The 55,690-nt window shown below is 63.7% G+C and carries 56 protein-coding genes (2 of these 56 running past the window's edge); 24 read left to right on the top strand and 32 right to left on the bottom strand.

Annotated elements, in window-relative coordinates; all coding sequences use genetic code 11:
- The 3 genes from C4E04_RS10450 to C4E04_RS10460 form a co-directional block, all read left to right on the top strand.
- Positions 1 to 1,576 carry the 3' portion of an FAD-dependent oxidoreductase gene (locus C4E04_RS10450; RefSeq protein WP_371681988.1) on the top strand. The gene continues 86 nt to the left of window position 1, outside the view, so 1,576 of the gene's 1,662 nt are visible here — the last part of the coding sequence; its start codon lies off the left edge, out of view; it ends in the stop codon at positions 1,574 to 1,576.
- Positions 1,577 to 1,632: 56 nt separating this feature from the next.
- A complete protein-coding gene (locus C4E04_RS10455) occupies positions 1,633 to 2,025 on the top strand; it encodes a nuclear transport factor 2 family protein (RefSeq protein WP_109597391.1) in 393 nt (130 codons plus the stop codon).
- Positions 2,026 to 2,879: 854 nt separating this feature from the next.
- Complete coding sequence (locus C4E04_RS10460; protein ID WP_109597392.1) at positions 2,880 to 3,341, top strand: hypothetical protein; 462 nt, start codon at positions 2,880 to 2,882, stop codon at positions 3,339 to 3,341.
- Positions 3,342 to 3,351: 10 nt separating this feature from the next.
- On the opposite strand, the gene C4E04_RS10465 is transcribed toward C4E04_RS10460, so the two are convergent.
- A complete protein-coding gene (locus tag C4E04_RS10465) occupies positions 3,352 to 3,687 on the bottom strand; it encodes a hypothetical protein (protein WP_109597393.1) in 336 nt (111 codons plus the stop codon).
- Positions 3,688 to 3,967: 280 nt separating this feature from the next.
- Here C4E04_RS10465 and C4E04_RS10470 point away from each other — a divergent pair, with 280 nt between their 5' ends.
- The 3 genes from C4E04_RS10470 (at position 3,968) to C4E04_RS10480 (ending at position 6,122) form a co-directional block, all read left to right on the top strand.
- Entirely contained in the window at positions 3,968 to 4,816 is an 849-nt protein-coding gene (locus C4E04_RS10470; protein ID WP_109597394.1) for a LysR family transcriptional regulator, read from the top strand.
- A gap of 276 nt (positions 4,817 to 5,092) precedes the next feature.
- Positions 5,093 to 5,533: a PAS domain-containing protein gene (locus C4E04_RS10475; RefSeq protein ID WP_109597396.1), complete on the top strand. Its 441-nt coding sequence runs from the start codon at positions 5,093 to 5,095 to the stop codon at positions 5,531 to 5,533.
- 7 nt (positions 5,534 to 5,540) lie between these two features.
- Positions 5,541 to 6,122, top strand: a complete 582-nt coding sequence (locus tag C4E04_RS10480; protein ID WP_109597397.1) for a DUF488 family protein — start codon at positions 5,541 to 5,543, stop codon at positions 6,120 to 6,122.
- Here C4E04_RS10480 and C4E04_RS10485 read toward each other — a convergent pair.
- Complete coding sequence (locus C4E04_RS10485; RefSeq protein WP_109597398.1) at positions 6,056 to 6,553, bottom strand: nucleoside deaminase; 498 nt, start codon at positions 6,551 to 6,553, stop codon at positions 6,056 to 6,058. The genes C4E04_RS10480 and C4E04_RS10485 overlap by 67 nt on opposite strands.
- 122 nt (positions 6,554 to 6,675) lie before the next feature.
- Here C4E04_RS10485 and C4E04_RS10490 point away from each other — a divergent pair, with 122 nt between their 5' ends.
- Together C4E04_RS10490 and rnk (C4E04_RS10495) are read left to right on the top strand one after the other, a co-directional pair.
- Positions 6,676 to 6,984, top strand: coding sequence for a hypothetical protein (locus C4E04_RS10490; protein WP_109597399.1), 309 nt, complete (start codon positions 6,676 to 6,678; stop codon positions 6,982 to 6,984).
- Positions 6,985 to 7,286: 302 nt separating this feature from the next.
- Positions 7,287 to 7,769 (top strand): nucleoside diphosphate kinase regulator, encoded by a 483-nt coding sequence (rnk, locus tag C4E04_RS10495; RefSeq protein ID WP_245416073.1) that lies wholly within the window; start codon positions 7,287 to 7,289, stop codon positions 7,767 to 7,769.
- 494 nt (positions 7,770 to 8,263) lie between these two features.
- On the opposite strand, the gene C4E04_RS10500 is transcribed toward rnk (C4E04_RS10495), so the two are convergent.
- The 4 genes from C4E04_RS10500 to rnk (C4E04_RS10515) all read right to left on the bottom strand — a co-directional run bounded on the left by C4E04_RS10500 (position 8,264) and on the right by rnk (C4E04_RS10515) (position 10,789).
- Positions 8,264 to 8,719 (bottom strand): RidA family protein, encoded by a 456-nt coding sequence (locus tag C4E04_RS10500; protein WP_109597402.1) that lies wholly within the window; start codon positions 8,717 to 8,719, stop codon positions 8,264 to 8,266.
- 119 nt (positions 8,720 to 8,838) lie between these two features.
- Entirely contained in the window at positions 8,839 to 9,711 is an 873-nt protein-coding gene (gene speE / locus C4E04_RS10505; protein WP_109597403.1) for a polyamine aminopropyltransferase, read from the bottom strand.
- On the bottom strand, positions 9,708 to 10,229 hold the full coding sequence (gene speD / locus C4E04_RS10510) for an adenosylmethionine decarboxylase (protein ID WP_109597404.1): 522 nt from the start codon (positions 10,227 to 10,229) through the stop codon (positions 9,708 to 9,710). The genes speE and speD overlap by 4 nt, the downstream gene beginning before the upstream one ends.
- A 110-nt stretch (positions 10,230 to 10,339) precedes the next feature.
- The gene (gene rnk / locus C4E04_RS10515; protein ID WP_109597406.1) at positions 10,340 to 10,789 is read right to left on the bottom strand and encodes a nucleoside diphosphate kinase regulator; all 450 of its coding nucleotides are present in this window, start codon (positions 10,787 to 10,789) and stop codon (positions 10,340 to 10,342) included.
- Between the two features lie 903 nt (positions 10,790 to 11,692).
- Between rnk (C4E04_RS10515) and rnk (C4E04_RS10520) the strand changes: the two genes are divergently transcribed.
- Entirely contained in the window at positions 11,693 to 12,172 is a 480-nt protein-coding gene (rnk, locus tag C4E04_RS10520; RefSeq protein WP_109597407.1) for a nucleoside diphosphate kinase regulator, read from the top strand.
- Between the two features lie 42 nt (positions 12,173 to 12,214).
- On the opposite strand, the gene C4E04_RS10525 is transcribed toward rnk (C4E04_RS10520), so the two are convergent.
- On the bottom strand, positions 12,215 to 12,562 hold the full coding sequence (locus tag C4E04_RS10525) for an HPF/RaiA family ribosome-associated protein (RefSeq protein ID WP_109597408.1): 348 nt from the start codon (positions 12,560 to 12,562) through the stop codon (positions 12,215 to 12,217).
- Between the two features lie 979 nt (positions 12,563 to 13,541).
- Here C4E04_RS10525 and C4E04_RS10530 point away from each other — a divergent pair.
- The 4 genes from C4E04_RS10530 to C4E04_RS10545 all read left to right on the top strand — a co-directional run bounded on the left by C4E04_RS10530 (position 13,542) and on the right by C4E04_RS10545 (position 16,092).
- Positions 13,542 to 13,766, top strand: a complete 225-nt coding sequence (locus tag C4E04_RS10530) for a hypothetical protein (protein ID WP_109597409.1) — start codon at positions 13,542 to 13,544, stop codon at positions 13,764 to 13,766.
- Between the two features lie 670 nt (positions 13,767 to 14,436).
- Positions 14,437 to 15,120, top strand: coding sequence for a CBS domain-containing protein (locus C4E04_RS10535; RefSeq protein ID WP_245416317.1), 684 nt, complete (start codon positions 14,437 to 14,439; stop codon positions 15,118 to 15,120).
- Between the two features lie 17 nt (positions 15,121 to 15,137).
- Complete coding sequence (locus C4E04_RS10540; RefSeq protein ID WP_109597412.1) at positions 15,138 to 15,353, top strand: hypothetical protein; 216 nt, start codon at positions 15,138 to 15,140, stop codon at positions 15,351 to 15,353.
- Positions 15,354 to 15,711: 358 nt separating this feature from the next.
- Complete coding sequence (locus tag C4E04_RS10545) at positions 15,712 to 16,092, top strand: HPF/RaiA family ribosome-associated protein (protein WP_109601004.1); 381 nt, start codon at positions 15,712 to 15,714, stop codon at positions 16,090 to 16,092.
- A 110-nt stretch (positions 16,093 to 16,202) separates the two neighbouring features.
- Here C4E04_RS10545 and C4E04_RS10550 read toward each other — a convergent pair whose 3' ends face one another.
- From C4E04_RS10550 to C4E04_RS10560, 3 genes are all read right to left on the bottom strand, one after another.
- Positions 16,203 to 18,209 (bottom strand): hypothetical protein, encoded by a 2,007-nt coding sequence (locus tag C4E04_RS10550; RefSeq protein WP_109597413.1) that lies wholly within the window; start codon positions 18,207 to 18,209, stop codon positions 16,203 to 16,205.
- 190 nt (positions 18,210 to 18,399) lie between these two features.
- Complete coding sequence (locus C4E04_RS10555) at positions 18,400 to 18,894, bottom strand: hypothetical protein (protein ID WP_109597414.1); 495 nt, start codon at positions 18,892 to 18,894, stop codon at positions 18,400 to 18,402.
- Between the two features lie 15 nt (positions 18,895 to 18,909).
- The gene (locus tag C4E04_RS10560) at positions 18,910 to 19,188 is read right to left on the bottom strand and encodes a hypothetical protein (protein WP_109597416.1); all 279 of its coding nucleotides are present in this window, start codon (positions 19,186 to 19,188) and stop codon (positions 18,910 to 18,912) included.
- A gap of 53 nt (positions 19,189 to 19,241) precedes the next feature.
- Between C4E04_RS10560 and C4E04_RS10565 the strand changes: the two genes are divergently transcribed.
- Positions 19,242 to 20,027: a hypothetical protein gene (locus tag C4E04_RS10565; RefSeq protein ID WP_162559352.1), complete on the top strand. Its 786-nt coding sequence runs from the start codon at positions 19,242 to 19,244 to the stop codon at positions 20,025 to 20,027.
- Positions 20,028 to 20,124: 97 nt separating this feature from the next.
- Here C4E04_RS10565 and C4E04_RS10570 read toward each other — a convergent pair whose 3' ends face one another.
- Positions 20,125 to 21,303 (bottom strand): DUF3644 domain-containing protein, encoded by a 1,179-nt coding sequence (locus C4E04_RS10570; RefSeq protein WP_109597418.1) that lies wholly within the window; start codon positions 21,301 to 21,303, stop codon positions 20,125 to 20,127.
- 479 nt (positions 21,304 to 21,782) lie between these two features.
- Positions 21,783 to 22,295 carry an extensin family protein gene (locus C4E04_RS20880; RefSeq protein WP_245416074.1) on the bottom strand — a complete coding sequence of 171 codons (513 nt, stop codon included), beginning with the start codon at positions 22,293 to 22,295 and terminating at the stop codon, positions 21,783 to 21,785.
- A 324-nt stretch (positions 22,296 to 22,619) separates the two neighbouring features.
- On the opposite strand from C4E04_RS20880, the gene C4E04_RS10580 reads away from it, so the two are divergent.
- From C4E04_RS10580 to mazG, 3 genes are all read left to right on the top strand, one after another.
- A complete protein-coding gene (locus tag C4E04_RS10580; RefSeq protein ID WP_109597420.1) occupies positions 22,620 to 22,982 on the top strand; it encodes a DUF4186 domain-containing protein in 363 nt (120 codons plus the stop codon).
- 72 nt (positions 22,983 to 23,054) lie between these two features.
- Complete coding sequence (locus C4E04_RS10585) at positions 23,055 to 23,954, top strand: DMT family transporter (protein WP_109597421.1); 900 nt, start codon at positions 23,055 to 23,057, stop codon at positions 23,952 to 23,954.
- A 90-nt stretch (positions 23,955 to 24,044) separates the two neighbouring features.
- Positions 24,045 to 24,887 carry a nucleoside triphosphate pyrophosphohydrolase gene (gene mazG, locus C4E04_RS10590; protein ID WP_109601008.1) on the top strand — a complete coding sequence of 281 codons (843 nt, stop codon included), beginning with the start codon at positions 24,045 to 24,047 and terminating at the stop codon, positions 24,885 to 24,887.
- On the opposite strand, the gene hflX is transcribed toward mazG, so the two are convergent.
- The 7 genes from hflX to dusB all read right to left on the bottom strand — a co-directional run bounded on the left by hflX (position 24,882) and on the right by dusB (position 34,028).
- Positions 24,882 to 26,279 carry a GTPase HflX gene (gene hflX / locus C4E04_RS10595; protein WP_109597422.1) on the bottom strand — a complete coding sequence of 466 codons (1,398 nt, stop codon included), beginning with the start codon at positions 26,277 to 26,279 and terminating at the stop codon, positions 24,882 to 24,884. The genes mazG and hflX overlap by 6 nt on opposite strands.
- A 1-nt stretch (position 26,280) precedes the next feature.
- A complete protein-coding gene (hfq, locus tag C4E04_RS10600) occupies positions 26,281 to 26,535 on the bottom strand; it encodes an RNA chaperone Hfq (RefSeq protein ID WP_109597423.1) in 255 nt (84 codons plus the stop codon).
- 178 nt (positions 26,536 to 26,713) lie between these two features.
- A complete protein-coding gene (locus C4E04_RS10605) occupies positions 26,714 to 28,084 on the bottom strand; it encodes a sigma-54 dependent transcriptional regulator (protein WP_109597425.1) in 1,371 nt (456 codons plus the stop codon).
- A complete protein-coding gene (locus C4E04_RS10610) occupies positions 28,081 to 30,354 on the bottom strand; it encodes a PAS domain-containing sensor histidine kinase (protein WP_245416075.1) in 2,274 nt (757 codons plus the stop codon). The genes C4E04_RS10605 and C4E04_RS10610 overlap by 4 nt, the downstream gene beginning before the upstream one ends.
- Before the next feature lie 85 nt (positions 30,355 to 30,439).
- Positions 30,440 to 31,900, bottom strand: coding sequence for a nitrogen regulation protein NR(I) (ntrC, locus tag C4E04_RS10615; protein WP_109597426.1), 1,461 nt, complete (start codon positions 31,898 to 31,900; stop codon positions 30,440 to 30,442).
- Between the two features lie 8 nt (positions 31,901 to 31,908).
- Entirely contained in the window at positions 31,909 to 33,015 is a 1,107-nt protein-coding gene (locus C4E04_RS10620) for a nitrogen regulation protein NR(II) (RefSeq protein ID WP_109597427.1), read from the bottom strand.
- Complete coding sequence (dusB, locus tag C4E04_RS10625) at positions 33,012 to 34,028, bottom strand: tRNA dihydrouridine synthase DusB (RefSeq protein ID WP_109597429.1); 1,017 nt, start codon at positions 34,026 to 34,028, stop codon at positions 33,012 to 33,014. The genes C4E04_RS10620 and dusB overlap by 4 nt, the downstream gene beginning before the upstream one ends.
- Before the next feature lie 159 nt (positions 34,029 to 34,187).
- Here dusB and C4E04_RS10630 point away from each other — a divergent pair, with 159 nt between their 5' ends.
- Positions 34,188 to 35,381 carry a bifunctional 2-C-methyl-D-erythritol 4-phosphate cytidylyltransferase/2-C-methyl-D-erythritol 2,4-cyclodiphosphate synthase gene (locus C4E04_RS10630; RefSeq protein WP_109597430.1) on the top strand — a complete coding sequence of 398 codons (1,194 nt, stop codon included), beginning with the start codon at positions 34,188 to 34,190 and terminating at the stop codon, positions 35,379 to 35,381.
- Entirely contained in the window at positions 35,378 to 35,905 is a 528-nt protein-coding gene (locus tag C4E04_RS10635) for a CinA family protein (protein WP_109597431.1), read from the top strand. The genes C4E04_RS10630 and C4E04_RS10635 overlap by 4 nt, the downstream gene beginning before the upstream one ends.
- Here the strand turns inward: C4E04_RS10635 and C4E04_RS10640 are convergent.
- The 8 genes from C4E04_RS10640 to C4E04_RS10675 form a co-directional block, all read right to left on the bottom strand.
- On the bottom strand, positions 35,875 to 36,342 hold the full coding sequence (locus tag C4E04_RS10640; protein ID WP_109597432.1) for a type II toxin-antitoxin system RatA family toxin: 468 nt from the start codon (positions 36,340 to 36,342) through the stop codon (positions 35,875 to 35,877). The two genes, C4E04_RS10635 and C4E04_RS10640, sit on opposite strands and share 31 nt — an antisense overlap.
- A gap of 1 nt (position 36,343) precedes the next feature.
- Entirely contained in the window at positions 36,344 to 36,880 is a 537-nt protein-coding gene (locus C4E04_RS10645) for an AAA family ATPase (RefSeq protein WP_162559354.1), read from the bottom strand.
- Positions 36,881 to 36,890: 10 nt separating this feature from the next.
- Entirely contained in the window at positions 36,891 to 37,853 is a 963-nt protein-coding gene (gene lipA, locus C4E04_RS10650) for a lipoyl synthase (protein WP_109597435.1), read from the bottom strand.
- 147 nt (positions 37,854 to 38,000) lie between these two features.
- A complete protein-coding gene (gene pncA / locus C4E04_RS10655) occupies positions 38,001 to 38,651 on the bottom strand; it encodes a bifunctional nicotinamidase/pyrazinamidase (protein ID WP_109601012.1) in 651 nt (216 codons plus the stop codon).
- 81 nt (positions 38,652 to 38,732) lie between these two features.
- Positions 38,733 to 39,806 carry a BMP family ABC transporter substrate-binding protein gene (locus C4E04_RS10660; RefSeq protein ID WP_109597436.1) on the bottom strand — a complete coding sequence of 358 codons (1,074 nt, stop codon included), beginning with the start codon at positions 39,804 to 39,806 and terminating at the stop codon, positions 38,733 to 38,735.
- 93 nt (positions 39,807 to 39,899) lie between these two features.
- Positions 39,900 to 40,817 carry an ABC transporter permease gene (locus C4E04_RS10665; RefSeq protein ID WP_109597437.1) on the bottom strand — a complete coding sequence of 306 codons (918 nt, stop codon included), beginning with the start codon at positions 40,815 to 40,817 and terminating at the stop codon, positions 39,900 to 39,902.
- Positions 40,814 to 41,890 (bottom strand): ABC transporter permease, encoded by a 1,077-nt coding sequence (locus C4E04_RS10670; RefSeq protein ID WP_109601014.1) that lies wholly within the window; start codon positions 41,888 to 41,890, stop codon positions 40,814 to 40,816. The genes C4E04_RS10665 and C4E04_RS10670 overlap by 4 nt, the downstream gene beginning before the upstream one ends.
- A complete protein-coding gene (locus C4E04_RS10675; RefSeq protein WP_109597439.1) occupies positions 41,880 to 43,424 on the bottom strand; it encodes an ABC transporter ATP-binding protein in 1,545 nt (514 codons plus the stop codon). Before C4E04_RS10675 ends, C4E04_RS10670 begins: the two co-directional genes overlap by 11 nt.
- Before the next feature lie 208 nt (positions 43,425 to 43,632).
- On the opposite strand from C4E04_RS10675, the gene C4E04_RS10680 reads away from it, so the two are divergent.
- Entirely contained in the window at positions 43,633 to 44,841 is a 1,209-nt protein-coding gene (locus C4E04_RS10680) for a UbiH/UbiF family hydroxylase (protein WP_109597440.1), read from the top strand.
- On the opposite strand, the gene C4E04_RS10685 is transcribed toward C4E04_RS10680, so the two are convergent.
- Complete coding sequence (locus C4E04_RS10685; RefSeq protein ID WP_109597441.1) at positions 44,838 to 45,806, bottom strand: AEC family transporter; 969 nt, start codon at positions 45,804 to 45,806, stop codon at positions 44,838 to 44,840. The two genes, C4E04_RS10680 and C4E04_RS10685, sit on opposite strands and share 4 nt — an antisense overlap.
- Before the next feature lie 191 nt (positions 45,807 to 45,997).
- On the opposite strand from C4E04_RS10685, the gene hspQ reads away from it, so the two are divergent.
- Entirely contained in the window at positions 45,998 to 46,327 is a 330-nt protein-coding gene (hspQ, locus tag C4E04_RS10690) for a heat shock protein HspQ (protein WP_109597442.1), read from the top strand.
- Between the two features lie 71 nt (positions 46,328 to 46,398).
- On the opposite strand, the gene C4E04_RS10695 is transcribed toward hspQ, so the two are convergent.
- Positions 46,399 to 47,163, bottom strand: coding sequence for an invasion associated locus B family protein (locus tag C4E04_RS10695; protein ID WP_109597444.1), 765 nt, complete (start codon positions 47,161 to 47,163; stop codon positions 46,399 to 46,401).
- Positions 47,164 to 47,380: 217 nt separating this feature from the next.
- Here C4E04_RS10695 and C4E04_RS10700 point away from each other — a divergent pair, with 217 nt between their 5' ends.
- Together C4E04_RS10700 and C4E04_RS10705 are read left to right on the top strand one after the other, a co-directional pair.
- The gene (locus C4E04_RS10700; protein WP_109597445.1) at positions 47,381 to 49,192 is read left to right on the top strand and encodes an extracellular solute-binding protein; all 1,812 of its coding nucleotides are present in this window, start codon (positions 47,381 to 47,383) and stop codon (positions 49,190 to 49,192) included.
- A gap of 125 nt (positions 49,193 to 49,317) precedes the next feature.
- Positions 49,318 to 49,596 carry a hypothetical protein gene (locus tag C4E04_RS10705; RefSeq protein WP_109597446.1) on the top strand — a complete coding sequence of 93 codons (279 nt, stop codon included), beginning with the start codon at positions 49,318 to 49,320 and terminating at the stop codon, positions 49,594 to 49,596.
- A 68-nt stretch (positions 49,597 to 49,664) separates the two neighbouring features.
- On the opposite strand, the gene C4E04_RS10710 is transcribed toward C4E04_RS10705, so the two are convergent.
- The 3 genes from C4E04_RS10710 to C4E04_RS10720 form a co-directional block, all read right to left on the bottom strand.
- On the bottom strand, positions 49,665 to 50,492 hold the full coding sequence (locus tag C4E04_RS10710) for a serine hydrolase (protein WP_245416076.1): 828 nt from the start codon (positions 50,490 to 50,492) through the stop codon (positions 49,665 to 49,667).
- Positions 50,493 to 50,558: 66 nt separating this feature from the next.
- A complete protein-coding gene (mfd, locus tag C4E04_RS10715; RefSeq protein ID WP_109597449.1) occupies positions 50,559 to 54,080 on the bottom strand; it encodes a transcription-repair coupling factor in 3,522 nt (1,173 codons plus the stop codon).
- Between the two features lie 75 nt (positions 54,081 to 54,155).
- Positions 54,156 to 54,452: a succinate dehydrogenase assembly factor 2 gene (locus C4E04_RS10720; RefSeq protein WP_109597450.1), complete on the bottom strand. Its 297-nt coding sequence runs from the start codon at positions 54,450 to 54,452 to the stop codon at positions 54,156 to 54,158.
- A gap of 90 nt (positions 54,453 to 54,542) precedes the next feature.
- Here C4E04_RS10720 and recG point away from each other — a divergent pair, with 90 nt between their 5' ends.
- On the top strand, positions 54,543 to 55,690 hold the 5' portion of the coding sequence (gene recG, locus C4E04_RS10725; RefSeq protein WP_109597451.1) for an ATP-dependent DNA helicase RecG. It continues 970 nt past the right edge of the window; the window shows 1,148 of its 2,118 coding nt (coding positions 1–1,148); the start codon lies at positions 54,543 to 54,545; the stop codon falls past the right edge of the window.

The raw sequence follows: 55,690 nt of genomic DNA on the forward strand, positions 1-55,690 counted from the left end.
GAGATCGATCATGGGAACTTATAGCGTGATTGACCAGGTGAAGGCCAAGCCCGCAAGCTCCAGTAATCCGGATCTTGCCCAAGGTGTTGCATTCGACGATCTGGAAGACGGTGGCATGCTCGCAGGTCACGCCGGGGGCAAGGCTGTTCTGCTGGCGCGGCGTGGCGATGAGGTGTTCGCGATAGGCGCTGCCTGCACACACTACGGCGCTCCCCTCAAGGACGGCTTGCTCGTTGGCAACACGGTCCGCTGTCCCTGGCATCATGCTGCGTTCTGCTTGCGTACCGGCGAGGCCTTACGCGCCCCTGCCTTGAACCCTGTCTCCTGTTGGCGGGTCGAACGGCAACACGGCGTCATTTATGTTAGGGAGAAGCTCGAACGGACTACGGAAACACCACCCCCCGTTAGGTCCGACACGCCGAAATCTGTCGTGAGTGTGGGCGGTGGTGCGGCGGGCAATGCGGCCGCGGAAATGCTCCGCCGCGAGGGTTATTCTGGTCGTCTCACAATGTTGAGTGCCGATGAGTCGGTTCCTTGTGACCGGCCCAACCTGTCGAAGGGATTTCTCGCCGGCACCGCGTCGGATGCATCCAATCCCTTACGATCATTGGAGTTCTACGAGCAGAACGATATCGATCTGAAGCTGAACGCGCGCGTTGCCACAATTGATCGGGGTGCGAGCGTTGTGCATCTCGTGGACGGCAGCAGCTATCCGTATGACGCACTGCTCCTCGCCACCGGTGCCGAGCCGGTGCGCCTTGATGTTCCAGGCACCGACCTGCCCCATGTGCGTTATCTGCGGACATTGGCCGACAGCCGCGCCCTGGTCGCTAGGGCTCACAGCTCACGGCAGGTCGTGGTGATCGGCGCGAGCTTTATCGGCTTGGAGGTCGCAGCGTCGCTCCGCGCACGCGATGTCGAGGTCCATGTGGTCGCGCCGGACAGCATCCCTATGGAACGTGTGCTCGGAGCGGAGGTCGGCACCTTCGTACGCAGGTTGCACGAAGGCCACGGAGTGGTCTTCCACCTCGAGACGACGGTGAGGTCCATCGACGAGCAATGCGTCACGCTGGCCAGCGGAGCAAGGCTCAATGCCGATCTCGTCGTGGTGGGAATCGGTGTCAGACCGGTCCTCGCCCTGGCGGAGCAGGCAGGCCTCGCTATCGATCGGGGCGTCGCGGTGGATGCGTACCTGCAAACGAGCGCAGCGAACATTTTCGCGGCCGGCGATATCGCGCGCTGGCCGGATCGGCTCACGGGGGAGGACATCCGCGTCGAGCATTGGGTTGTGGCCGAACGCCAGGGCCAGACCGCGGCGCGCAACATTCTCGGACAGCGTGAACGCTTCGACTGCGTTCCGTTCTTTTGGACCGAACAGTATGACTTCAGTCTCGGCTACGTCGGTCATGCCGAACGATGGGACACGGTGGAGGTCGAGGGTCAGCTTGCCGCGAGGGACTGCACGATCACGTATCGACGTGGCGCCGAGAAGTTGGCGATGGCGGTCGTTCACCGGGACCTCGAAGGGGTACAGGCGGAGGTCGAGTTTGAGCGAGTGATGGCTGAGCGAAGATAACAAAAGGCTAATTTTACATCTGCCAGTTTCGGAAACGGCTATATTCAGGAGCCACAATGCGCAATCCAGATCAGACCGCTCTTGATTCCGTAAGGCAGCTGGAGCAAGTCCGTCTTCAAGCCATCCGCACTAATGACGCCGATGCCATGGCGCTGATATTGGATGACAAGTTCATTTATATCAGCAACAGGGGAAAGATCTTTGATAAACAATCCTATCTTACTGCTGTTCGCTCCCATGAGCTAACTTACTCAACCGATCTTGACCTCACAGAAACGGATTGCCGAGTCGACGGCGACTTGGTGATCCTCGTTGGGATGATGCGTGGACACGCTCGCATCGGTCTGGAGCAGGACGTGTTTCTTCACAGGAATATGCGGGTGTGGCGAGAGCGTGGTCATAAATGGAGGTTACTAGCCTGGCAGTCATCAGATCTGCTGCACGGGTAGATCGAAATGCGAACTCGGCCACAGACGTAGTGCAAAAGTTTAGCTGCAAAGGAAAAGCTGTGTTTGGTTGATAATGCCGCTCGCCGTCGCTTGAGAACAGCGGAAACCCCGCGGGCACTCGGACGACATGGAACCCCTGTTCCGCAAGAGCCGTCAGGACTGCTGCTGCAATGCTCATACTCTCGTCGGAACCAAGCGCCCCTCTGATTGCAGCGCCGCTGCGGGGACTTGGACCTTGGACGGCAAACTGCATGGCGTTGGCGATCACAGATCGCACGACCTCCTGATCATCCATCACAGCCTTCAGGCCCGCTGTTTCGTCAGCAACCCACCTCGTATTCTATTGCTTGCCCCGGCGCTGGGGACAATGCCAGTGGCCTATCAAGATGCGAGGATGTACCAGAGAATGAAAATGAAGGCACTGCCGCTAAGGGCCAAGTGCATCCAGACTTCGTGGTCAGGCGTGCCCGTTAACATGACCGCACGGGCTCTCCGGATTGTTCGCATGATGCTTCTCCTTATCCCGCGCCTGAATTATACACTGGTCCGAGTATGGCCAGGGTCAGGCTTACAAGCGTCAAGTCCGAGGAAGTGTGCGCCCATCATGCTCGAGCGCCAAATGAATTCATTTGGCCTTTGAGAGCAATTTTATTGATCTGAACGGTTCAGCTACGTTGCTGCCAGCAAAGCCATGAGACCGAAGCTGACAAGCGGAATTCTTGCAGTGATTTCGCAAAATTATTCATTTTTCTGTCTTGGGCTGACGACTTACTCTGGCTTCAGGAGTTCCTGCGGCACCGCTCTCGTGATTGGCAGGGTTGCCACCGTTGCTGCAGGGCAGCTTGGAGGCCATCATGAAATACCAACCCATCAGTGAAGTGCGCAGCGCGTCGGAGGTTCGGTCAACCCCGCCGCTGGCGATGACGCGTGATGAACGGATTAAACGTTGGGCCATGCTGCTGGAGGCAGACCCCGACCGGCAGATCCAGACCTTATCGGAGATTGAAACGAAACACGGGCGCCAGCACGACATTCTGCGGGCGGACAACTCGGCGCTGACCGTCGCATTCGAAGATCCGGTCCTGCGGTCCGAAGGCCTGAAAAGCGACACCCTCGCCGACGCGATAACATTCTTCGGCCTCTGGGAGTGCGACGCTCATTACGTGCTGTGTTCATGTCTCAATGGGCAAACGATGGCCGCAGGCGCTGTCGCGTCGAAAGTGCGTGGGCTGGCGGGCCAGAGGGCATCGCTCGTCGCAGCCTGCATGATCGTTGGTGCATTGATGGCATTTCCCGTCGCGGTTGCCTTGCTCTGAGGTTGCGTGCCTATCGCGGATGGCAGCCAGCCCAGAGCACCTGGGGCAACTCTCTTCCGGAATGAGACTGGTACGCAGGCCATGGGCTGCCTTGTCGGTTTCGGAGCGTTTTAATGGTATGATGAAGCTTCGGGGCCCCGCTTCCCCACCTTCTTTCCCCGTCAGGCGATCCGCGCTGTCTGGCCTGGCCTGGGCTCGCGTTGCGAACCGCAGGTTTGCTGGCGCCGCGCAGCCACAGCACCGAACTCGCAACCGCCGCACAGAGCAACCAGTCACCAAGGCTCAGGCTCGCCGTCGAGAACACCTCCTGCAGGAAAAGTATGGAGACAACGGCCCCGTGCAGCATGAGCGAGAGCCCGACGCCTGCCCAGAGCCACCCTTTCGCCTGGGCGCGGCGGCTTCATGATCCCGGATCGGCGTTCCAGGCGAGACTGCCGGCGCGGCCCGATCACGGTTTCTCTGCTGCGACGCAGCACTCACGATATGCTCCATGAACCGGCACAAGCCCATTGCCATCAGGGAGACGCAATACGCTCAAGGTTTGAATGGTAACTCTACACGATGCCCAATCATAGGCCAAACGAATGTGATTGACATTTGAGTGCAATTTTATTGTTATATATTCTATGGACATCGAACTCGCCCGAACGTTCCTTGAGATCGTTTCGACTGGAAGTTTCATTCGTGCGTCCGAGAGGCTGAACGTCAGCCAGACCACGGTCAGCGCGCGGGTTCGCAATCTGGAACAGCAGCTTGGGCGGCAGCTTTTCGTTCGCCACAAGGGCGGAGCCTCGCTGACCCCAGCAGGCGAGCAATTCCTGCGCCATGCACCTATGTTCGTCCAGTTGTGGCAACGCACGCTTCATCAGGTTGCGGTGCCGCCCGGCCGCCGCGCGGTGTTGACCATTGGCAGCGAGGTCAGCCTCTGGCAGCCGCTTCTGCTGGACTGGGTTCAGTGGATCCGCCATTCAATGCCCGACATCAGCCTCCGCGTGCACGTCGATGTGCCACAGGATTTGATCAATCAGGTTGCGTCTGGGCTTGTCGACGTTGCCATCATGTATGCGCCCCAGCAGCGGCCCGGACTGAGAATCGATCTTCTGCGGGAGGAGAAGCTGGTGCTCCTCACAACCAACCCCGATGGACGCCTCCAGGACGGAACCGACTATGTGTACATGGATTGGGGACCGGACTTCGTGCTTCACCACGGCATGAACTTTCCCGATGTCGTGCCGGATATCTTTATCGATCTCGGTCCGCTCGCCCTCAACTATGTTCTTGAGGTTGGCGGATCCGGTTATTTTAGGATGAGCGCGGTTGAGGCTTATATCGCATCCGGGCGGCTGCACCTGGTCCGTGACGCGCCCCAATTTTCCTATCCCGTCTATGCGGTGCATTCCGCCACTGCGGATATGTCGGTGGTGAGCCCTGCCTTGGGGGGCCTGCACACGATTTCAGGGATGAAAGCTGGGTGAAGCAGCGGGGGTTCGCGCAAAGGCTTGGTTCTCTGGTCGCTGATCAGGAATGGGGTATCATCAGGGCAGATTTGGGTGCGAGTTGCACGAGCTCTACCGTGCCGAAGCGCGGCTCGTCAGGTGCTAGGCCTTCAGAGGCGCTCCCCTGTGGACGATCAAATGAGCCTGGAATGGTCTGGGAGAGGAAACACCGTTCCGGCTGCGGATCTGCTCCGAAGCGGAGGTGGCATTCTGCCCAGCCCGCCCCACATGACCTCGGCAGCAAAGGAGGCCTGAATGGACATCTCCCGGCTTGCTGCCGATGCCATTCTTTCTGCGGCCACTGATGCTGTGGTGGCGACCGACCGCGACGGCATCATTCAGGTGTGGAACCCCGGGGCCAAGCGGATCTTCGGCTACCGTGCCGACGAGGCGCGCGGGCAGTCGCTGGACCTGATCATCCCGGAGCGCCTGCGCCCGCGCCACTGGGTGGGCTTCCGCCGTATCATGGCAACCGGCGAGAGCCATTACGGCGAAGGCGATCTGCTGTCGGTGCCGGGTCTCCGCAAGGACGGCCAACGCATCTCGCTGGAATTCACCATCGTGCCGCTCAAGGATGCGCAGGGCCAAATGCATGGCCTCGCCGCGGTCATGCGTGACGTGACCAGCCGCTTCGAGGAAATCAGGGGCCTAAAGAACAAGTTGGCGGAGGCAACCGCACGACCAAGCCCGCATTGACCCGGTAATGGCAAACCCGTTTTACACCATCGGGCATTCCACCCGCACTATTCCGGAATTCGCGGATCTCCTCCGCGAGGCGAAAGTCGGGCTTGTGGTGGATGTCCGGACCGTTCCGCGCTCTCGGACGAACCCGCAGTTCAACCGCGATACCCTGCCCGAGAGCCTTGCGGAGTACCAGATTGGGTACGAGCACATCGCCGAGCTCGGCGGGTTGCGCGGCAGGCAGCGCCAGACTGAGCCGTCCCCTAACAGCTTCTGGGAGAACACGAGCTTCCGGAACTACGCCGACTATGCCCTGACCGACCGGTTCCGGGAGGGGCTTGGCCGCCTGACTACCCTGGGCAGCGAGAACATCACGGCGATCATGTGCGCCGAGGCGGTGTGGTGGCGCTGCCACCGCCGGATCGTCGCCGATTACCTGCTCGCCTCCGGCCACTCAGTGTTCCACATCCTCGGACCTGGCAAGATCGGGCCCGCATCGATGACACCCGCCGCCCGGTTGACCACTGATGGGATTGTCTACGCGGACCTGCCGGAGCCGGACCCATCAAGCGAAGCCGAGGCGGCGTCGCGCCACATCTCGTAGAGATCCCCGTTCTCGCGACGAACGGGCACATAGGCGATCTCGAGCGACTGCTCGTCCAGCGGCTTTGACAATTCGGCATAAATAGCCGCCGTCGACAAGCCGTACGGCTCGCCATCCTCGTTGTAATAGGCGTAGCTCACTTCGCGGATGCCCGTGAGATGCATGGCCGAAAGGCACATCGGACACGGATGACTGCTGGCATAGATGACACAGCCATCGAGGCGGGGGCTACCGAGCGCCCGGATCGCGGCTCGGATCGCCTGGAGTTCGGCATGGGTGGTCGGGTCATGCGTGATGTGAATCTCGATGACGCCCGTGGCGATCACGACGTCGTCCTTGACGAGGACGGCCCCGAAGGGGCGACCGCCGTTGCGGACGTTCTCACGGGCCAGATCGATCGCCTCACACAAAAAGCGCTCGGCAGTGGACATGTCGTTCCTCCTCCCTTCTCACGGACAGCTGGGCACCGAGAGCGGCGACCGTGACCGCCGCTGTTGGATTCGTGTGCCCTATCCTACCTCTTGGGGTGCTTGGACCATAGTTGGAGGTGTTCATGACCCCGACTGGATCCCACTGGACTTATGAAGCCGTGCAAACGCTGATTGCGTTGGTCAAGGAGAGCGCACCCGCCTCGGTGATCAGCCTCAAACTGAAGCGCCTGATCAGCGAAGTCCGAGCCAAGATCGACGACCTGGGGCTTGCTAACCCCCGCGAAGGCTTGAGCCGGCCGGAGCGACGCGGACCATCCGGCGTCGCCCTTTCGGCGGGCGTGGGTTGCCGGAACCGCACCTTAGGGCAGATCCCCAACCGTGCTCCGTCCACATTGATGCGCACGATGCGAAGCACGTCCGCCGCAAGTTGACAGCTGACGCAGGCTGGAAAGCTTGTATTCGTGGGCGCCATAGTTATCTTAACAAGCATGACCATGCTCGTGAAACATCGTCGCCCCTTGGCGCACGCGGGTTGCCTCAAATCAGGCAACTAACCCCGGACGCTGGCTTGACCGCCTGTGGTCGCTGGCACTCCGGGGACATGAAGTCTTTCTCCACCCATCGTTGAGCCGTTGCATGCGCCACCTCGCGCATGCCGGCTCGTCATGTCTGTTCGCCCTGCGGAACCGCGCGCCAGCGCCGCTGCAGGATGACCGTTCCTAAGGAGGTATTCGTGAACGCGCCGCACCATCTTCCACCCATCACTTTCGCGAGCTACGACTCCAACCAAGAAAGCCTTCCGCCGGTGACCATCTCGGCGGACGATTACGACCGCCTTGCGTTCCTCGCATCGTTCGGCTTGAACTTTGAGCAGGACCGCTCGGCGGCGGCGATGCTGGCCGACGAGCTGATCCGGGCGACGGTCGTGACGCCCGGTGACATTCCGCCGTCCGTGGCCACGATGCACGCGCGGGTGGAGTTCCGCGATGATGTCACCGGGGATGTCCGGAGTGCCACGCTGGTCTACCCCGACGAGGACGATGGCGAGCTGGACCGGGTCTCGGTGCTGTCGCCGGAAGGCGCGGCGCTGATCGGCCTTGGCGAGGGCCAGTCGATCACCTGGCGGACGCCCAAGGGCTGGCGCAGCCTGACGCTGCTGCGCGTCCTTTATCAGCCGCATGGACACTTCGTCGAGCCATGGAGGGAAGTGTCATGATGGACCAGGAGCTTATTTCCATTGTGCTCATCGTGGCCTGCTACCTGATCTATCGGGTGGTCATTCACTCGGGAATCCGGCGTCCCTCTGACGATCGCAAGGTTCGGAAGTGAGTGTCCGACTGTCAGCTCGGAACCACGTCATCATCGGCGGCAGGACGGCCCCGGTCTTACCCGGGGCCGTCACGTCTCGGAGCGATACCTGCCCGCGGAACAATCGGATGACGGCGGCTTGCATCCTCGCAGAGGCGTGCGGCACGAGGATGAGGTGAACCGACCGGGTTCGGGCCCTTTGCCCAACAGGAGCATGACCGGAGGTCAGGGGGAGCCTGTACCCTGCTACGGCCACCCCACCGAGCCGGTGATGGAACGCCTGATGCGCCGGGTGGCCTGGGGACTCCGGCTGCTCGGAACGGCAGCCGGCCTGTGGGAACACTGATATTGCTGAGCGGACGGGCAGCGCCCGCCGGGGCTCATCACCGGCCCCTGCCCGCCTCAGGCCTTAGGCACAGAATGGTATCGATGCCCAGCCGGAAGGATTGCGGTCGCCGCGATCTCCACGATAGCGGTCGGCTCGACCAGCCCCGTGACCTCCACCAGCACCATTGCGGGATAGTGGCTGCCCATGACCTCGCGGTAGACCACTCCGAGTTCCGGGAGCAGCATCCGGTAGTGATCGATGTCGAGTACGTACCAGGTCATCTGTGCGATGTGCTCGGGCGTGCCGCCCGCCTCAGCGAGAACCGTGCGCACGTTCCGCAACGCCTGACGCGCCTGCGGAACAAGCCCGACGGACGTGACCCTGCCCGCATCGTCGGTGGCGATCTGCCCGCCAACAAACACGAAGGTGCCGGTGCCGGCCATGGCGTGCGAGTAGCCTCGCGGGCTCGGCCATTGGGGTGGATTGATCTCGCGCAGCGGGGGCGCCAGAGGCGGTGGAACGATGGTCATAATATCCTCCTGTCGGGCTCCGTCCTCCCGGCGGAGCCATGATGATCCGAAAATGAAGCCGGTGATGTTTCCGGGGCAGCGCCTGACCGGCTGCCGCCCCGGGGCTCAGGTTCCGGTTTTCAGGAAGCCATGGAGGACAACGGATCCTCGCGCAGCGAGGTCGGCTCGAACGAGGGGGCTAGCGTGAAGGCCGCCCGGTGCACCTCCGGCGTGTAGTAGCGCGTCCGGCCTTTCAGCGAAACGAAACGCTCTCGCAGGACCTTGCATGGGGGCCGCAAGGCATCGCGGGACTCACCGGCCGCGACGAGCGCCAGCATGCCGCCGGCATAGGTCGGGACCGGTGCCAGATAGGGCCGTACCCCAGCAAAGGATCCGGCAAGGCGCCCGCACACCGTCTCCAATTCCTTTGGCTGATAGAACGGAGCACCACTCTGGACCGCTATCATCCCACCAGGCCGAAGGCGGGCTCGGCAGGCTCTGTAGAAGCCCGCCGTAAATAACGCCTCCCCCGGTCCGATCGGGTCCGTCGAGTCGATGATGATGACGTCGAACTTCTCCCGCGTTTCCGCGATGTAGCGTGTTCCGTCCATCACCTGCACGGTTGCCCGCGGATCGTCGAAGGATCCGCCCGACACTTTAGGAAGGTAACGACGCGACAGGTCGATTACCTCGTCGTCGAGTTCGACCAGCGTGGCACTCTTGACCGGGTGCTTCAGGACCTCCCGGAGCGTGCCGCCATCCCCACCACCGATGATGAGCACGTCCCGCGCCGAGCCATTCGCCATCAGCGGCACATGAGCGATCATCTCGTGATAGATGTGGTTGTCGCGCTCCGTCAGCTGCACGACGCCATCGAGCACCAGCACCTTTCCGAAGATCGCATTCTCAAAGATCAGGACTTCCTGAAAGCCGGTCCTGCCTTGGTAAAGGACAGATTCGATGGAAAGCACCTGCGCGTGATCCTCGTAGAGTTTTTCCTGAAACAACGTCATAGGATCACCCCCCGCTTGTGCTCGGCGAGCGTCACCATCCCAGGCAGGAACACGCCCTTGAGGACCTCGATGGCCTTGTGCGGCTGCGCGTTGCCGCACATGAACACGTCGACGGCCGCGTACGAGATCTCGGGCCAAGTGTGGATCGAGATGTGGCTCTCGGCCAGGACCGCCACGCCGGAGATGCCTCCGTTCGGCGAGAAGTGGTGGAGGTCGACATTCAACAACGTCGCGCCGGCGCGGTCTGCCGCATCCCGCAACCCCTGCTCGACGACAGGAAGGTCGTCCAGGTTCGAGGCGTGCCAGAGATCGACGATCAGGTGCGTTCCGGCAAAAACAAGTCCGTCGCATTGGATGAAATGGTCGAGACGGCCGTCGTCAGCCGGCGCATTGGCGGCGGTGGGTACGATCGCGAGGGGTGTCGTCCGATCAGCATGACGCGGGCGGCCCTCAAAACCGAGTGCCGGGGGGCGCAGATCAGGGGTGGCAATCACGCTGAGGCGGTTGGTTTTCTTCATTCACTTCTCCGTTGGCAGGACTTCTGCCGGTTGCAAGGCGAGGGTGGGCCGCGCGGCCGGCAAAGACCGCATGGCGTTTTGTTCGTCTGGACGGCACGAGACATGCGCGCTTACGCCGGCACGAGCTCCGTGGTAGCTGGCTCGAGCTCCGCTGCGGCTGGTTCGCGGACCTGCAGCACCGTCAACCGCTTGGTCTCGCCGGTGCGCGTGGTCCAATCGATCGACTTGCCGACCGGAAGGCCGATCAGGGCGGTGCCGATCGGCGTCAGCACCGAGATGCGGCCCATCGAGATGTCGGCCTCATTCGGGTAGACGAGGACCACCGTCTGCACCCGCCCCGTGATGTCGTCGCGGAAATCGACCTCGCAGCCCATGCACACGGTGTCGAGGGGATGGCGTCCCGTGCTAAGGACCTGCGCGCGGTCGAGCTCGTCTGCGAGCTCGGCGGCGACATCCGGCATGGTGTGCGCGGCGGCATTGGCGATCACCGAGAGCTTCTCGTGGTCATTCGCCGTCAGGGTGATGCGGGGCTTGGCGCCACCGCGGGTTCTCTTCGTCATTTTCAATCTCCTGTCTTGGTGTCGTTACTGCCGCGGTTCACGTCGCGCCGGGGCCGGGATCGTCGTCGTCCGGACTTGGGGCTCGGGTCTTCGCTCCGGCTTTGGACGTGGCCGCGGCGTGAACCGGATAATCTTGCCGTCCGGCTGCTCCGCATCCTGGGAAGCGGGTCTTGGCTCGGGCGTCCGCGTCAGGATTCTCGCCGGAAGGGTCTCAGGCTCCGGACGCGCCTCTCCCGTCGGCAGCCTGAGCCGCTGGTCGGCCGGGCGAACGGCTTTGTGCTCCGTCGTGCGGAACACGAGTTTGAAGAAGTGTCGAAGCATACCGCCGCACCGGATACGTTCGCACCCGGCCTCACAAGATGTCTAAAGCTGTCAGGATCTTGCGCTCCCCCGAACTCGGGGCGCGGACGCACGTCGAGCTCGGGGCTACTGGCCCGCGATAAGGTTGCCTGAACGAAGCAGGCCGCGACGGAGGTGTGCAATGCTCAACATGATGCTCTTAAGCTGGTGTCTACTGCACCGTTTGTCAAATCGCCGGTTGGCTGTGTGGCGGAATGTCCAGTTTCGGGTTCGTCATCGAGCTCACGCCAAGTGTCTCTGGTCAAAGTGACGTGGATGGCCCCCGCATCCGTCGCCGCTCGCTTGAATCGCGGCCCTTTCGATCTATGTTGAGAAGGTCATGCCGAGGCCCATTGCTACAATCTGCATTGCCGCTTCCGCGGCCCACCGCGCCTCAGGCCGCTGAGCCCGGGCGCGGGACACCTGTCCCCGCCCCGGGTCCTCTGACAACCAGCAACCATGCGTCAGTCGCTGACCAGCTCCCTGGAGCCGGATCATGGCTGACCACCAGCGCGTCCAGGCCCCTGCCCGCCTGGACGACGGCATCCGTTTCAGGAGTTTGAATTGTCCGCGTTCCCCGTCACCCCGATTGTTTCGTCGATCGATCATGCCGAGCTGCAGCGGATCGCCTCGGCCGGCATGCGGATCCGCAGGGCGCCACCGTCGGCGCACTTCCTCGCGGAGGAACTCGAGAGGGCTCGGGTGGTTGGGCCTGCCAGCCTTCCGCCGAACGTGATCTCGATGCATTCGGTCTTCGAGTTCCGTGACGGGATCACCGACCAAGTCCGGCGCGGGATGCTGGTTTATCCGGGCGAGGAGGATGAAGGCTCTGAACGGATCTCGGTGCTGTCACCGCTTGGCTCGGCGCTGATCGGCCTGGCCGAGGGGCAGTCGTTCCGATGGCGCAGCGCCACAGGCGTAAGGCGGACGCTGCAGGTCCTTCGTGTCGTGCATCAACCCGAACGCGTCGACACGAACGAGGACCACATTGCGAGTGCAGCGAGAGCATCGGCGCAGAGCGACCAGATGCGGATGGCGCGTTAGTAGCAAACCGGGCCGGAGGTCGTCTCCGGCCCGGCGGCGGGATTAGGCGAGCGCTGGAGCCGACGCTTCGCGTCTCGTAGTGTCCACCACCCGGCGGCTCCTCCGGTGCAGCTGCCGGCCGATCTTGGCGAGCGCCTGATCAAACGCCTGATGGCAATCGCCGGCGGACGCTTCCGCGACGATCATCTTCAGATTGCCGACCTGGACGTTGATCGTGCAGCAGTACCAGTGCCCGTCGCGCGTGAACCCGACAGTCGCGTGGTTCAACCGCCCGAAATGGGTTTCGACGATATGCAGGAGTTCTTCCTGGACCTTGTGAGGCAGGGCCTCGCCAAGGTCGATGTTCGTTCCGTTGATCTTGATCGGCGTGCCGGTGCCATTCAGTTTCATGCGAATGTCTCCTTCATAGGTTCGTGATGTGGAAATGCTCCCGATGAGGCGTTCACCTCATCGGCCACCGCCGCAGCATGTTGCCTGGCCGTCATGGAGTGTTGGTTTCCGGCCGGTTCGTCGCTCCCGTAGGAACACCAAGGGCACCGGGCCGCAGCCCTTGGCAAACTGCGCTTGCAGATACTGCAGACGGCACGATGGACGCGCCTGAGCATCATTGACCTCCTGTCGCGAGCCTTGGCTCGGCAAAGTCGTTGTTGTGGTTGCGTGCAGGAGTCGCGGCGGCAAAGCATGCGTTGTCCTGCCGTCGTTCATGCACGTCGGGTTCGTCGAAAGCCGATTTCGGGAAATCCCGCCTACGGGCTCTTGTCCAAGCGGAAGGCGTGCGTCGTGGCGACATAGGCCGCGAGGATCAGCGAGACGGCCGCTCTGGCATTTCGATTATGTTCGCAAGAAAACCCGCACGCGCCGGATCATCCACTTCGTGGATGACATGAGCCTAGGACTGTCGGGTTTTTGCCGTGTACCGATCATCCCCGGACTGAAAGCGTCCGGGGCTCAGGATCCCGTCTTGAGACGGCCTGCGCGTAAAGCGGAAATGGTACGGATTGTGGGCATGACCCCATCAATGTTGGTTGCGCCGACTCAAGAGTCAAGGTTGAGGGCCGCGACAGAAGGCAACGTTTGACAAAGCCCCCGGCCGACCTACGTTGATGACATCATGTTGATGTTCCCGAGACTTATCCGTGGCCTCTGCCACGCCGGAACCTTGACCGCAGGCCTCTAACCCCGAGGTCCGGCGCGTAGACGCGTGGGCCCGGGGTTATGACATCAATAAAACACTCAATCAGGCAGGGATCCGGGCGCGCAGGCATGCCGTAATGCGTCGTTCAGCGTGCGTGCCCGTTGGCTCAGGCATGGGCTGACCCGCGGTGCGGTAGCGCCCGATGCCCGAAAAAGCGAGGAAAAGGAGAGCGACATGTCCAGTCATGCACAACGTTCGGCGAGCCGACGCACCATGGTGTCCGCGTCGGTGGACGTCGAGGCGCTGGCCCGGCATCTGTTCGAGCGAGCCCGCCGCGACGACACCTTCGACGACCTCAAGCGGCGCGCTGCCTTCGACCGGCAGGACGCCGGCCGGCTCAGGCACTGGCTCAGGGCTGCGCAGGCCATGGCAGCGGGGGGACGTCTCCCTCCGCGCTGACGGCTGGCGTCCCGCAAATCGCCGCACGACGGCTCGGCTGTGAAAAGTATTCTGTGGGAATTTTACGCAGAAAAGTTTATCTTAACTTCACTTGATCTATCCCTCGCCCCGCTCAAACTCCGCTGACTTGGCCAGTTACTTCACCTTAATGTTAGATATTCTTTGGCATACTTGAACATTTAGAAGCTGTGCCTATATAAAGAACATCATGAATACACTGCGTCACATCTCCATTCTTCGCGCGGGGCGCCTCCAAGCAGGCCGCTGATCCCCGAACGCCGGCCTGCCCGTCGCGGCGGCCCGCTGTTCGGGGCCCATGACGATTCCTGAAATCCCTTTGACCAAGATGCCCCTGTTGAGGGGCCGGCGCGGCATGCGCCCTGTCAGGATCGTCCTTCTGCATGCTGCGCCGCGCGGAGGAAAAGACATGACCGCAAGTTATCGCCGCTCGACTGAGCCACTGTCGCCGCACCTGCTGCTCTCAATGGCCCATAGCCCGTTGTCCGCTCCGAACGACGGCCGCTTTCCGCTGTTGCCGTGGCACCTGAGGCGCGAGTCCATCGGCAGCCCGAACCAGCGAACCGTTCACTTCAACAGGAGACACGAGCCTCGACATCCGACCGCAGCACCCGACAAGGCGGCGCGAACGAAGGATGAATCGGTGCAGCCTATGACTGTGGCCGATGTGATGACGCGTAACGTGGTCTCCGTCTCAGGTGCAACCCCGGTGAGCGAGATCGCCAATGTCCTGGCCGGCAAGCGGATCAGCGCCGTGCCGGTGGTGTGCGCGAAGGGTAGGCTCGTTGGCATCGTCAGCGAGGGCGACCTGATCCGCCGGGCCGAGATCGGGACCGAGCGCCAGCGCTCCTGGTGGCACAGGATCCTAGCCGACGTCGAGACGGAGGCCGCCGAGTACGTCCGAACCCACGGCCGCAAGGCGCGGCACGTGATGACGTCCCGGGTGGTCACGGCCACCGAGGACATGACGCTCGCGGATGTCGCCGACATTCTGGAGAAGCAACGTCTCAAGCGGCTTCCGGTCGTGCGCGGTAACCGTCTCGTCGGCATCGTCAGCCGCAGCGACCTCGTCAAGGCGGTAGCGCGCCACCGTGCTCCGCTGTTCGCCGATCCGCCCACGGACGACGTAATCCTGCGGGACCTGATGGAGCGGGTGAAGGCGGCAACGCCCTCTCACCAGCTCATCAACATCTCGGTGCATCAGGGCAACGCCGACATTGCCGGGCTCGTGGACTCCGCAGCCGAACGCGAGGCGTTTCTCGTTGCCGTCGAGAACACGCCGGGGATCCGGTCGATCCAGGACCGGATGATCCTGCGGCCCCGCTCCGTTGTCTGAGCCGGGAGGACCAACCGATGACGCACCTTCGCGCTATCCTTATGGCCGCCATCCTGTTCGGGGGCGTGTGCCTGGTGCTCGGGGCCCTTGGGGCAATGGTAATCGAGTCCGAGAGGGTTCTCGGCATCTACGGCATTGCGGTTTTCGGCTTCGCGACCTGGGTGTCCCTGGACACGTACCAAGGCTGCCGGGACGGGCAAGTCGGTCCGAGGTCCTGGAGACCTTTGCCCTGAGCGTCGCAGCCCCCCTGTGACCGCCTACAATGCTTGCCCGTCATGGGCACAACCGATGGAGAAGGTGATGAATCGAAACGAAACTTGGACAACCCACAGCAACCCCACCTCGAACACGTGGCCGGTCGAGAGACGGCCAATGCATGACGATGTCAGGGATACGCCCACCAACAATTCGGCGGACCTTGACCGGAGGCTCGACTTGGCGCTGGAGGAGACCTTTCCTGCAAGCGACCCCGTATCGGTCATGTGCTGCTGACGGCGCGTCCCTCACCCTGCACGCCACTGACCTTTCGGAGCCCTGAGCCTCTCACCGCCTACCCCTGACTAAGGACCCTTTGACCCTATGGAGGAGCCGATGAAACTCGACCGGACAAACACCCCTATCACCGTCCAGAGCTCGACCGTGGAGCTGGGCGAAGCGCTTCCTGCCTATGCCCGAAACGGCGTACAACGGGCGGCGGGCAAATATTTCGGTCAGCTCAGTGGCGCGGCCGTGTACTTCAGCCGCGAGGGGGGCTCCTACCGGTGCACGGTGAACATGCAGATGGGAGCCCTTAGGATCGTGACCGGTGAGGCGATTGCCCCAGACTGTCACAAGGCCTTCGACGCAGCCCTGGAGAAGGCCGCCAAGCAGCTCCGGCGCCGGAAGCGGGCTTTGCGGGACAACAAGCCTATCGGACCGGTCAAGGACGCCCTCCTGCGCGAGGGGCTGCACATGGGCACTGAGCGGAAGTAAACCGAATGTCCGGACCTGCTGGGTGAGCGGACCTTCAAAGGACATTCCTTTGAGTTCGGTTGCGCCTCAATGCTGACACCAAGTTCAAGGTCTGCAAAAGAGGCCGACGATCAGTTCTGCGCTCCGCCAGCCTCCGCGAAATTCTGTCGAAGGACATTCGCCGCAGGCGCGTCTCCCAAGGCAAGAATCTCCTGATACATCGCAACTACTAGGTCGCAGTAGGTCCCGTATTGGGCAGGCTGGATGCTTTGTGCCGTCAGGAGAGCGATCGTCTCGCTGTTGAAGCGTGACGCGAGGCGAACGCCTACCCTGCTCCAGTACTGGTCCAATGTGGCGGGGCTCGCCGAAACTCCTGTTTTGGGGGAACGGATAAGCCTCTCGGAAATTTCGAGTTCCTTCGAGACGAGCGCCGGCGGAAGATATTGGGTATAATTGGCGTTCGCCCCAACCCCAGACGCGTACTGGTAACACAGTGCTTTGTCTTTGGTTGAGAGGGCCTGGAGTTGCTCGATCAGAAGGCGTCCCAGGTCAAGGACGGTCCTATCATCGGCTGTGCCCCGCCGGGATTGAATGACAGGGAAGATCTTGGCCCGAGCCTTCTGGAAAAGGATCTGCTCCGTCTCACCGGCGAAGTAAGACTGGCTGAAATCGTCAACGATGTTGGAAAACACCCGAGGCTCGACATCTCTAATAGCCGCGAACAGTCCGACCTTGGTGAGCTTATCAGATATCGCCTCGCGAGTGAGGTTGGCTCCGAAGCCAGAAGCTGCGTAGCGTGAACTATCAACGACACCGCTGATGGCCCTGCCGGCTATCAGTTCATCTGGGTTCGGCGTCCACATGGACTCGTTTGGCGTAGAGAGAGCTCTTCTGACGAAATCAGGCGTAATGCCTGATGCGATATAGAGGTCACGACCTTCCTGATCAGCATCACGAATTTCCTGGGCGGTCATCCCCGGGAAGCTTGATGCATGGTAGCCAAGTTTTGCATTTCGGAGGATCCATCTCTCACGTCCCGCCGCGAAGGCGATCGTGCAGGCGGACTGGCATCGATCCGACGTATAGGTGGTGAGCCCCAGCTTTTGGATCGTCCGGTAGAGTTTCTTGGCCTCTCCGATACGTCCACCGTCGCTGTTGAGGTGAACCACCCTCAGGTTCGGAAGAGCTTTGATCACCCGGTTGAAGTCATCGTCCAAGCCGAACTTGAAGCCCCCCGCCACCTCGACCTCTGTCCCATTTCGCATGACGCGTATGGAATAATCCGGGATTGTAGGATCGTCGTAGAAGACAATCTGATAGGTTTCACGGAGCTGCGGGTAACCGCTCTGTGTAAAGTCGATAATGACTCTTAGAACCCCGAGGATAACGGCGATCTTTGCCAGCGTGGGCCAGAGGGTTTTGTGTTTCTGATCAATGTAGCGGTTCGCCGATCGCCAGATACCCATCATCTGCCACACAGCAACCAGTCCGACAGCTGCCCAGATCGCAATCAGCATGATCAGGATCTTGGTGGGGTCGTATCCACCTGCCGGCGTCAATGTGGCACTGACCACTCCAGAAAAGATCAGGAGTGCCACGTTCGCGAAGAACCCAAAGATCCAGTAGGAGATCCAGAGAGGGAACTCGCCGCGCCAATGACGGGCGATGAAACTGCGACGACCGGGCTTGGATGTTGGGGGTGAGGCTGCTGGAGGCGCAGGAATCACAGCGGTTTTGATGTCTTCGTCGACTTGCCGGGCGATCTCTGTTGGAACAGGTGCGGGATTCTCAAACTTGGGCTCGATCCGGCCCTGAGAATCCCGCCCGCCGGGACTAGTCTGAGAAGCCCCCATATTTTCCGACGATGTACCAGACTTCTTATTGACCCGGTACAAACCCACCAAAAGGTAGACGATCTGGGGCAACACATAGCTTGCGAAGCTCTTCTGGAAATCAGGAGCGCCACCGTCGGCATGCCCGAACCCAGCCAGAACAGTGGCAAGGAACAGAGATAAACCGTTGGCGGTGATCAGACGTGGGTATTCGGCTTTCCATGAGCGAAGAAGCCAAAGGAACAGTTGGGTCAGCAGCACCGTCCCCAATAGAGCGCCGACAAACCATGCAAGCAGTCCAGCCATTACGTGATCCCCCGAGTCGAGATTTCAGACTGGCAGGATCACTGTCAAGCTAGCGATAGGAATACCTGCTTCGTAGCCACCTGATTGTTCTAATGTTCCACTCGCGCGAGAAATTCGAGCCTTGGCACTCTGTGATTGGTGAGGCACCCACCTGCTCACGACTCCATCTGGGGCGCTATCTCGTAGCTGCTCAATTGCACCAACCAATCCAACCTGAGAGAATTGTCCCACATTCCAGCAGGTGATGACCGACTTCATGAGCCACGATGACGAGCACGAACAGCCGGACGAGATCCCGTTTGAGCCGGCCGAGCCTCCGCCGGGAGAACTGTGGGTTTCCTTGACGCTGCCCGACGTTCGGGGCCTGTCGGATGAGCAACTGGAAGCATGGTTTCCCGGCTACGATGGAAAGTGGAACACCCAGACGAAGGCGCTCGTGCAGCAGTTCGAGGCGACCGGGCTCGATCTGAACTGGAATTGGGCGGATGTGCCTCCGACGTGGCAGTGCGTCTGTTGCCGTCGCCTCAAGTCCGAGATCGTGCGCAAGGCTGAGAACGGGGTCCTGATCTGCCATCTCGATTGGCACCATGACCACATCGTCGATCTGTTCGGACACCGGATGAACGAGCGGTTCGGCATTCCCTGGGTACAGGGCGTCCCCGAGGCCTGCCGCCTGGCGGATCAACCGATCAAGGTCCTGCTACGCCGGTTCCGGGATGCTCTGATCTGCGATGCCTGCAACCGCGCCGATGGCCGAGCCAAGGAGGCGCTGAAAGGCGAAATCCATCCCGATTTCAGCTTCACGCCAAGCCAGATTGCCCAATTCATCCGTCCCCAGCCGAACCAACACCATGACATCGACGTCGCGATCGCCAGATCCATCTGGCAGGCGGCGAAGGAGGATTTCGAAGACCGCATCGCGTTCATGGAGTTGATGATCGATCGGCTGGAGGCAGGCCGGCATGCACTCGAGCGCCATGGCGCCGCCGAGTCGGGCGTTTCGCAGGGGTCGCCAATCGCATTCTCGACACTGTGCGGAACCTCGATCCTGACGCCAAAGCCTTCCAGCGCTGGCACTACAGGGTTGCGTTCGACTTGGGTGATCGCTCGGTTTCTCGGGATGGCGTCGGGCGTTCGGGCCGCGTGCGCCCATCAAAACTTGTCCGGTCTCCCACCGATGAGGAGTTCACAGCCTTCGATCAGGCCGCCCACCTTGGGTGGAAACGAACCCCTGCCGACTGGTCCTGTCCTTGTTGCGGTCGCAACAAGCGCGGCATCATGCGGCTCTCCAACCAAGGCAAGTGGTTCGGGCAGATTCGCGATCACCAGGTGTTCTATCTCGAGCGGGATCCCGTCAGCATTCGCTTTCGCCTGCTCTTGTACCCGTGGCACCCGTCGGAACCGATCATTGGCAAAACTCAGACCATCAAGATCTGCTCCGACTGCGGCGACGTCTCGTCCGAACTGCAACGGAGACGACCAGACCTGGGCGAATTTCATCTGTCCGTGCAAGACCTCAAGGCCTGCATTGGCGAGATCCTGCCCAACCAGAAGCTGGAGATCGACTTCAGCGAGGCCGCGACCTGGGCACAGGCCAACGCTCCCTGGATTGCCGCTCGTGAGGCCTTTCTCGAGCACGCGGCGTTGACGACCAAGTTGAATGCAAAGCGTGCCGCGATCGAACAACGCCGTCCCTTGGGGCAGGAAGACTGGGACTGGATTGTCAGCTTGGCGGAAGAGCGGGACGTGCGCCTCGAAGGTCGCCCTGAAGCCTTGGAGTGGTTGATCCGCGAGGGGCAAAGGCTATCCCGAGGGTAAAGGGACTAAATCTGTTCCGACCGTTTCAGTTTGGCCAGCGTGCGAACTGGCTAGCAGATGACACCAGCTAAGCCCCCGCTCGGCGGACCTCCTGAGTTCATTCTTGGCAGTACTCGCGAACCCGGTTGATCCAGGCGTCGTACCACCACCAATCACCGTCTTTGAGAAAGACACCATAACCTTTCTTCGGATCCCGCGCCTCAAGCCGCTTCCACAACTGAGAATGGTGGTGAGAGTTGAACCACGTAAACCCTTCCCGGTGCATCTTCTCAATGATCTGGCCGGGCTTGTATTTCGGCCGTTCGGCTTCCTTCATGAGGATGCGGCTGACCTTCTCGCTCTCGTCCGTGCCCGCTCGGACGAACTGAACCGCTTCGTCCGCGCCGCCCTTGCGGTTGGCGGCGACTTCGATGAACGCCACTCGATAGGCATAGCGGGGATCCCGCATCATCTCGGCTGCGAGGTCGGATTCGTAGTCGTTCTGCATCGCAAGGATATGGGCTGGCAAATCCGATGCCTTGAGGAGGGTATTGCGCTGGTCCCGGTCGATCGCAGAGAACTGCAGGGCGAAGGAGAGCTCTTGTTCGAGGCCGAACCGGTCCCCAGCGATCAGCTTCAGCGCCGAATTGAAGTTAAGGGCGCAGGCCTGCAACTTCGCCGAGATCGCCAGATCGATCTGCTGGGTCATCTGATGCTCGATCTCGTGGCGGATCGCGATCAGGAATTTCAGATTCGCCTTGGTGGGTGCGTCGAGCGGGCAGCTTGAGCAATCCAGGCACCCCTCGAGCTCCCAATGCTTGTCGGCGCCATGGCGTGTCTTCTGCACCACCCCGTCCTTCTTGTAACGGTAGTCGATGCCGATCCGCTTGTAGTGATAGTGAAGCAAATAGGTCCATGCGATCACGGCCGTGACGATGAAGACCTCCGCTTTGAAGAACGTTCGCGGATTGTTGTAGCCCTGCACCGCGTGGAGCATGGCCTCACGGGCCTTGATCAAGAGTTCGTCCCCAAGCAGGTGGGCCCCCGTGGACCAGTCGATCTGAGGCCAATCCTTCAGGAAGCGAGCCAACTCTTCGGGCGCAGCGGCTGGAACCGTCTTGTGGCGACGGCCCTCGCGAATTTCCAGGATCCGGGCGTGATTGATTGTCCGGGTCGGTCGCGTGAAGTAAGCCTGGATTTCCTGGTCGGCGTATTGGCCATCGGCCGTCATTGCCTTGATCAGGCTGATTTCCCAGCGTTCGAGCCGATTGGCAGGGTTCCGTTTTGGCTTTGGCATGCTGATTCAGAAGGACATGGAATAGGGCCCCTATTCTCGTACTTCTGCCTTGCCTGTAACTTGCTCACGACTGGAAGGCGCCACCTCCTGTGAGAAGGATCTGGATTGATATCCGGACCCTAACGGTTGCATTCCCTGAGCGCGCATGAGCAAGGGCGACCTCAATCACTACCTCGCCTCGCACGCTCTCTGTTGGGGATCACTGACCTGCGGGCAGACGATCGTGCAGCTGCCGAAAACACGTCGGCAAAAAATCTAATCTCTACAGACACTTAGACCTAATCCGTCGAGCGATGAACAAGGCGGATCACTTTGAGACGAAGCCGCGACAAACCTAAATCGGTTTGAACGAAAACGGATCAGAAACCAATCGAAATGGCCCCCTTATTTTCCGCCGTTTCAGCCACCGCTTCAGATCTTTCTCAATCGAAATTCGCACCCCTCCCGCTCATGCAGCCCGCGATGAAACTGGCTGACGGTTACTCGCAGATTCGATAACGGTCGCTGGAGCCGTGCTTTTGAATGTCCACGTGCAGGTGATCCGCGTGCGACGGATCGGAGCCTGGACCGAGGATCGTCGTGAACCAGCCACAGGCAGCCCTCCGCAAGGCTGCCACGACACTCGTGTGGCTGGCGTTGTCACCGGGCTTGATACCAAGCCTCGTCCCGTCTGCCAGATCGAAGCCGGCAATATCGATGGCGAGGCCCGTGGCATGGGCCGACAGCTTGCCGGATGCGGCACGGTTCCGGTTACGGCATTCGAACCCCGGCCCTGTCCGAACTGCCGCGAGGTCCGCGCCCAGGCCTCCAGTCACTGTCGGAGCCGCCAGGTCACCGAGCCAACGGCCGAAGCTTTCGGCAAACTCGCAGGCCAGGATGGGCTTTTCCTTGAGTGTGACGCTCCGTTCGGATCGAAGCGCCACGGGAACCGACAGCAGGCGGACCGGAGCCGCGATCCGGCACAATTCGTTCTCCGTTTGCGGCGTTTCCACCTCTTCCAGAACGAAACCTGCCCTCCGCAAACGCTCAGGACAGGCTTGTGTAGCTGCTGAGGGTTCGGAATGAGGCTCGGAAACTTGAGGCAGTTGAGGAGCCAGCGGCGCTGCCGGGGCTGGTATTGCTTCGGCTGGCCGTGGAGGCGGCAAGGGAATCTGGTCGGACGCAATCGCAGCGGCGGGCAAGTTTATCGAAAGGAGGAGGGGAGAAGATACCTTCGCCCTCGCCTGCCCTGAACGGCATGATATCTCATCTGCACGTTTATAGGTCGCGCATGCAGGATCTCGACCCGTCTCGGCGAACGGAAAAGGAAGTTGCGTGTGAAGAACGTTGATCAACTCTTTGACAAGCTGAAGAAATCGCCTTTTCGGCGTCGATTTCACCTTGGCCCGAAGGAGCAAACCTATCTCGCTGAGAAAGGGCTCGATCGCATCCTCGACCATGCCCGTGACTTCATCGGCAAGCGTCTTGCGCCGGCCAAACCTGAGCGCGACGGGAAGCAGACGCCGTTTCGTGGTCATCCGGTCTTTATCGCTCAGCATGCGACCACCACCTGCTGCCGCTCCTGCCTGGAGAAGTGGCACGGAATCCGGCGCGGGCATTCTCTTCCGGTTCAGGAGCAGGACTACATCGTCGCGGTCCTAGAGCGCTGGCTTCGCGGCGAAATGACGGAACGAAACTGACCTCAACAGCATAGCTGCCCGTCGTTCGACGACGGTTGATCCCCATGGCGAAACGAGACCATAAGCAACACCATGATCCTTCGCGACTTCACCTTGATGCTTCTGGTCTGCCTGACTTGGGCGACGCATACCATCGTCAGCAAGATCGTGGTGTCGGGAATGGAGATCCCGCCCCTGTTCTATGCAGCGATACGGTATGGAATCGTCGCTCTCGTCACGGTGCCGTGGCTGTTGCCCGTCCCACGACCCCGCTGGCGCATGGCTCTCGTGGGTTTTCTCATGGGCGGAGGCGGCTTTGCCCTGTTCTTTCTCGGCATCAAGACAGCGACACCGTCGAGTGCCGCCGTCGTTAGCCAACTCGCCCTGCCGATAACCGCGCTGCTGTCAGTTGCGGTTCTAGGAGAGCGCATTCAATGGAAGCGGGGCATTGGTATCGCTCTGACCTTTGTCGGTGGACTGATCGTGATGTGGCATCCGGGCGAGCGCTTTCCGATCTCCGGTGGCTTGCTCCTGGTCCTCGGTTCCGCCTCCGTGGGATCGCTGGCGGCCGTGATGATGAAGCAGATCACAGGCGTGAAGCCCCTGCAGTTCCAGGCCTGGGTGGGCGTAGCCTCGGCCCTGCCTCTGGCAATCCTCTCGGCCAGCTTCGAAACGGGACAGATCACCCAGGCAGTCCATGCGGGCTGGCCGTTCGTGATGGCGGTGCTGTTCTCGGCTCTGGTGGTCTCACTCCTCGGCCACACGATCTATTACGACCTCATCCGGAAATACCCGGCAAATCTCGTTGCCCCGCTGCTCATCATGAACCCGTTGATGACCGTGATCCTTGGCATTCTCGTCACTGGGGATCGTTTCGACCTGCGGATGGCAATCGGCACTGCCCTCGCCCTGTGTGGGATCCTCATCATTACGCTCGGCGGCGGACAGATCAGGCTTCTGACCAAGCGGCTGGCCATGCGAGCGCGCCGGTGACCAGCCACGAGCGCGGGCCTAGCCGGTGCCGAGATCTGCCGCTATGGCTTGCCATCCTTTCAGAAGCAAAAGTGATCGATGGATCAGCCCATGAAGCCTTCCCGGGACATTTCCGGTCTTCTCGCCATCATGGCGGCCCTGCGGACACCGGGGAGCGGGTGCCCCTGGGACCTGGAGCAGACCTTCGCGTCGATCACGCCCTATACGCTCGAGGAAGCCTATGAAGTCGTCGACGCAATCGAGCGCGGGGATCTCGGCGACCTGAAGGAGGAATTGGGCGACCTGCTGCTTCAGGTGGTCTTCCATGCCCGCATGGCCGAGGAGCAGGGCGCGTTTGCGTTCCCGGATGTGGTCGAAGCTATCACGCACAAGCTGATACGGCGCCACCCTCATGTGTTCGGCAATGCCCGAGACCTGAGCCCGGACGAGGTCAAAGCTCTTTGGGACGACATCAAGCACGAAGAAAAGGCCGAGAGGAGGGCGGAACGTGAGCGCCTGGGCGTGCCTTCCGATGAAGGCGGCAAGGGATATCTCGGCGGCATTCCGGCTCCCCTGCCCGCCCTTACGCGGGCTCAGAAACTGACAGCCAAAGCCGCGAAGGTAGGGTTCGACTGGCCGGATGCCGCCCAGGTGATCGACAAGATCCATGAGGAGTTGGATGAGGTGAAGGAGGCCGCAGAGACCGGCCAGCCTGATCGCATCGAAGACGAGATCGGCGACCTGATCTTCGCCGTCGCAAACCTCGCCCGGCATTACGGGGTCGATCCTGAAACGGCACTGCGGCACACCAATGCAAAGTTCGAGCGCCGCTTCAGCGCCATCGAGACGTCCCTTCAGGAGCAAGGAAGGTCCCTGGACGACGCGAGTCTGGACGAGATGGAAGCTCTGTGGGTGGCGGCCAAGAACCGGGAGCGCGCTCCCGGTGGGTCATAAGACTTTGGCTTGAGGGAAGCGGTTCAGGAAACGAGGTTCCTTTCCGGCCACGAGCCTGACCTGAAGGATCGAATGGCCGGTCTCCGTGGTCCGCCGGTCGAGAATCTCCGTGTTCTCGTGAAGCCAGGCGAGCCCCTGCCCGTCCTCCGGCGGCACATCCACCTCGTAGCTCGACCGTCCGGCTGCGAGATGCTCCTCGATGGCCGTGAGCAGCTCTGAAATACCCTCCCCCGTGAGGGCCGAGATCAGGATCGGCCTCCCCTCCTCCCGGGTCCGCAGGGAGGTTGTCCCGAGCCGCTGACGATCCTCGGCAGAGAGTAAGTCCGCCTTGTTCCAGACCTCGATTATGCGCCGCGTATCGTCGGGGTCGATTCCCAGTTCTCTGAGCACGAGGGAGACGTCTTCCGCCTGGGCTTCGGTTTCCCCATGCGAGACATCGCGGACATGGAGCAGGATGTCCGCCTCGATCACATCCTCAAGCGTCGCCCGGAACGCCGCGACCAGCATGGTCGGCAGGTCCGAGATGAAGCCGACCGTATCGGAGAGAATCGCCTTTTCACCGTGGGGCAGGTCGATGGCTCGCGAGGTCGGGTCGAGGGTCGCGAACAGCATGTTCTCGGCCAGGACCTCGGCCTCCGTGAGCCGGTTGAACAGGGTCGACTTTCCGGCATTGGTGTAGCCGACGAGGGCCACGATGGGATAAGGCACCCGCCGCCGGCTGGCTCGATGGAGAGAACGGGTCTTTACGACCGTCTCCAGCTCCCGCTCGATCCGGCTCATGCGCTCCTGGATCATGCGGCGGTCAGCTTCGATCTGGGTTTCGCCAGGGCCGCCCAGGAAGCCGAAGCCGCCGCGCTGGCGCTCCAGGTGGGTCCAGGACCGGACGAGCCGGCCCTTCTGGTAGGAGAGATGAGCCAACTCGACCTGGAGCGTACCTTCCTTCGTGCGGGCGCGACGCCCGAAGATCTCGAGAATGAGGCCCGTCCGGTCGATCACCTTGGCGCCCCAGGCCTTTTCCAGATTGCGCTGCTGGACGGGGCTGAGCGCGCAATCCATCACCACGAGGCCGATGCCCTCGGCCTTGATCAGCCCTGCAAATTCCTCGACCTTGCCGCTCCCGATATAGGTTGCAGGCCTGGGGGCGGAGAGTGGCGCGATGAGGGAATCGACGATCTGGAGATCGATGGCGCCCGCGAGGCCGGTGGCTTCGTCGAGCCGCGCCTCCACGGGACGGGGATTGCTTTCCGACGTGGCGGATTCGGCGCCAACCGAAAACCGCCGCCGGGTCAGATAAGGGCCGACGACAAGGGTGCGTGTGCCCGCCGCAACCTCTTTCTCAGGTTCGGCGAGCTGCGCCAGACGCTGTTCACCCGGAGTGAGGGGTTCCGTCACCTCATGCCTTTTCGCTGGCCTCGTCGATCTGATCGAAGAGTTGAACAGGCTGTCCCGGCATAATTGTGGAGATGGCGTGTTTGTACACCAGCTGAGAATGCCCATCCCTGCGCAGAAGAACGCAGAAATTGTCGAACCAGGTCACTACGCCCTGGAGCTTCACGCCATTCACGAGGAAGATCGTGAGAGGAATTTTGTTCTTCCGGACGTAGTTGAGGAAGGTGTCCTGAAGGTTCTGCGTGCGATCGCCCGCCATTGAAGTTGCCTCGCCAGCCCGTCGCCGCCGATCTTGGCTATAGGGCCGCCACTATATGATTGTCCGCCCGGGGGCGGTGGTCGACCGGCCCGCTTATTACAGGGCGAACCATAAGGTTAAGCAAGAGGCCTTCCTCTTCTTATCTCGCATCCCGGTATAATTTCCCGTGGACCGTGGCCTATCCGCCAATCCCGAGCGACTTCAGCTTGCGGTGGAGAGCGGAGCGCTCCATGCCGATGAATTCGGCCGTGCGGGAGATGTTGCCGCTGAATCGCGCAATCTGAGCAAGAAGATATTCCCTCTCGAAGATCTCGCGAGCCTCCCTCAAGGGCAGGCTCATCAGCTTCTCGCCCCCTGCCCCACCCGGCGTCGACGGAACCAGGGTCCCGATCTCCGAGGGCAACATGTCCGCCGTGACTGCCGCCTCCGGGTCGCCGGACGTGAGAATCATCAAGCGCTCGACATTGTTACGCAGCTGGCGAACGTTTCCGGGCCAGTCATGCGACTGGAGGACCGCCATGGCGTCGTCGGCGATTCGGCGCTTGGGCAGGCCGGTCGCGGCCGAGATCTGGTCCATGAAGAACTCGATCAACTCCGGCACGTCCTCGCGCCGCTCGGCAAGGGACGGCACCCGGATCGGGACCACGCCGAGGCGGTGGAACAGGTCTTCCCTGAACCGCCCGGCGGCGATCTCCGCCGGAAGGTCCCGGCTCGACGAGGAGATGATGCGCACATCCACATGGACCCGCGTGGTGCCCCCGACGCGCTGGAAGTTCTGGTCCACGAGCACGCGCAGGATACGGCTTTGCGTCTCGCGGGGCATGTCGGCGATCTCGTCGATATAGAGCGTCCCGCCATGGGCCTCTTCGAGAGCGCCAACTCGCCGTCCGCGGCCATCATCGCCTTCCGTGCCGAAGAGTTCCGCCTCCATGGTCTCGGGCGTGATGGTCGCGGCCGAGAGGACGACGAACGGGCCGTTAGCCCGGGTGGAGAGGCCGTGAATCGTCCGCGCCGTAAGCTCCTTGCCGGATCCGGGCGCGCCGGTGACGAGAATGCGCGCATTGGTCGGGGCCGCACGCTCCACGGATTGGCGCAGCTGGTTGATGGCCACCGAGCGCCCGGCGATGCGGCTTGCCTGGACCGAGCGCGCACGAAGGTCGCGCACCTCGCGCTTGAGGCGCGAGGCCTCCAGCGCCCGTTCGGCCACGAGGACGAGCCTGTCGGCCTTGAACGGCTTCTCGATGAAATCATAGGCGCCGCTCTTGATGGCCGAGACGGCGGTCTCGATGTTTCCGTGGCCTGAAATCATCACGACAGGCAGATCGGGATGATGCTGCTTGACGATTTCCAGCACCTGGAGGCCGTCGAGGCGGCTGCCCTGAAGCCAGATGTCCAGGAATACGAGGTGCGGACGCCGCGCCTCGATGGAGGCCAGCGCTTCGTCCGAGGACCCGGCCGTGCGGGTCCGATGCCCCTCGTCCTCGAGGATGCCGGCTACGAGATCGCGAATATCGGCTTCGTCATCAACAACAAGAATATCAGCACTCATAGGCTAGCCCCCCGGAAGTCGCTTTTCGCGGAACCAACCGAAGTCTCTTCCGATGCAACATGTTTCGTCTTTGGTATCCACATTCTGACCTGCCCGCCGCGTCCATGCGGGTTGTCGACGAGGTCCATGCCCCCGCCGTGTTCCTCCAGAATCTTCGCCACGATGGGAAGACCCAACCCCGTCCCACCCTCACGGGTGGTCATGTAGGGCTCCAGGAGCCGTTGCCTTCCCTCGGCCGGAAACCCCTTGCCGTTGTCCGTCACCGCGAGGATCAGGTAGGTGGGGTGGGTATCGTCCAGCACTACTGAAATGCGGCCCTGACCGCGCTCTTCCTCGGGAACGGCGGCGATTGCCTCCGTGGCATTCTTGACGATGTTCGTGGCCGCCTGCGACAGGAGCCGCCGGTCGAACGGCGCCACGACGGGTCCCTTCGGAAAATCGTCCGAGAATTGGATTTCCGGATGCGCGATGCGCATCATGAAGACCACCTGGCGGATGGTCTCGGCAAGATCCTCCTCGCCGATGCTGGGCTTCGGCATCCGCGCGAAGGACGAGAACTCGTCCACCATCCGCTTGATGTCGTCCACCTGCCGCACGATGGTGGCCGTGCACTGGTCGAACACTTCCCGGTCGGTGGTGATGACCTTCCCATATTTCCGGCGAATTCGTTCCGCCGAAAGCTGAATCGGCGTGAGAGGGTTCTTGATCTCGTGGGCGATCCGGCGCGCCACGTCTGCCCAGGCGGAGGTGCGCTGCGCCGAAACCAGATCCGTGATGTCGTCGAGGGTCACGACAAGCTCGCGCTCCTCGCTGCGCACGTTCTCACCCGTGACGCGCACGTCGATGGTGCGCTCCTTGCCTTTGCGCGTAACCTGGATCTGCCGCTGCATGAGGCGGTGGCGCCCATGCTGCATTTCCTCCACGAGGTCGGCCACTTCCGGAAGCACCTCCGTGAGGGGACGTCCGAGCAGCTCCTCGGCGGAAGCCGAGAGGAGGGCCTCGGTGGATGGATTGACGATGGTGATGCGCCCCTGTGCGTCGATGCTGATGACGCCGGCCGACACGCCGCCCAGCACAGCCTCGGTGAAGCGTCGGCGGCGGTCGATCAGCTCGCTGGCCGCCGTCAGCCCGTCATGCTGATGGCGCAACTCCGAAGTCATCTTGTTGAAGGTCTCGCCGAGATGGGCGAGATCCCCCTCCCCGCGCCGGATCGGAACCTGAACGTAGAAGTTGCCGCTCGCCACCTGATCGGTCGCATGGATGAGGCGGCGGATTGGCGCGACGAGCTTATTGGCGAAGTTCAGCCCAAACCAGATCGCCGACAAGAGCACGATGAGCGCGATCAGTGCGAACATCGACGCGAAAGCCACCTGGATGCCCACCTTCTTCTGTTCGAGGGCCTCATAGAAAGCGACCCCGGCCTCGGCGACCGGTGGAAACTCGACGGCCCGGGGATCCACTTCCCGAGCCACGTAGAGAATGCGCCCCCCATGGGCCGGTAGCTTCAGGATGGAGCGGAAGACGTTGCCGCTGCGTGGCCCCAGACACAGGGCCTCCTCGCTCGCGTCGCGAAGATCCTCCGGAGTCGGGGGCTGCGCTCCCTCGATGGGTCTCGCCTGGAGCTTCTCGACCACGGTTCCGTCGGGCTCAAGCAGTTCGACCAGCGGGAAACCGAGGAAGACCGCGCGGGAATTCATGAAATCTCGGAATACCTTACGGTCGGCATCGTAGAGAACCTTGGCCCGGTTCAGGTCGGCAGCCATCAGCTGTGTCTCGCGGGCGAGCGTCCGGCATTGCAGCTCGCGATAGGACCGCGCAATCTCGACGGTATTGATCATCAGGTTCTTAATCGAACCCGTGAACCAGGGATCGAGGCCCCTCTCCAGAGTCACGGTCGCGACGGCCGCGACCAGGATCGCGGGTAGCACTGCCACAAGACTGAAAAGCCCGACGACCCTCACGTGGAGGCCGGCGGCGGCCGCCCCGGCCCGGCGCTCGCGCATCAGGCGCTTGGTCTGCCAGGCCACGATCCCCAGAAGCAGGAGAATCAGGACGCCGTTCAGGATGAAGACCCAGATGACCACGTAATGGGTCGGCGCAATCGGAGTCAGGCCGGCCAGAACCAGGAACGTTGTAAGCGCGGAGGTCAGGGCGAGCAGGACGGCCGTTGGGCCCAGCCAGCCGAGGCTGCGCTGGACCGCGTCGGTCGTCTGTCGCTGTGCCTGATTGTCCTGGCGTATCAAGACCGGTGCCCCGCTAATGAGGCGCATCGAACCGCACGCCATCCTGTTGGGTGATGCACCAACACAACACTGTGGTCAAATTATTACATCCGAAAGGGGGAGGTCGACGGCCTCACCGCCCGGCGGATCGGATCACCTGGAGATCGAGGTCCCGGACCTTCTTCCGCAGCGTATTGCGATTCACTCCAAGGAGCTCGGCCGCCCGGATCTGGTTGCCCCGGGTCGCCGCCAGCGCGGCCCCGATCAGCGGCCCTTCGATCTCCCGCAGGACCCGGTGGTAAAGCCCGGGTGGCGGCAGCGTGTCCTTAAAGTTCGCGAAATACTCGACAAGGTGCCGCTCCACCGCGTCGGAAAGTCCCTCTGCGGATTCGGCGTGGGCCGCCGCCTTCCCGGCCGGTTGCGGCATGGGAAGCGGCTGGGCATCCAGTTCCGCCTCGATGATCGCCCCGGTGATCGTATCCTGGGGGTAAAGGGCCGCAAGCCGGCGAATCAGGTTCTCGAGCTCGCGCACATTGCCCGGCCAGCGATAGCGCTTGAGCCGGTCCATGGCGTCTGGATCGAGCTGCTTGCGCGACAGGCCTTCCCGCTCGACGAGAGCGAAGAAGTGGCGGGTCAGGTCGGGAATGTCCTCGACCCGCTCGCGCAGGGGCGGCAGCCGCAGAGGCACCACGTTGAGGCGGAAGAACAGATCCTCCCGGAAAAGCCCCTGCTGGATCAGGACCCGGAGGTCCTTGTTGGTGGCCGCGACGATCCGGACGTTGGTCTTGATCGGAATCCGCCCGCCTACCGTCGTGTACTCGCCCTGCTGGAGGACCCGCAGAAGGCGGGTCTGCGCCTCCATGGGCATGTCGCCGATCTCGTCGAGAAACAGGGTGCCGCCTTCCGCCTGCTCGAACCGTCCGGTGCTGCGGGAGGTCGCCCCCGTAAAGGCCCCCTTCTCGTGGCCGAACAGGTCGGACTCGATCAACTCCCGCGGGATCGCCGCCATGTTCACGGCCACAAAGGGCCCCTGGCGCCGCTTGCCGTAATCGTGGAGGGCACGGGCCACGAGTTCCTTGCCGGTGCCGGATTCGCCCGTGATCATCACCGTGAGGTCCGTGGGCATCAGCCGGGCCAGGGCGCGGTAGATGTCCTGCATGGCCTGGGAGCGGCCGACCAGGGGAATCTCGCCCTCCTCCGCCACGGGCTGTGCCGACAGGGCGGTCCGTGGCCGTGCCAGGGCCCGACCGACCACAGCCACGAGTTCCTTCAAATCGAAGGGCTTTGGCAGGTATTCGTAGGCGCCGCGCTCCGAGGCCTTGATGGCGGTCATGAAGGTGTTCTGCGCGCTCATGACGATGATCGGCAGGTCCGGCCGCAGCTTCTTGATGCGCGGCAGGAGATCGAAGGCGTTCTCGTCGGGCATGACCACGTCGGTGATCACCAGGTCGCCTTCCCCTTGCGCCACCCATCGCCACAGCGTCGCGGCGTTGCTGGTCGAGCGGACCTCGTAGCCGGCGCGCGAGAGCGCCTGATTCAGGACGGTCCGGATGGCTGCGTCGTCGTCGGCGAGAAGGATCTGTCCGCTGGGCATGAGGGGCCTCACATATCGGCCTCGCGACCGTCATCGGCGCGATGCATGGGCAGGAGAATTCGGAAAGTGGTGCGCCGTGGCGCCGGATCGCATTCGACGATGCCGCCATGATCGCCCACGATCTTGGCGACCAGCGCAAGGCCGAGGCCGCTGCCCTGAGCCTTCGTGGTCACGAAGGGGTCGAAGAGATCGGCTGCGAGGTCCGCCGGGATACCCGGGCCGTTGTCGCTGATCGACAGCTCGATCGGCAGGCTGACCTTTTCGCGTGCCCCGGGGACCTGGAGCCTGACACCCGTACGGAACGCAGTCGTCAGGACGATCTCCCCGTCGCTCGAATCGATGCCGATGGCCTCGGCGGCATTCTTCACCAAGTTAAGGACGACCTGGATCAGTTGGTCCCGATTGCCGAGGACGGGCGGCAGGGACGGGTCATAGTTCTCGACGAAACGGATGTGCCGCGCGAAGCCGGACTGGGCCAGACGCTTCACATGATCAAGGACGCCGTGGACATTGATCGGCCCCCGCTCCACCGGACGCTCCTCGCCGAACAGCTCCATCCGCTCGACCAGCTTCACGATCCGGTCTGTCTCGTCGCAAATCAGCCGGGTGAGCAGCCGGTCTTCTTCGGCCGCGGATTGCTCCAGGAGCTGTGCGGCGCCGCGGATGCCCGAGAGCGGGTTCTTGATTTCATGCGCCAGCATGGCGCCGAGGGCGGTCAGCGAGCGCGCGGCACCGCGATGAGTAAGCTGGCGGTCCATCTTGTCCGCGATGGTGCGCTCCTGCAGCATGACCACCACGTCCTCGCTATCGTCGCCCAGGGGCGTCGCAAAGACGTCGACGATCCGCTCGGCCCCGATCTTTGGACTGCCGATGTCGACCCGATGCTCGCTGACGCTCGCGCCTCGTTGCCGGACATCCTCGACCAGACCTGTCACCGGAGAGCCGAAGGGAACGATGTCCGCGAGCCTTTGGCGCTGCATGACCCGCAGGCCGATCTCGAAGAAGGCCTCCGCTGCCGCGTTCGCGTGGCGTATCCGCCCGTCCGGGGCAACGGTCAGGACCGGCAGCGGCAGGGCGTTCATAATGAGATCGTTGAGGCCCGAGTTCACCGTCATGCAGCCTCCCGCACCTGTTCGGCGTAGAGCGCGCCGAGGATGTCGGCCACCTGCTTCGGCTCGTCCGAGGTGACGAGGGCGAGGCGCAGATCCGGCGAGACGTGAAATCCTGACGCGATGGCAACGTCCGCATAGGCCGCGAGGTGCTTTCTCGCATGGCGTATGCCGACAGCAGGGCCATAGAGGGAAAGCAGTCCCTCATAGTGTTCAAGGGCGACGGCTGTTCGTATGGCCGGTTCCGGATCAGGGATGGTCCGCCCTTGGAGGGCCGCGCCGACCTGCCCGACCAGCCAGGGCTGCCCCATCGCGGCGCGGCCGATCATCACGGCATTGGCTCGGGAGGCCGCAAGGCAGCGGCGGGCATCGTCGAGGGAGCCGATATCGCCGTTGGCGATCACGGGGATCGTCACCGCCGCCGAGACGACCGCAATCGCGTCCCAGTCGGCCTCGCCCTTGTAGAATTGCTGCCGGGTGCGTCCATGGACCGTCACGGCCACCGCCCCAAGCTCTTGGGCACGACGGGCAAGTTCCGGAGCATTGAGAGTCGCGTGGTCCCAGCCGAGCCGCATCTTGACCGTGACTGGGACGGTGGCGGCCGTGACTGTTGCGTCGATCAGCCGGCAGGCATGGTCGAGGTCGCGCATCAGGGCCGAACCCGCGTAGCCGCCGATCACGCGCTTCGCCGGACAGCCCATGTTGATGTCGATCACGTCCGCGCCGGCATCCTGGGCGACGTGGGCGGCCTCGGCCATCCAGCGGGGCTCGCAGCCGGCAAGCTGGACCACATGAGGCGCAATACCCGTCCCTTCGGCCCGCAGGCGGGCCTCGGCGGAGCCTTGAACGAGCTCGTCGGAAGCAACCATTTCGGAGACAACAAGGCCAGCTCCCATCCGGCGGGCAATTCGCCGGAAGACGGCATCGGTCACGCCCGATAAAGGCGCGAGCACGGCCGGGGCGTCGACCGTGACCGCTCCGAACCTGAGGGATTCGCCTAAATTTTGTTCACTGCTCATTGTGCTCAATGAATAATCAGAAACGGGGTCGATGCAAGTGCTCGTTGACGAAAAGCCAGTTGCGCGCTCGGCATGGCGGCGTGCGATCCGCCTTGGGCTCCGAGCGAATTTGCCGTAAGACCGCGACGCTCCTTCGACGGCCGCTTTCACGGAGAATTCATGCCCGTTGCCGCCCTTATCGTTGCCGCCGGACGCGGATCCCGGGCAGGCGAAGGCCTTCCCAAACAGTATCGGCGCCTGGGCGGGCGCTCGGTTCTGGCCCGAACCTTGCAAGTCTTCCGCTCCCATCCTGGCATCCGACGGATCGTCGTGGTCATTCATCCGGACGACAGGGCTCTCTACGAGGCCTCGATCCAGGAGAGCGGGCCGGCGGGCGAGCTCCCGCTGTTGACCGTGTCAGGAGGGGAGACACGCCAGATTTCTGTCCGGCGCGGGCTTGAGGCGCTCGAAGCCTCACCACCGGAAATCGTTCTCGTCCATGACGCGGCCCGCCCCTTCGTCGACGAAGCCGTGATCGACCGTGCCCTTGCGGCAGCTCGAGAAGGCGCGGCGGCCGTCCCAGGCATTACGGTCACGGACACGATCAAGATGGTCGGGCCGTGCCGGACGGTCACGTCGACACCTGATCGGGCAAGCCTGAGGGCGGTTCAGACGCCACAGGTCTTTTCCTTTCGAGCCCTCTTCGAGGCCCACCGCAAGGCCGCCGCGGCAGGCCTCCATGCCTTCACGGACGATGGAGCCCTGGTCGAGTGGGCAGGACATGCCGTCCGGGTCTTCGATGGCGACCCACGCAACGTCAAGCTGACCCACGATGCCGATTTCCACGATGCCGAAAGGCGCATGAGCGAGGGATTCATGACCTATTTGACCCGTCTCGGAACCGGTTTCGACGTCCACGCCTTCCAAGAGGGCGACCATGTCTGGCTTGGGGGCGTCCGCGTTCCGCACGACCGGGGCGTGCTGGCCCATTCGGACGGCGACGTGATCCTCCACGCCCTCACGGACGCCATTCTCGGCGCGCTGGCGGACGGAGACATCGGCACCCATTTCCCGCCCAGCGATCCGCAATGGCGCGGTGCCTCCTCGGACCGCTTCCTTGCCTACGCAGCGGGGCTGGTGCGGCAGCGCGGCGGCATCCTCGACCACCTCGACGCCACCCTGCTCTGCGAGCGCCCGCGCCTGGGACCGCATCGGGAGGCCATGCGCCAGCGTATTGCCGAGATCGTCGGCATCAGGATCGATCAGGTCTCACTGAAGGCCACGACCACCGAGAAACTCGGTTTTACGGGCCGTGGCGAAGGTCTCGCAGCGCAGGCCGCCGCCACGATCCGCCTGCCGGAGACGGCTCCATGACCGATGCGAACGACAACCTGGTGCCCCGAGCCGCCACGCTCATTGCAGCCTACGCCCAGCGCGGTTGGATGATCGCGACTGCCGAATCCTGCACGGGCGGCCTTGTCGCCGGGCTGCTCACGGAGATCGCCGGCTCCTCGGCCGTGGTCGAGCGCGGGTTCGTAACCTATTCCAACGCCGCGAAGGCGGAGGCCATCGGGGTGCCTATGGAGCTGATCGAGACCCATGGCGCCGTCAGCGAGCCTGTCGCCCGCGCCATGGCCGAAGGGGCGCTGGCCCGATCCCATGCCCAGGTGGCGGTGGCGATCACGGGCATTGCCGGCCCGGGCGGCGGCAGCGCCACGAAGCCCGTGGGCCTCGTCCATTTCGGCCTGGCGCGGATCAACCGGGAAACGGTTCATTTGGAGCGCCGCTATGGCGACCGTGGACGGGGAGAGGTTCGCCGGTGTGCCGTTACCGACGCGCTCGGTCTTCTCGAACGGGCCCTTGAGGATCAGGCGCCGGCCAAAGAGGACGGTCGGTAGATATCGTTCGCCCGCTCCTCGAAGGCCTCGGCGAATTTCCGGAAGGCTTTGTCGAAGACCGCACCCATCAGGAGCCCGAGCGAGAAGCTCTTGAACTCGTAATTGATGTAGAATTCCACGTCCGAACCGGTCGGTGTTTCGCGGAAAGTCCAGCGATTCTCCAGAAACTTGAACGGCCCGTCCACATACTCGACTTCGATCCGCAGGCGCGGATGGTCGAGTTCGACCCGACTCGTGAAGCTCTCCCGGATCGCCTTGTAGCCGACGGTCATCATGGCCACGAGGGTCTCGATCCCCTCCCCGCTCTGCGCCCGCCGCATGACGCGCAGATCCTCGCACAGGGGCAGGAACTCCGGATAGCTTTCGACGTCGGCGACCAGAGCAAACATCTGTGTCGGCGTGTGCTTCACCGGGCGGGTCGAGCGGAACGAAGGCATGTCAGGCGGCCTCTGCGATCGTGGACGGCAGACCGTCGGCGAAGGTTTTCACCTCGCGGGAAGAGCGCAGGACGATACGGTCCTGGTCCGGCCTGAGGCCATCGAGGCGGGCGAGGATCCCCGGTCGGAGCCGGGACGGATAGGAGAGGATGTCCCCGATGAAGGTCACGTAGTCCCGGTTGAAATATTCCGGGCAGCCCTCCGCCAGGTCCGGCCGCTCCTTTCGGTAGTTGAGGGCAAGCCGCCCCAGAGCACGCGGCAGGCAGAGCCAGGCGGGCAGGTCGAGCCAGACCACAGCCGTCGCACGGGCGAGCAGCCGGTCGGCGCTGTCGAAGTATTCTCCGTCCATGACCCAGGCGGGCCGCTCCGCCAAGTCGGCGGCCTGCCTGTCCCAGTCTTCATCAGCGGGCTTCACCCAGCCAGGACGCCAGTATTCCCGGTCGAGATGGACGAGCGGCAGGCCAAGCGCCGCAGCGATGCGCCGCGCCAGCGTGGTCTTGCCCGCCCCCGGCGAGCCGATGACGAGGATCCGGCGCATCGCGCGAGCCCTACCCCTTCGGCGTTCCCAATCGGGCCGCCTTGAGACGGGCGAAGTCCTCGCCCGCATGGTGGGAGGAGCGCGTCAGCGGCGTTGCCGACACGAGAAGGAACCCCTTGGCATAGGCTGTGGTTTCGTAGGCCTTGAACTCGTCCGGCGTGACGAAGCGGATGACCGGGTGATGCTTCTTCGTGGGCTGGAGGTATTGGCCGATGGTCATGAAATCCACCTCGGCCGAGCGCAGGTCATCCATGAGCTGGAGCACTTCGTTCCGCTCCTCGCCGAGGCCGACCATGATGCCGGACTTGGTGAAGATGGTCGGGTCGAGCTCCTTCACCTGCTGAAGCAGGCGGATGGAGTGGAAGTAGCGCGCACCGGGCCGCACCTTCAGGTACTTGGACGGCACCGTCTCCAAATTGTGGTTGAAGACGTCGGGCTTTGCCGCGACCACGACCTCGAGGGCGCCTGGCTTCCGCAGGAAATCGGGGGTGAGGATCTCGATTGTGGTCTTCGGAGAGCGGACCCGGATGGCCCGGATCACATCGGCGAAATGCTGCGCACCGCCATCGGGCAGGTCGTCCCGGTCCACGGAGGTGATGACTACGTGCTCAAGGCCGAGCTTCTCGACGGCCTTCGCGACATTCTCGGGCTCCTCGCGATCGAGCGCCTCCGGCAGGCCGGTCTTCACGTTGCAGAAGGCGCAGGCCCGCGTGCAGGTGTCGCCCATGACCATGAAGGTGGCGTGCTTCTTCTCCCAGCATTCGCCGATATTCGGGCAGCCGGCCTCCTCGCAGACGGTGACGAGCTTGTTCTCGCGCACAATCCGGTTGGTTTCGGCCCATTTGGGCGAGCCAGGCGCCTTCACGCGGATCCAGTCCGGCTTGCGCTGCTGGACCGGCTGGTCCGGCCGGTGCGCCTTTTCCGGGTGGCGGGGACGGTTGTCCTTGGTCAGAAGGTCGAGAACGACGGCCATGTAGCGGAACCTTGAGCGGAGGCGAAAGGCATATCCCGGATGACTTAAGGGTTTCGTTGTCCTTTCGCAAATCCCGCGCATGCATGGCCGGGCCGCGTCCGGGCACGGCCAGCCCGGCCGAGGGGCATCCGCGATCAGGTCAGACGGTCAGGCCGCCACGATCTGGGTGCTGTCGATGAGATGGACGCCGGCCTTCTTCAGGTCGTGCAGGGCGCGCTCCAGCGAGCCATGGGTGTCGATGGCGCGGCAGGCATCCTCGATCACATAGGTATCGAACCCGGCGGCCCGTGCGTCCAGCGCCGTCCAGGCGACGCAGAAATCGGTCGCGAGGCCCGTGCAGAAGACCCTCTCGAATCCCCTCTCCTTCAGGTAGCCGGCAAGCCCCGTGGCGGTCTTCCGGTCTGCTTCCAGAAAGCCCGAATAGCTGTCGATGGCCGGATCGTAACCCTTGCGGATGACGAGCTGGGCGTGGGGGATTCGCAAATCCGCCGAGAATTCCGCGCCCCTCGTTCCCTGGACGCAATGGTCCGGCCAAAGAACCTGGGTGCCATAGGAAAGCTCCACGGTCTCGAACGGCTTACGCCCCGGATGAGTTGACGCGAAGGAGGCGTGTCCCGGCGGGTGCCAATCCTGCGTCAGGAGCACGTGGCGAAAGGCCCCAGCGAGCCGGTTGATCGGCTCGATGATCGCATCACCGCCAGCAACCGCAAGGGCCCCGCCGGGAAGGAAGTCGTACTGCACGTCCGTGACGATGAGGATGTCGCGGTCCGTGGGAACGATGGTTGCCTGTTCTGCCATGGCCTTCTCCCCGAAGTTCGGAAATCTCTCAAAATAAAAGGGCAGCCGGTCGCCCGGCTGCCCCAGCTCATGCAAAATGCCTTATTGAGGCAGCTTGTCGTCGATGCCCTTCACGTAGAAGTTCATGCTGAGGATCTGCTCGTCCGACAGGGCGCTGCCGCCCTTGCACTCGACCTCCGAGCCGTCCTGCTTCACGACGGGGCATTTGAAGGGGTTGAGCTTGCCGGACTTGATGGCCGCCTCGGTCTCCTCGGCCATCTTCTTCACGTCGTCGGGCATGTTCTTGTAGGGAGACATCACGACCATGTGGGCCGCAAGACCGCCCCAGGTGTCCTCCGACTTCCAGGTGCCGTCGAGAACCGCTTTGGTCCGGGCGACGTAGTAGTCGGACCAGTTGTCGACGATGGCGGTGAGCTGCGCCTTGGGGGCGAACTGCTCCATGTCGGAGGCTTGGCCGAAGCCGAACTTGCCCCGAGCCTCGGCGGCCTGGAGCGGCGCCGGGCTGTCCGTGTGCTGGGCGATCACGTCGACGCCCTGGTCCAGGAGCGCCTTGGCGGCATCGGCCTCCTTCGCCGGGTCATACCAGGAATTGGCCCAGACGATCTTAATCTTGATGTTCGGGTTCACCGACTGGGCGCCGAGGAAGTAGGAGTTGATGCCCGAGACCACTTCCGGAATCGGGAAGGCGCCCACATAGCCGATGGTACCGGACTTGGACATCTTGGCGGCGATCTGGCCGATGATGTAGCGACCCTCGTGGAACTTGGCCGCGTAGGTGGAGACGTTCGGCGCCCGCTTGAAGCCTGTGGCGTGCTCGAACTTCACGTTCGGGTACTTCTTGGCGACCTTCAGGGTCGGCTCCATGAAGCCGAAGGAGGTCGTGAAGATCAGCTTGTGGCCGGTCCGGGCGAGCTGCTCGATGGGACGCTCCGCATCGGATTCCGGGACGCTCTCCACAAAAGTGGTCTCGACCTTGTCGCCGAAGGCCTTCTCGATGGCCTTGCGGCCCACGTCATGCTGGTGGCTCCAGCCGTAATCTCCGACCGGGCCCACATAGATGAAGCCGATCTTGAGCTTCTCCTGCGCGGCGGCGCTGCCCGCAAGAGCGAGGGCGGTTACGCCCGCGACTGCGCCGAGAATGGTACGAAAGGACATGTTGGCTCCCCTGGGTTTTCGACTTTCAGGCTTTCGTCGCAGGTCTGAATATTTCCCGCAAGTGTCTCCGTGCCCACAATAACATCGGTTTGTTCACCGGTCAGGCACGAAAGGTGTTCCAAGCGATCCCGGAGCCCCGATGGCGCGGCCGTGGCGCAGGGACAGAAGGAGCAGCGCCAGGATGGTCGCCAGGTACGGAACTGCCGAGAGCAGCTGCGACGGTACGCCGAATTGGGCGGCCTGGGCATGGAGCTGGAGGACGGTCGCAGCGCCGAAAATATAGGCACCCACCAAAATCCAGCCCGGCCGCCAGGCGGCGAAGACCACGAGGGCGAGCGCGATCCATCCGCGCCCCGCCGTCATGCCGGGCGACCAGAAGCGGGTATAGACGAGGGCCAGATAGGCCCCTGCGAGCCCGGCGCAGGCGCCTCCGAACAGGATCGCCAGGAACCGCGTGCGGAGCACCGGGAGCCCGAGCCCGTGGGCCGACGTATGGTTCTCGCCGATGGAGCGAACGACGAGCCCGGCCCGGGTCCGGCCGAGATAGAACGCGACCGCGATGGTGAGCAGGATCGACGAATAGACGAAGAGATCCTGCTCGAAAAAGAGCCGGCCGATCACTGGCAGGTCGCTCAATCCCGGAATGGAGATTGCTTCCACGGGGTTGCGGCGGGCGCCCACGAAGGGCGCGCCTATGAGGCCCGAGAGGCCGAGACCGAGGATGGTCAGCGCGAGGCCGGAGCCGACCTGGTTCGCCGCGAAGCCGAGGACCACCAGGGCGAAGATCGTCGCCATGGCAGTTCCTGCCAGGATGCCTGCGCCCACACCGAGCAGGGTCGAGTCGAAGGTCACGGCGGCCGCAAAGCTGCATGCAGCTCCCATGGCCATCATGCCCTCGACACCGAGATTTAGGACGCCCGAGCGCTCCGTCACGAGCTCTCCGAGCGCCGCGATGAGGAGCGGCGTCGATGCCGTGACGATGGTGAGAAGGATGGCCTCGAACGTGGTCATTTTCCCCCTCCCCGGCCGACGATGCGGATGCGGTAGCTCACCAGGGCGTCGGCCGAGAGCACGCATAGGAGCAGAATGCCCTGGAAGGCCTGCGTCAGGTCGAGCGGCAGCTTGAGCAGGATCTGCGCGCTCTCGCCGCCGATGAACGTCAAGGCGACGACGAGCGCCGCCACCAGGATTCCGAAGGGGTTGAGCCGGCCTAGGAACGCGACCGTGATGGCCGTGAATCCGTAGCCGGGTGAGATGGAGGGCTGGAGCTGACCGATCTGCCCGGCCACTTCGCTGATCCCTGCCAGACCCGCGAGGCCTCCCGAAATGGCGAAGACCGCAAGCGTCGTGCTCTTGGCGCTGAACCCGGCGAAGCGCGCCGCCCGGGGTGCGTCGCCTGTCAGCTTCAGGCGGTAGCCGAACAGGGTGCGGCCCACCACAAGTGCCGTCACGATGACTGCCACGAGCGCGAAGACCGCTCCGTAATGGACCCGGCTGGTCTCGGCGATGGTCGGCAGGGTGGCGGAGGGATCGAAAGTGACCGATTGCGGGAAGTTGAAGCCCTTCGGATCCCGCCAGGGGCCGCGCACCAGATAATCGAGCAGCAGCTGGGCCACATAGACCAGCATGAGGCTGGTGAGGATCTCGTTGACCCCAAACCGGGTCTTCAGGAAGGCCGGGATGAGACCCCAGGCCATGCCGCCCAGGATCCCGAGGACGATCATCGCCGGAAGCACCCAGGCGCCTGCGTCCGTCCCATGTGTCCGCAAGGCCAGCCAGCTGGCGAGGACGGCGCCGACAACATATTGCCCCTCGGCGCCGATGTTCCAGAGATTGGCCCGAAAGCAATAGGACAAGCCGATGGCGATGAGGGCGAGCGGAGTCGCCTTCACCAGAAGCTCCTGGATCGACCATGGGTCGCTCAGGGGCTGGATCACATAGACATCGAACGCCGCAATAGGGGAGCGGCCGAGGAGCCAGATCACGATCCCGGCGATCAGGAAGGATGTCACGAAAGCCAGGATGGGGGCGAGAGCGCGCATGCCCGGGGCGATGGAGGCGCGCGGCGTCAACTCAAATCGCATGAGACGCCCCATGCACCTGCGCTTCTCCCAGCATTTCCAGGCCAACCGCCTCCTTGGTCCATTCGCCGATATTTCTCAAGGGGCTCAGGTGGCCCTGGTGGATGACAGCCATCCTGTCGGCAATCTCGAACAATTCGTCCAGGTCCTGGCTGATGACCACGACGGCGCTGCCCTCGCTGGCCAGGTCCACGAGAGCCTGGCGGATCAGCCGTGCCGCTCCCGCGTCCACGCCCCAGGTGGGCTGGTCGACCACCAACAGCTTCGGCCGCCGGATGATCTCCCGGCCGATCACGAATTTCTGCAGGTTGCCGCCGGAGAGCTTGCGTGCCTGGGGGTCGCTCTCGGGGGTACGGACGTCGAAGCCTCGGACGATGGACTGCGCCAGGCGTCGGGCCGCGTCGAGCAGGATGAAACCGGACCGGCTCACCTCCGCGGTCGCGTGCGAGATGAGCGTGTTCTCGCTGAGCCGGTGGGTTGGAGCGGCCGCATGGCCGAGCCTTTCCTCGGGAACGAAAGCCGCCCCCAGACGGCGACGGGCGTCGATCCCGTCAGTGCCGCAATTCTTACCCGCGATGCGGATCGAATCGGGCCGGCTCGCAGTTCTCTCGCCCGAGAGAGCCGCGAAGAACTCGCTCTGCCCGTTGCCGGCGACGCCCGCAATCCCGATCACCTCGCCGGCGCGGGCGCTGAGGTCAATTGAATGAAGCGGCTGACCGTGCAGGCCCCCGGCCGGCATGGAGAGGTCGCGCACTTCGAGCATTTCGCCCCTGGGCTGGTGCGGCAGGCCGGAGCGGACCTCGCCCACCTCCGTGCCGACCATGAGGGCAGCGATCTCCCGGGCACTCTTGGCGCGCGGATCGAGCGTTCCGACCACGCGTCCACCGCGCAGGATCGTCGCCTGGCGGCATAGGCGACGGACCTCCTCGAGCTTGTGCGAGATGTAGAGGATCGAGCAGCCATCGGCCGCCAGCTTGTCGAGGGTGACAAAGAGATGCTCGGCCTCCTGCGGAGTGAGCACGGAGGTCGGCTCGTCGAGGATGAGAAGCCGCGGGTTCTGCAAAAGGCAGCGCACGATCTCGATGCGCTGCCGCTCGCCTGCCGAGAGGGTCCACACGGCCCGGTCCGGCTCCAGGGCGAGCCCGTAGGCCCGGCTGATGTCGCCCAGGCGTGCCCGGACCCGGGTGAGGCTCCAGTCGCTCGACAGGGCGACCGCGATGTTCTCCGCGACGGTCAGCTCGTCGAACAGGGAGAAGTGCTGGAACACCATGCCGATGCCCAGCGCCCGCGCCTCGACCGGAGACGAGATCGTGACCGGCTTCCCTTCCCAGAGGATTTCGCCGGCGCTCGGCTCGATGACCCCGTAGAGGATCTTGACCAGCGTGGATTTGCCGGCGCCGTTCTCTCCCAGGAGCGCATGGATCTCGCTGCGGTCGATGACGAGGTCGATTTGGTCATTGGCCAGGAGGTCGCCGTAGCGCTTGCTGATGCCCTTGAGCTCAACGAGAGGCCGCGAAGATGAAACGTCTGCCGTCACGCACTACGACTCTGGCTTAGAGGGTTTGAGAGGCCACCGATACGAAACCGACATGTCAGCTTGCGCGGCCTGCCGCAAGCCCGTTTCGGCATCGACTTCCTCCGGGTAAGGGATCATAGGGAAGAGCCGTGCCGGTCGGCAATGGCGAAGGCTTCGTTTATTGTGGGTCCCGGCCCTGTCCATTTACGGTTCCGAGAGGAGGAGGCACGTGTCCGATCGAACCCATGACATCATCGTCGTCGGCGCCGGAGCTGCGGGGCTCTGTGCAGCCCTCGCTTTCGCCCGTGACGGGTACCGGACCGCTCTGGTCGGGTCGCTGGACGCAAGGCGGGATGGGCGCACGGTCGCGCTCCTGAACGGGTCCATCCTCCTCCTCGAGGCCCTGGGCGTGTGGCCGGACGTGATGCCGGAGGCGGCTCCCCTCGAAACCATGCGGATCATCGACGATACGGGCAGCCTCTTCCGCCCTCCGCCGGTCGCTTTCCGGGCCGTCGAGATCGGCCTCGATGCCTTCGGCTGGAATATCGAGAACGTGACGCTCGTGGAAAAGCTCGCCGCGGCTGCCGGGCGTCACGAAAATTTGACCCTGATCCCCCATCAGGCCGTCGGGTTTACGGCCGCGCCGGATGGCGCGACCGTGACTCTTTCGGGGGGCGGTCCGCTGACGGGCAGCCTCGTGGTGGCGGCAGATGGCCGGAACTCTAAGCTGCGCCAGGCTGTCGGTATCGAGACCAAAACCTGGTCCTATCCGCAATCGGCCGTCACGGCGCTCCTGGCCCACGAGCGGGACCACCGGGACGCCTCGACCGAATTCCATACCCGCTACGGGCCCTTCACGCTGGTCCCCCTGCCCGGCCGGCGCTCGAGCTTGGTCTGGGTCACGGAAACCGAGGAGGCGAAGCGGCTGGCGGCACTGGATGACGAGAGCCTTGCCCTCGCCATCGAGCGCCAGGCTCAGTCGATGCTGGGAGCCATGCGGATCGACGGTCCTCGCGGCCTCGTGCCCATGTCGGGCCTGTCCGTCACACGCTATGGGACGACCCGGCTCGCTCTCGTCGGCGAGGCCGCCCACGTCTTTCCGCCCATCGGCGCGCAGGGGCTCAATCTGGGCCTGCGGGACGTTGCGGCGCTTCGGGACGCGGTGGTGGATGCCGGCGACGACGGCCACGAGCCCGGCTCCGACGATGCGCTCGGCCGCTACCAGCGCGGCCGGGACTTCGACGTCCGCCTGCGGACGACCGCCGTGGACAGCCTGAACCGGACCCTTCTGGCCGGCCTCCTGCCGACGGATTTCCTCCGTGGCGCGGGGCTTCTCACCTTGAGCAGCATCGGTCCCCTCCGCCGCGCCGTGATGCGCGAGGGAGTGCTGCCCCGATTCGGCGCACCCCGCCTCATGCAGGACGCATCGGCGGCTTAAGGAAAGAGATCATAGGGCAGCGCCCCGATCCGGATCAGGTAGAGCAAGGCCGTCAGGGAGATCGTGGACGCCACGGTTCCCACGAGCACGCAGGCGGAGGCGCGCTCCACGCCGATATTGTACTGCGTGGAGATCACGAAGATGTTCAGGGCGGGCGGAAGGGCCGCCATGGTCACGGCCGCATAGGTCCAGACGGGCCCGAAATCCCCCAGGGCCGAGAGCAGGAACCAGACCAGGAACGGATGCAGCACCAGCTTGACGACGACGAGGGCTGGCACCTCCCCGGGGATGCGCCAGAGCGGCCGGAGCGCGACCGTCACGCCGAGGATGAACAGAGCGCAGGGCGCCGCCGCGCCGGAGAGCCATGTCACCATCTGGTCAAGCGCCGAGGGAAGCTTCAGGTGCAGAGTGCTCGCCGCGACGCCCAGCGCCGTCGCCACGTTGAAGGGATGCGTGAGGATCCGCCATACGATCCGCCGGAGGGTGGCGCCGAGGGTGAGCTTCTCGAGCCCGGCCATGGACATGAGCAGCGGCACGAGCGTGAACAGGAGCAGGTTGTCGAACACGAAGATCAGGACGACCGGCGCACTGGCGGCCGCCCCGATGGCCGCCAGGACAAGCGGAGGGCCCATATAGCCCACGTTCGAATAGGATCCCGCTACCCCCTGCATGACCGATTGGGCCAGATCCCGCGTGTGCCGCCAGCCGGCTGCGAAAGAGAGGAGGAAGGCGCAGAAGGTCGCAGTCGTGGTGGCCAGCACGAAAGGCCAATTGGTCAACTGGTCCAGGGATTTGTCGGCGATGAGGCGATAGAAAAGGCAGGGCAGCGCCACATAGATGAGGAAGAACTGCATCCAGGCGAGCCCGGCTTCAGGCTGCTTCACGACCCTGCCGCAGAAGAAACCGAGGCCGATCAACCCGAAAAAGGGCGCAAGAAGGTTGATCAGCCCGAGCAGGTCGGACATCGCGGGCTCCCGTGGCAGAATCGCTCAAGGCGTCTTCTGGCGGGATTCATGGGATGCAGCAATGCCGCAGGAGAAGGTCGCGCCAGACGGGATCGCAACCCTCGCGCCAAAAACCGGTCTCGGGATCGTGACGCCTTGCGGTTTGGAGAATTGAGCCGGGGTCTCTATATCCCCGTCATGGAGTTCAAGTCATGAAAGCGGGTTTCGCCAAATTCGCGATCGGCCAAGTGGTGAAGCACCGGCTCTTCGAGTTCCGGGGTCTGATCTTCGACGTGGATCCGGAATTCGACAACACCGAGGAATGGTGGCTGTCGATTCCCGAAGAAATCAGGCCGGACAAGGAGCAGCCCTTCTATCACCTCTTCGCCGAAAACGCCGAGACCGAGTACATCGCCTATGTGTCGGAGCAGAACCTCGTGCCGGATTCTTCGGCCGAGCCGCTGCGCAACCCGATGATCGGCGAGTTGTTCGACCGGGACGAGAGGGGTCGCTACCGGGCCAAACCCATCCTGGCGCACTAGCGCCAGCCCTTACAGCCAAAAAGCAAAACGCCGGGCTTTCGCCCGGCGTTTTTGTGTTGTTCGCCCGTGCCTTACGGCTTCGGAGCGGGCGCCGCAGGGGCTCCCGGAGCGGCGGGTGCCGCCGAGGCGTCGCCACCGAGCTTCTTGCGAAGCTCTTCGCTCTTCTTCTCGAGTTCTTCCTGCAGCTTCTTCTGCTGCTCTTCGAGCACCTTCGGGTCGATCGGCGGGCCGTCGAAGGCCTTGCCGAAGCCCGCTGCCGGCACCGCGAAGGTGACGAGGCGGCCCGCCTGGTTCTGGACGCTCACGTTGAGGTTCTGCCCCTTCTTCATGGCGGCTACGAAATCGTCCTTCACCTCGGCTTCCGCGAAGCAGCCGTTGGGGAAGCAGATGGCGTATTTGCCGTCGGTCGGCCCACCCTGGTCCACCGCGAAGCGGATGCCGGGCTGCAGGAGCAGGCCGAGCGGCATGAGGAAGCGGACGATCTTCTTGTTCTGGGGGCCCTTCACGTCATAGAGCGCTACCGCCAGGACCGGCTGGCCCTGGTCAGACACGAAGTCGCGGGTCGTGTAGCAGATTTCGGTGTTGCTCCCCTGGTCCTTGCCGCAGACCTTCGTCCAGTCCGGCTGGGAAGGCTCAGCCTTCACCTGCACGACCATCGGTCCGGTATTCTGGGACTGCTGCTGCTGAGCCGGCTGGCTCTGCGTGGCGGCCGGGGGCTTGGCGGGAGCGGCGGGCTTCGTCTGCGCCAGAGCCGGCACTGCACTCAGGGCGAGCGCCATGGCGGCGGTCAGGCCACGGGTACCCCCCAGGCTCGCGAGGCGGGTCGCGAATGACATGTCGTAGATCCTCTATTTCAGTCGAAAGGTCGGCTTCTGGATTGGCCGTATACTCGGCGCGGGATGTAACCTTCAAGGGGACGGTGAATCTTTGCCGATTAAGGCGAAGACATGACGGGTCGCGCTCCTTTAACCTTTCGTGGATTAGGTTTCCAGTCGCTCCGGGCAACTTTCTTTATAATATTCCACCCCTCTGCCGCCCCGGAACCGAAGGGCCATGAAGCTCCTGCGTCTCGCAATCCTGGGAATTTTCGCCGCATCGAGCATGGCTCTAGCGGGGTTGGCGCCTGCCGTTTCGGCCGAGCCGGCGCGGCATGGAATCGCCATGCACGGCGAGCCCGCCCTGCCGGAAGGCTTCCCTCACCTGCCCTATGCGGACCCCCATGCCCCCCGCGGCGGGCGAATCACCCTTGCGCTCCAGGGCAGTTTCGACAGCCTCAATCCGCTGATCGTGTTGGGCGTCGCGCCCGATGTGGTGCCGCGCTACGTCCTCCAGAGCATGATGATGCGCTCCATGGACGAGCCATTCACGGTCTACGGGCTGGTCGCCCGCTCGGCCGAGATCCCGGAGGACCGGAGCACCGTCACGTTCAATCTCGACCCCCGAGCCCGCTTTTCGGACGGGCAGCCGCTCACGGCCAAGGATGTGCGTTTCACCTTCGAGCTGCTGCGCAAGTACGGAAAACCCTTCTACCGTTCGAGCCTCGGGCAGGTCCGGGCCGTCGCCATCGAGAATCCTCATCGGATCAGGTTCGACCTCACCGGCTCCAATGATCGGGAACTGCCCCTCAACATCGCCATGATGCCGATCTTCGCGGCTCACGCGACAGATCCGGGGGCCTTCGACAAGACGACCCTGACCCCGCCCGTGGGCTCAGGGCCGTATGAGATCACCGAAGTGCGGCCAGGAGAGCGGGTCGTGCTGAAGCGCCGGCAGGATTACTGGGGCAAGGATCTGCCAATCATGCGCGGGCTCTTTAACTTCGAGGAGATCCGTTACGATTTCTATCGTGATGCCAATACGATGTTCGAAGCCTTTAAGGTGGGACTTTATGATTACCGGCTGGAAGGAGACCCGGACCGGTGGTCGACCGGATACGATTTTCCCGCCGTCCGGGACGGCCGGGTCGTCATGGAAACCTTGCCGATCCGCACCCCAAAGGGAATGAACGGCTTCGTCTTCAATACGCGTCGCAACCTTTTCTCGGACGTGCGCGTGCGGGAGGCTCTCGGCCACCTGTTCGATTTCGAGTGGGTAAACCGGAACCTGTATTACGGCCTCCTCACCCGGTCGGGCAGCTACTTCGCCGGGTCGGACCTGTCTTCCACAGGGCGTCCGGCAGGCGAGCAGGAACTCTCGCTCCTGGCGCCTTTCCCAGGCGCGGTCAGAGAGGACATTCTCGAGGGGCGCTGGGCGCCGCCCTCCTCAGACGGCTCCGGCCGCGACAGGGATCAGGCCCGTGAGGCGCTGCGGATCCTCGACAAGGCCGGCTGGGCGCTGGAGAGCGGCATCCTCCGGCGAAAAGGCAGCCGCGAGCCCTTCACGTTCGAAATGCTCGTCAATTCCCGCCAGCAGGAGAGGATGGCCCTCAACTTCTCTCAGTCCCTCGCCCGGATCGGCATCACGGCCCGTGTTCGGCTCGTGGACGACGTGCAGTATTGGCGGCGCCTGTCCACCTTCGATTTCGATATGGTGCAATGGGTCTGGCCCGCCTCGGCCTCACCCGGTAACGAGCAGCGGAACAGATGGAGCATGGCGGCCGCCCAGCGCGGAGGCTCCCTCAATTATTCGGGGGCAGCCTCCCCAGCCGTCGACCGGATGATCGACGCCCTTCTGGAAGCAAGAACCCGGGAGGATTTCGTCGCCGCCGTTCGTGCCCTGGACCGTGCCCTTCTTTCAGGTTTCTACGTGGTGCCGCTGTTTTACCTGAACGATCAATGGCTTGCCCACCGGGCAGGTCTGAAACGTCCCGAGAGGCTCCCCCTCCTGGGTACCAATATCGACACTTGGTGGTGGCAAACCCGATAGGTAAAGACCGTCGGGATTAGCTTGGCTGTTCCATTGCGGTTCATCTCCCGTATGAAACAAATGGTCCCGTCGCACGTTGACGGCGTACCCTCCCATGCCGCCAAGCTTCGCTGCAGGAAACCGAAATGACCGGATTGCAGAAGGTTCTCGTCGTCGATAACGGTGAGCGCGAACCAGACGGCGCCCTGTCGGCAGAACTCGCCGGCATGGGCTATGCCAGCGTCACGGCCCCCTACGAGGCGGCTGACGACGTCCTGGCGACCATGCCGAGCCCGGCTGCCGTGGTGCTCCAGATGCCGCGCCATGCCAATTGGGCTGAGCGCCGCCGTTTCCTCGAACTCGCCCACCGGCTACGCAGCACTCTATCCCGAGCGGTGTGCCGGTCCTTATCACGGGGGGCGTGAGCGGCGCCCTGACGATGATCCAGAATGAGCTCGGAGCCCAGGCGGTCGCCGGTCCCGACCGCTGAGAATCATCCATGTAGAAGGCCGAGCGCCTGCCCTTCCGTGATCCCCTGGTCCTCGGCAGTTCTGAACACCGCCGCCGTCCGGCCTGAAGCCGAAAGGGCACGATAGACTGCAATCGTGCTTCCCGGCCCTCCGCCCGTGTGGCCCGCCACGGACCCGGCCGTCATCTCGCCGCACATGATTCCGAGCCCGTAGCCAGGCTGGATCCAGGGGCGCCCGGGAATCGGTCCAGGGAGGCAAAAGGGCGTCGCAATCTCGTCCCTTAGCGCATCCGGCAGCAATGGCCCCTCGAAGAGGCGATGAAGGAGTAGAGCTGCCTCCGCAACGGTCCCCACCAACAGGCCGTGATAGACCCAGCCCGGATGATATCCCGCTGCGCCCATCGTAACGCCGTTAAGGTCCTCGGGTGTCGCGGCAACTCGCGCTCCCTCGATGCCGAGGGGCCTGAGAACACACTGGCGCAGCGCCGAGTCGAGGGGAAGCTGCAGGTGCTCCTCTATCAGGCGAGCCACGAACGCATAGCCGATGTTGGAGTAGTGCCAGCGGTGTCCCGGCTCATAGAGTAGCCGGTCCGCATCCAGCTGGCCGCATAATTCCTCGAAGGACCACGGCTCATCGCCACTCGCGACGGCTGCGTGATAAGCGGCGAGCTCGCCGTAATTCGTCAGGCCGGACCGGTGCTGGAGCAATTGCCTCAAGGTATAGGGCCGCCCCGGCAAGGCTGCGTCGAGGGGCAGGGCGCCGTCCCGGACGAGGGTGAGCGCGGCCGCCGCCAGGACTGTCTTGGTAAAACTCCACCACGGCACGAGAAGGTCCGCATCGTGGGAAGCCACGACCCTGCCGCCGTCCACGATGGCCCAGCACGTGCCTGGGAAAACTCCCCGGCCCTCCCCCATGCGTCAGGCTGCCTTCTTCTCGGCGATCCGCACGAGGCTCCGGAGGATGGATGTGGTGGCCTTGATGCGATCGTCGGCGCCCTCGACCTCCCGGATGAACACGATCTTCATGTCCGGGCGGACCTTCGCGAAGGAACCCTGCTCCGCCACGTAGGATACAAGCCCGGCCGGGTTCGCAAAGGAGTTGTCCCTGAAGGAGACGATGATCCCCTTCGGTCCGCCATCGACCTTCTCGACATTGGCACGGCGGCACAGGACCTTGATCGACATGATCTTGAGAAGCTGGCCGACCTCGGCCGGCAAGGGTCCGAAGCGGTCGATGAGCTCCGCGCCAAAGGCGTCGATCTCGTCGTCCGTCTCCAGGGTCGAAAGCCTGCGATAGAGACCCAGGCGCAGTTGGAGGTCCTGCACGTAGGTCTCTGGGATCATCACGGGGGCCCCGACTGCGATGGACGGCGACCACTGGTCCTCGGCGGGCTCTTCGATGCCGGCCTTGAGCTGGGCCACCGCCTCCTCCAGCATCTGCTGATAGAGCTCGTAGCCGACCTCCTTGATGTGGCCGGACTGCTCCTCGCCGAGAAGGTTGCCGGCGCCGCGGATGTCGAGGTCGTGCGAGGCGAGCTGGAAGCCAGCGCCGAGCGTGTCGAGGCTCTGCAGGACCTTAAGCCGCCGCTCGGCCTGGACCGTCATGGGCTTGTTGGCCGGCACGGAAAACAGCGCATAGGCCCGGGTCTTCGAGCGGCCCACGCGCCCGCGCAGCTGGTAGAGCTGGGACAGGCCGAACATGTCCGCCCGGTGGACAATGAGCGTGTTGGCGGTCGGAATATCGAGGCCCGATTCCACGATGGTAGTGGAGAGCAGCACGTCGTACTTGCCCTCGTAGAAGGCCGTCATGACGTCTTCCAATTGGCCCGCCGCCATCTGGCCGTGGGCCACTGCCACTTTCGCCTCCGGCACCTCCTTGTCCAGGAAGGCCTTGACCTCGCCGAGATCGTCGAGGCGCGGCACTACGTAGAAGGCTTGCCCGCCCCGATACCGCTCGCGCAAGAGCGCCTCGCGGATCAGAAGCGGATCGAATGGCGTCACGAAGGTGCGCACCGCCAGGCGGTCGACGGGCGGCGTGGTGATGAGGGACAATTCCCGCACGCCCGTGAGCGCGAGCTGGAGAGTGCGCGGGATCGGCGTCGCCGACAGGGTCAGCACATGGACCTCGGCGCGCAGCTCCTTCAGGCGCTCCTTGTGGGCGACACCGAAATGCTGCTCCTCGTCCACAACGATCAGACCGAGATCCTTGAACTTGATCGCTTTGCCGAGAAGCGCGTGGGTCCCGACCACGATGTCGACTGACCCGTCAGTCAGTCCCTCTTTGACCTTCTTCATCTCGGCCGTGGGCACGAAGCGGGAGGCCTGCGCGATGTTGAGCGGCAGGCCGCGGAAGCGCTCCGTGAAGGTCTTGAAATGCTGGCGGGCCAGGAGCGTCGTCGGAACGACCACGGCGACTTGCTTGCCGTTCATGGCAGACACGAAGGCGGCCCGGAGCGCAACTTCCGTCTTGCCGAAGCCCACGTCGCCGCAGACCAGACGGTCCATCGGGCGGCCGGAGCCGAGATCGTCCAGCACCGCGTCGATGGCATTGAGCTGATCCTCGGTCTCCTCGTAGGGGAAGCGGGCCGCGAACTCGTCGTAGAGACCGTCCGGAGGCGCAAGGCGTGGCGCATCCTTGAGGATGCGGGAAGCGGCGATCTTCATGAGCGCACCCGCCATCTCACGGATGCGCTGCTTCATGCGGGCCTTACGCGCCTGCCAGGCGCCGCCGCCGAGCTTGTCGAGCTGGACCTCCATCTCCTCGGACCCGTAGCGGGTCAGAAGCTCGATGTTCTCGACAGGCAGGAAGAGCCGGTCACCTCCGGCGTAGTGGAGCTCCAGGCAGTCGTGGGGGGCGCCTGCCGCCTCGATGGTCCTCAAACCCTCGAACCGGCCGATGCCGTGGTCCACATGGACCACCAGGTCCCCTGGCGTCAGGGCCGCCACCTCGGTGAGGAAGTCCTGCGGGCGCCGGGATTTGCGCTTCTGCCGCACCAGCCGGTCGCCGAGGATGTCCTGCTCGCTGATGACCACGAGGTCGCCGGCTTCGAAACCCGCTTCCAGGCTCCAGATCCCGACCGGGATCTCCATGCGTGGCAGGGCCAGCGCGTCGGACAGGCGCGCAACGTGGCTCGTCTGGCGCAGGTCATGGTCCTGGAGGACATGGGTCAGCCGCTCGCGGGAGCCTTCCGACCAGGCGCCGAGGATAACGCGCTTGCCGGCGGCCTGAAGGTCGCGGATGTGGCGGACAACCGCCTCGAACACGTTGGCGTTCTCGTCCGCCCGCTCGGCGATGAAATTGCGCCCGCGCCGGGCCTCGCAGTCGAGAACGAGGCGCTCGGTCGTTTCCGGCATTGCGAAGGGCGTCAGCCGGGCGAGCGGCAGGGCAGCGGCCCGCGCGGCCCATTCGTCCGGCTTAAGGTAAAGGGCGTCCGGCGGAAGCGGCCGATAGGGCGCGACGCCGGGCTGGTTCTGGCTGAGCCCCTCCCGCCTCGCGTTGTAATAATCCTGAACCTGGGACAGGCGCTCCGCTGCCGCATCGTCCGCCAGGGTATCGAACACGAAGGGCACGCCCGCCACGTAGTCGAAGAGCGTATCGAGATGGTCGTGGAACAGGGGCAGCCAGTGTTCGAGGCCCGGATAGCGCCGGCCCTCGCTGATCGCCTCGTAGAGCCGGTCGTCCCGCATCGGTGCCCCGAAGGCCGCCACATAGGTCTGCCGAAAGCGCTTGATGCTTTCGGTCGTGAGCTGGACCTCGCTCATGGGCACGAGATCGAGGGAGCGCAGGGTTCCCACGGTCCGCTGCGTCTCAGGATCGAAGGAGCGAATCGACTCGAGCGCGTCGCCGAAGAAGTCGAGCCGGACGGGGTTCGGCAGTCCGGCCGGATAGAGATCGATGATACCGCCACGCACCGCGTATTCGCCGGTGTCACGGACCGTCCCGGTGCGCAAGAAGCCGTTGGTTTCGAGCCACTCGACGAGAAGCTTCGTGTCGACCACGTTCCCGGGCGCCGCCGAGAAGGTCTCGGCCGCAATCCGCGCCCGCGGAGGGACGCGCTGCACCAGGGCGTTGACCGTGGTTGAGAGGATACGCGGGCGCTCTTCCGAGGTCTTCGAGCGCGTCAGCCGCGCCAGGGTCGTCATGCGTTGGGCGGTCACGCCGGCATTGGGCGAGACCCGGTCGTAGGGCTGGCAGTCCCAGGCCGGGAACGGCAGGATTTCGATCTCGGGTGCGATGAAGCCGAGACCGTTGACGAAATTCTGCTGCCGCAACCCGTCCCGCGACACGTGGACGAGCACGGCCGGTCCCTCGGCTTTGCCCGACAGGCTCCGGGCGAGGTCGGCGACGGCAAGCGCGTCGAAGCCGTCCGGAACGCTCGCCAGAGTCAGGTTCAGGCCCTTTTCGAGGGCGGCGACGGCACGGGTCAGAACGGGTTTCATGCAGGTTCGGCCAAAGAATGAGGAAACGCGAGCCAAGGGGCCCGGTTCGGACGTCCTAAAAGGTTCGAGGCGATGTCAGGCGTGGATCGGGCTGGTATGGGAATGAAAGCCCTTCAGCCGGCGGAACACGGCGCTATCGTAGTTCTCGGGCGTGTCGGCCTCTCCAGTGATCCAGGCGAGCAGGTCCCGGTCCGGCACTTCGATGAGCCGCTCGAACTCGTCCAGGTCCGCGTCCGACATGGTGCCGATCTCCGCATCGGCGAAGCGGCCCATGATGAGGTCCATCTCCCGCATGCCGCGATGCCAGGCCCTGTACAAGGTTCTCTTCCGGCGGACGTCGAGATCGGCGCTCGTGCGTGTCGTTCCGCTCATGCAGATTCTCCATTTGTTCAGGAATGGCGTCGCGTTGGGGCGGCTTGGCGGCTATATAACCCTCCGGATCAGTCTTGCACACCCGTTCCCATGTCATTGCGTCCTTCGATTCTCGACCCTTTCTTCGCACCGGCTTCCACTCTTCCGGGCGTCGGCCCCAAGATTGCGCCCCTGCTGGACCGGCTGCTGGGCGAGCCCGGCCGCCCGACCCGCGTGATGGATCTGCTCTTTCATCTTCCCAGCGGCGGCATCGCCCGGGAAATGAAGGGCTCCATCGCGGATGCTCCCATCGGGGAACCGGTGACGCTTTCGGTGACGGTCGCGGCCCACCGCCCGCCCCCGCCGGGGCGTCGTGCACCTTACCGGGTGCTGGTGGAGGACGAGACGGGAGACGTCGTGCTTGTCTTCTTCAATGGCCAGAAGGCGCGGCTGGAGAAGCTCCTGCCGCTCGGCCAGCGCCGCTATGTCTCCGGCAAGATCGAGCTCTGGGATGGCATGCGCCAGATGGTCCATCCGGACCGCGTCCTCGACGAGCGCGGCATCGAGAACCTTCCGGCCGTGGAGGCGGTCTACGGCCTGACGGAGGGCCTCTCGTCCCGCATGGTCGGACGCTACATGGGCGCGGCCCTCGAGCGGCTGCCAACCCTGCCCGAATGGCAGGATCCGGCCTGGCTCGCCCGCAATGCGCTGCCGCCCATGGCCCAGGCTCTGGCGCTCCTCCACCGCCCTGACGACCCTCGGGCCCTGACGGACGAAGCCCTCGCCAAGTCGCCCCCGCGCCGGCGCTTGGCCTATGACGAGCTTCTCGCGTCCCAGCTCGCCCTGGCCCTGGTGCGCAGCCGCATGCGCCGCCTGCCCGGCCGCGTGAATGCCGGGGACGGGCATCTGGTGGAAAAGCTCAAGCGCGCCCTGCCCTTCGGCCTGACGGGCTCCCAGGAGAAGGCCGTGGAGGATATTCGCCGGGATCTCGTCGCCGACAAGAAGATGCTGCGCCTGCTCCAGGGCGACGTGGGCTCCGGCAAGACCGTGGTCGGGCTCTTGGCCATGGCGAGCGCCCTCGAGGCGGGCCGGCAGGCCGCCCTCATGGCGCCGACCGAAATCCTGGCGCGGCAGCATTTCGAGCGGATCGCCCCCATGGCCCGCGAGGCGGGCCTGACCATCGCGCTGCTGACCGGCAGGGACAAGGGCGCGGAGCGACGGGCCGTCCTGGCGGGCCTTGCGGATGGCAGCGTCCAGAT

The organism is Microvirga sp. 17 mud 1-3 (assembly GCF_003151255.1).
Lineage (GTDB): Bacteria > Pseudomonadota > Alphaproteobacteria > Rhizobiales > Beijerinckiaceae > Microvirga.

Excerpts from the sequence above, each read along its gene's own strand:
- C4E04_RS10455 (WP_109597391.1), top strand. The coding sequence starts at position 1,633 with ATGCGCAATCCAGATCAGACCGCTCTTGATTCCGTAAGGCAGCTGGAG.
- C4E04_RS10460 (WP_109597392.1), top strand. The coding sequence starts at position 2,880 with ATGAAATACCAACCCATCAGTGAAGTGCGCAGCGCGTCGGAGGTTCGG.
- C4E04_RS10465 (WP_109597393.1), bottom strand. The coding sequence starts at position 3,687 with ATGCTGCACGGGGCCGTTGTCTCCATACTTTTCCTGCAGGAGGTGTTC.
- C4E04_RS10470 (WP_109597394.1), top strand. The coding sequence starts at position 3,968 with ATGGACATCGAACTCGCCCGAACGTTCCTTGAGATCGTTTCGACTGGA.
- C4E04_RS10475 (WP_109597396.1), top strand. The coding sequence starts at position 5,093 with ATGGACATCTCCCGGCTTGCTGCCGATGCCATTCTTTCTGCGGCCACT.
- C4E04_RS10480 (WP_109597397.1), top strand. The coding sequence starts at position 5,541 with ATGGCAAACCCGTTTTACACCATCGGGCATTCCACCCGCACTATTCCG.
- C4E04_RS10485 (WP_109597398.1), bottom strand. The coding sequence starts at position 6,553 with ATGTCCACTGCCGAGCGCTTTTTGTGTGAGGCGATCGATCTGGCCCGT.
- C4E04_RS10490 (WP_109597399.1), top strand. The coding sequence starts at position 6,676 with ATGACCCCGACTGGATCCCACTGGACTTATGAAGCCGTGCAAACGCTG.
- C4E04_RS10500 (WP_109597402.1), bottom strand. The coding sequence starts at position 8,719 with ATGACCATCGTTCCACCGCCTCTGGCGCCCCCGCTGCGCGAGATCAAT.
- speE (WP_109597403.1), bottom strand. The coding sequence starts at position 9,711 with ATGACGTTGTTTCAGGAAAAACTCTACGAGGATCACGCGCAGGTGCTT.
- speD (WP_109597404.1), bottom strand. The coding sequence starts at position 10,229 with ATGAAGAAAACCAACCGCCTCAGCGTGATTGCCACCCCTGATCTGCGC.
- rnk (WP_109597406.1), bottom strand. The coding sequence starts at position 10,789 with ATGACGAAGAGAACCCGCGGTGGCGCCAAGCCCCGCATCACCCTGACG.
- C4E04_RS10525 (WP_109597408.1), bottom strand. The coding sequence starts at position 12,562 with ATGAAACTGAATGGCACCGGCACGCCGATCAAGATCAACGGAACGAAC.
- C4E04_RS10530 (WP_109597409.1), top strand. The coding sequence starts at position 13,542 with ATGTCCAGTCATGCACAACGTTCGGCGAGCCGACGCACCATGGTGTCC.
- C4E04_RS10535 (WP_245416317.1), top strand. The coding sequence starts at position 14,437 with ATGACTGTGGCCGATGTGATGACGCGTAACGTGGTCTCCGTCTCAGGT.
- C4E04_RS10540 (WP_109597412.1), top strand. The coding sequence starts at position 15,138 with ATGACGCACCTTCGCGCTATCCTTATGGCCGCCATCCTGTTCGGGGGC.
- C4E04_RS10545 (WP_109601004.1), top strand. The coding sequence starts at position 15,712 with ATGAAACTCGACCGGACAAACACCCCTATCACCGTCCAGAGCTCGACC.
- C4E04_RS10550 (WP_109597413.1), bottom strand. The coding sequence starts at position 18,209 with ATGGCTGGACTGCTTGCATGGTTTGTCGGCGCTCTATTGGGGACGGTG.
- C4E04_RS10560 (WP_109597416.1), bottom strand. The coding sequence starts at position 19,188 with ATGGCGCTCGAGTGCATGCCGGCCTGCCTCCAGCCGATCGATCATCAA.
- C4E04_RS10570 (WP_109597418.1), bottom strand. The coding sequence starts at position 21,303 with ATGCCAAAGCCAAAACGGAACCCTGCCAATCGGCTCGAACGCTGGGAA.
- C4E04_RS10585 (WP_109597421.1), top strand. The coding sequence starts at position 23,055 with ATGATCCTTCGCGACTTCACCTTGATGCTTCTGGTCTGCCTGACTTGG.
- mazG (WP_109601008.1), top strand. The coding sequence starts at position 24,045 with ATGAAGCCTTCCCGGGACATTTCCGGTCTTCTCGCCATCATGGCGGCC.
- hfq (WP_109597423.1), bottom strand. The coding sequence starts at position 26,535 with ATGGCGGGCGATCGCACGCAGAACCTTCAGGACACCTTCCTCAACTAC.
- C4E04_RS10605 (WP_109597425.1), bottom strand. The coding sequence starts at position 28,084 with ATGAGTGCTGATATTCTTGTTGTTGATGACGAAGCCGATATTCGCGAT.
- C4E04_RS10610 (WP_245416075.1), bottom strand. The coding sequence starts at position 30,354 with ATGCGCCTCATTAGCGGGGCACCGGTCTTGATACGCCAGGACAATCAG.
- ntrC (WP_109597426.1), bottom strand. The coding sequence starts at position 31,900 with ATGCCCAGCGGACAGATCCTTCTCGCCGACGACGACGCAGCCATCCGG.
- C4E04_RS10620 (WP_109597427.1), bottom strand. The coding sequence starts at position 33,015 with ATGACGGTGAACTCGGGCCTCAACGATCTCATTATGAACGCCCTGCCG.
- dusB (WP_109597429.1), bottom strand. The coding sequence starts at position 34,028 with ATGAGCAGTGAACAAAATTTAGGCGAATCCCTCAGGTTCGGAGCGGTC.
- C4E04_RS10630 (WP_109597430.1), top strand. The coding sequence starts at position 34,188 with ATGCCCGTTGCCGCCCTTATCGTTGCCGCCGGACGCGGATCCCGGGCA.
- C4E04_RS10635 (WP_109597431.1), top strand. The coding sequence starts at position 35,378 with ATGACCGATGCGAACGACAACCTGGTGCCCCGAGCCGCCACGCTCATT.
- C4E04_RS10640 (WP_109597432.1), bottom strand. The coding sequence starts at position 36,342 with ATGCCTTCGTTCCGCTCGACCCGCCCGGTGAAGCACACGCCGACACAG.
- C4E04_RS10645 (WP_162559354.1), bottom strand. The coding sequence starts at position 36,880 with ATGCGCCGGATCCTCGTCATCGGCTCGCCGGGGGCGGGCAAGACCACG.
- lipA (WP_109597435.1), bottom strand. The coding sequence starts at position 37,853 with ATGGCCGTCGTTCTCGACCTTCTGACCAAGGACAACCGTCCCCGCCAC.
- pncA (WP_109601012.1), bottom strand. The coding sequence starts at position 38,651 with ATGGCAGAACAGGCAACCATCGTTCCCACGGACCGCGACATCCTCATC.
- C4E04_RS10660 (WP_109597436.1), bottom strand. The coding sequence starts at position 39,806 with ATGTCCTTTCGTACCATTCTCGGCGCAGTCGCGGGCGTAACCGCCCTC.
- C4E04_RS10665 (WP_109597437.1), bottom strand. The coding sequence starts at position 40,817 with ATGACCACGTTCGAGGCCATCCTTCTCACCATCGTCACGGCATCGACG.
- C4E04_RS10670 (WP_109601014.1), bottom strand. The coding sequence starts at position 41,890 with ATGCGATTTGAGTTGACGCCGCGCGCCTCCATCGCCCCGGGCATGCGC.
- C4E04_RS10685 (WP_109597441.1), bottom strand. The coding sequence starts at position 45,806 with ATGTCCGACCTGCTCGGGCTGATCAACCTTCTTGCGCCCTTTTTCGGG.
- hspQ (WP_109597442.1), top strand. The coding sequence starts at position 45,998 with ATGAAAGCGGGTTTCGCCAAATTCGCGATCGGCCAAGTGGTGAAGCAC.
- C4E04_RS10695 (WP_109597444.1), bottom strand. The coding sequence starts at position 47,163 with ATGTCATTCGCGACCCGCCTCGCGAGCCTGGGGGGTACCCGTGGCCTG.
- C4E04_RS10700 (WP_109597445.1), top strand. The coding sequence starts at position 47,381 with ATGAAGCTCCTGCGTCTCGCAATCCTGGGAATTTTCGCCGCATCGAGC.
- C4E04_RS10705 (WP_109597446.1), top strand. The coding sequence starts at position 49,318 with ATGACCGGATTGCAGAAGGTTCTCGTCGTCGATAACGGTGAGCGCGAA.
- mfd (WP_109597449.1), bottom strand. The coding sequence starts at position 54,080 with ATGAAACCCGTTCTGACCCGTGCCGTCGCCGCCCTCGAAAAGGGCCTG.
- C4E04_RS10720 (WP_109597450.1), bottom strand. The coding sequence starts at position 54,452 with ATGAGCGGAACGACACGCACGAGCGCCGATCTCGACGTCCGCCGGAAG.